The organism is Brevibacillus sp. NRS-1366 (assembly GCF_050467985.1).
The window spans coordinates 57,524-115,194 of record NZ_JBITPN010000001.1 but is presented as its reverse complement, the minus strand read 5'-3'; the positions used below and the strand labels follow the sequence as shown (position 1 = coordinate 115,194).

62 protein-coding genes and 1 other annotated feature (2 of these 63 running past the window's edge) are annotated in these 57,671 nt (G+C 48.5%); of the genes, 6 read left to right on the top strand and 56 right to left on the bottom strand.

The window, feature by feature from the left end:
* A protein-coding gene (locus ACIFQN_RS00620) for a metal ABC transporter substrate-binding protein (RefSeq protein WP_429831088.1) crosses the window boundary here: on the bottom strand, positions 1-36 show its 5' portion. Its footprint begins 942 nt before the window's first position; 36 of the gene's 978 nt are visible here — the first part of the coding sequence; the start codon lies at positions 34-36; the stop codon falls past the left edge of the window.
* A gap of 194 nt (positions 37-230) precedes the next feature.
* Here ACIFQN_RS00620 and ACIFQN_RS00615 point away from each other — a divergent pair, with 194 nt between their 5' ends.
* The 3 genes from ACIFQN_RS00615 (at position 231) to ACIFQN_RS00605 (ending at position 2,504) form a co-directional block, all read left to right on the top strand.
* A complete protein-coding gene (locus ACIFQN_RS00615; RefSeq protein WP_429831087.1) occupies positions 231-722 on the top strand; it encodes a PCYCGC motif-containing (lipo)protein in 492 nt (163 codons plus the stop codon).
* A 160-nt stretch (positions 723-882) separates the two neighbouring features.
* Positions 883-1,218 (top strand): PadR family transcriptional regulator, encoded by a 336-nt coding sequence (locus ACIFQN_RS00610; RefSeq protein WP_429831086.1) that lies wholly within the window; start codon positions 883-885, stop codon positions 1,216-1,218.
* Positions 1,215-2,504: an FtsW/RodA/SpoVE family cell cycle protein gene (locus ACIFQN_RS00605; protein ID WP_429831085.1), complete on the top strand. Its 1,290-nt coding sequence runs from the start codon at positions 1,215-1,217 to the stop codon at positions 2,502-2,504. Before ACIFQN_RS00610 ends, ACIFQN_RS00605 begins: the two co-directional genes overlap by 4 nt.
* Positions 2,505-2,576: 72 nt before the next feature.
* Here the strand turns inward: ACIFQN_RS00605 and nadA are convergent, their stop codons facing one another.
* The 29 genes from nadA to glmU form a co-directional block, all read right to left on the bottom strand.
* The gene (gene nadA / locus ACIFQN_RS00600) at positions 2,577-3,521 is read right to left on the bottom strand and encodes a quinolinate synthase NadA (protein ID WP_429831084.1); all 945 of its coding nucleotides are present in this window, start codon (positions 3,519-3,521) and stop codon (positions 2,577-2,579) included.
* Between the two features lie 115 nt (positions 3,522-3,636).
* Positions 3,637-4,506, bottom strand: coding sequence for an HAD family hydrolase (locus ACIFQN_RS00595; RefSeq protein WP_429831083.1), 870 nt, complete (start codon positions 4,504-4,506; stop codon positions 3,637-3,639).
* Positions 4,507-4,665: 159 nt separating this feature from the next.
* Positions 4,666-6,621, bottom strand: coding sequence for an ATP-dependent zinc metalloprotease FtsH (ftsH, locus tag ACIFQN_RS00590; RefSeq protein WP_429831082.1), 1,956 nt, complete (start codon positions 6,619-6,621; stop codon positions 4,666-4,668).
* 69 nt (positions 6,622-6,690) lie between these two features.
* The gene (hpt, locus tag ACIFQN_RS00585) at positions 6,691-7,230 is read right to left on the bottom strand and encodes a hypoxanthine phosphoribosyltransferase (protein WP_429831081.1); all 540 of its coding nucleotides are present in this window, start codon (positions 7,228-7,230) and stop codon (positions 6,691-6,693) included.
* Positions 7,227-8,654: a tRNA lysidine(34) synthetase TilS gene (tilS, locus tag ACIFQN_RS00580; RefSeq protein WP_429831080.1), complete on the bottom strand. Its 1,428-nt coding sequence runs from the start codon at positions 8,652-8,654 to the stop codon at positions 7,227-7,229. Before tilS ends, hpt begins: the two co-directional genes overlap by 4 nt.
* Positions 8,626-9,078, bottom strand: coding sequence for a threonine/serine exporter family protein (locus ACIFQN_RS00575; protein WP_429831079.1), 453 nt, complete (start codon positions 9,076-9,078; stop codon positions 8,626-8,628). Before ACIFQN_RS00575 ends, tilS begins: the two co-directional genes overlap by 29 nt.
* A gap of 6 nt (positions 9,079-9,084) precedes the next feature.
* Complete coding sequence (locus ACIFQN_RS00570; RefSeq protein WP_429831078.1) at positions 9,085-9,834, bottom strand: threonine/serine exporter family protein; 750 nt, start codon at positions 9,832-9,834, stop codon at positions 9,085-9,087.
* A gap of 14 nt (positions 9,835-9,848) precedes the next feature.
* On the bottom strand, positions 9,849-10,775 hold the full coding sequence (locus tag ACIFQN_RS00565) for a serine/threonine protein kinase (protein ID WP_429831077.1): 927 nt from the start codon (positions 10,773-10,775) through the stop codon (positions 9,849-9,851).
* Positions 10,765-11,526, bottom strand: a complete 762-nt coding sequence (locus tag ACIFQN_RS00560) for a VWA domain-containing protein (protein WP_429831076.1) — start codon at positions 11,524-11,526, stop codon at positions 10,765-10,767. The genes ACIFQN_RS00565 and ACIFQN_RS00560 overlap by 11 nt, the downstream gene beginning before the upstream one ends.
* A gap of 65 nt (positions 11,527-11,591) precedes the next feature.
* Positions 11,592-14,066, bottom strand: coding sequence for a stage II sporulation protein E (gene spoIIE, locus ACIFQN_RS00555; protein WP_429831075.1), 2,475 nt, complete (start codon positions 14,064-14,066; stop codon positions 11,592-11,594).
* 291 nt (positions 14,067-14,357) lie between these two features.
* The gene (locus tag ACIFQN_RS00550) at positions 14,358-14,723 is read right to left on the bottom strand and encodes a S1 RNA-binding domain-containing protein (RefSeq protein WP_429831074.1); all 366 of its coding nucleotides are present in this window, start codon (positions 14,721-14,723) and stop codon (positions 14,358-14,360) included.
* 43 nt (positions 14,724-14,766) lie between these two features.
* Positions 14,767-15,075, bottom strand: a complete 309-nt coding sequence (locus ACIFQN_RS00545; protein WP_429831073.1) for an FtsB family cell division protein — start codon at positions 15,073-15,075, stop codon at positions 14,767-14,769.
* 20 nt (positions 15,076-15,095) lie between these two features.
* Positions 15,096-15,668, bottom strand: coding sequence for a spore cortex biosynthesis protein YabQ (gene yabQ, locus ACIFQN_RS00540; RefSeq protein WP_429831072.1), 573 nt, complete (start codon positions 15,666-15,668; stop codon positions 15,096-15,098).
* Complete coding sequence (yabP, locus tag ACIFQN_RS00535) at positions 15,665-15,949, bottom strand: sporulation protein YabP (protein ID WP_429831071.1); 285 nt, start codon at positions 15,947-15,949, stop codon at positions 15,665-15,667. The genes yabQ and yabP overlap by 4 nt, the downstream gene beginning before the upstream one ends.
* A gap of 100 nt (positions 15,950-16,049) precedes the next feature.
* Complete coding sequence (locus ACIFQN_RS00530) at positions 16,050-18,071, bottom strand: copper amine oxidase N-terminal domain-containing protein (protein ID WP_429831070.1); 2,022 nt, start codon at positions 18,069-18,071, stop codon at positions 16,050-16,052.
* A gap of 305 nt (positions 18,072-18,376) precedes the next feature.
* The gene (locus ACIFQN_RS00525; RefSeq protein WP_429831069.1) at positions 18,377-20,518 is read right to left on the bottom strand and encodes a GDYXXLXY domain-containing protein; all 2,142 of its coding nucleotides are present in this window, start codon (positions 20,516-20,518) and stop codon (positions 18,377-18,379) included.
* 138 nt (positions 20,519-20,656) lie between these two features.
* Complete coding sequence (locus ACIFQN_RS00520) at positions 20,657-20,782, bottom strand: hypothetical protein (RefSeq protein WP_429831068.1); 126 nt, start codon at positions 20,780-20,782, stop codon at positions 20,657-20,659.
* Between the two features lie 167 nt (positions 20,783-20,949).
* On the bottom strand, positions 20,950-21,243 hold the full coding sequence (locus ACIFQN_RS00515) for an RNA-binding S4 domain-containing protein (protein ID WP_429831067.1): 294 nt from the start codon (positions 21,241-21,243) through the stop codon (positions 20,950-20,952).
* A 3-nt stretch (positions 21,244-21,246) separates the two neighbouring features.
* Positions 21,247-22,734 (bottom strand): nucleoside triphosphate pyrophosphohydrolase, encoded by a 1,488-nt coding sequence (gene mazG / locus ACIFQN_RS00510; RefSeq protein ID WP_429831066.1) that lies wholly within the window; start codon positions 22,732-22,734, stop codon positions 21,247-21,249.
* A gap of 36 nt (positions 22,735-22,770) precedes the next feature.
* On the bottom strand, positions 22,771-24,408 hold the full coding sequence (locus ACIFQN_RS00505) for a putative polysaccharide biosynthesis protein (protein WP_429831065.1): 1,638 nt from the start codon (positions 24,406-24,408) through the stop codon (positions 22,771-22,773).
* A 200-nt stretch (positions 24,409-24,608) separates the two neighbouring features.
* The gene (spoVT, locus tag ACIFQN_RS00500) at positions 24,609-25,151 is read right to left on the bottom strand and encodes a stage V sporulation protein T (protein WP_429831064.1); all 543 of its coding nucleotides are present in this window, start codon (positions 25,149-25,151) and stop codon (positions 24,609-24,611) included.
* A 250-nt stretch (positions 25,152-25,401) separates the two neighbouring features.
* A complete protein-coding gene (locus tag ACIFQN_RS00495; RefSeq protein WP_429831063.1) occupies positions 25,402-26,472 on the bottom strand; it encodes a peptidylprolyl isomerase in 1,071 nt (356 codons plus the stop codon).
* Positions 26,473-26,510: 38 nt separating this feature from the next.
* Positions 26,511-30,059, bottom strand: a complete 3,549-nt coding sequence (gene mfd, locus ACIFQN_RS00490; protein ID WP_429831062.1) for a transcription-repair coupling factor — start codon at positions 30,057-30,059, stop codon at positions 26,511-26,513.
* A 205-nt stretch (positions 30,060-30,264) separates the two neighbouring features.
* On the bottom strand, positions 30,265-30,495 hold the full coding sequence (locus ACIFQN_RS00485; protein ID WP_429831061.1) for an anti-sigma-F factor Fin: 231 nt from the start codon (positions 30,493-30,495) through the stop codon (positions 30,265-30,267).
* Between the two features lie 105 nt (positions 30,496-30,600).
* Positions 30,601-31,170, bottom strand: coding sequence for an aminoacyl-tRNA hydrolase (gene pth / locus ACIFQN_RS00480; protein WP_429831060.1), 570 nt, complete (start codon positions 31,168-31,170; stop codon positions 30,601-30,603).
* A 92-nt stretch (positions 31,171-31,262) separates the two neighbouring features.
* Positions 31,263-32,237, bottom strand: a complete 975-nt coding sequence (locus ACIFQN_RS00475; RefSeq protein WP_429831059.1) for a spermidine synthase — start codon at positions 32,235-32,237, stop codon at positions 31,263-31,265.
* 131 nt (positions 32,238-32,368) lie between these two features.
* Complete coding sequence (locus ACIFQN_RS00470; RefSeq protein ID WP_429831058.1) at positions 32,369-32,995, bottom strand: 50S ribosomal protein L25; 627 nt, start codon at positions 32,993-32,995, stop codon at positions 32,369-32,371.
* A 90-nt stretch (positions 32,996-33,085) separates the two neighbouring features.
* Entirely contained in the window at positions 33,086-34,036 is a 951-nt protein-coding gene (locus ACIFQN_RS00465) for a ribose-phosphate diphosphokinase (protein ID WP_429831057.1), read from the bottom strand.
* A 21-nt stretch (positions 34,037-34,057) separates the two neighbouring features.
* A complete protein-coding gene (gene glmU, locus ACIFQN_RS00460) occupies positions 34,058-35,443 on the bottom strand; it encodes a bifunctional UDP-N-acetylglucosamine diphosphorylase/glucosamine-1-phosphate N-acetyltransferase GlmU (protein ID WP_429831056.1) in 1,386 nt (461 codons plus the stop codon).
* A 195-nt stretch (positions 35,444-35,638) separates the two neighbouring features.
* Between glmU and ACIFQN_RS00455 the strand changes: the two genes are divergently transcribed.
* The gene (locus ACIFQN_RS00455; protein ID WP_429831055.1) at positions 35,639-36,655 is read left to right on the top strand and encodes a CobW family GTP-binding protein; all 1,017 of its coding nucleotides are present in this window, start codon (positions 35,639-35,641) and stop codon (positions 36,653-36,655) included.
* Positions 36,656-36,704: 49 nt separating this feature from the next.
* Here the strand turns inward: ACIFQN_RS00455 and spoVG are convergent, their stop codons facing one another.
* The 11 genes from spoVG to metG all read right to left on the bottom strand — a co-directional run bounded on the left by spoVG (position 36,705) and on the right by metG (position 46,254).
* Positions 36,705-36,992 (bottom strand): septation regulator SpoVG, encoded by a 288-nt coding sequence (gene spoVG, locus ACIFQN_RS00450; RefSeq protein WP_049742862.1) that lies wholly within the window; start codon positions 36,990-36,992, stop codon positions 36,705-36,707.
* Positions 36,993-37,213: 221 nt separating this feature from the next.
* Positions 37,214-37,597 (bottom strand): RidA family protein, encoded by a 384-nt coding sequence (locus ACIFQN_RS00445; RefSeq protein ID WP_429831100.1) that lies wholly within the window; start codon positions 37,595-37,597, stop codon positions 37,214-37,216.
* Positions 37,598-37,604: 7 nt separating this feature from the next.
* On the bottom strand, positions 37,605-38,438 hold the full coding sequence (gene purR, locus ACIFQN_RS00440; RefSeq protein WP_429831054.1) for a pur operon repressor: 834 nt from the start codon (positions 38,436-38,438) through the stop codon (positions 37,605-37,607).
* A 55-nt stretch (positions 38,439-38,493) separates the two neighbouring features.
* Positions 38,494-39,372 (bottom strand): 4-(cytidine 5'-diphospho)-2-C-methyl-D-erythritol kinase, encoded by an 879-nt coding sequence (gene ispE, locus ACIFQN_RS00435; RefSeq protein ID WP_429831099.1) that lies wholly within the window; start codon positions 39,370-39,372, stop codon positions 38,494-38,496.
* Between the two features lie 196 nt (positions 39,373-39,568).
* Positions 39,569-39,751, bottom strand: a complete 183-nt coding sequence (locus ACIFQN_RS00430; protein ID WP_429831053.1) for a small, acid-soluble spore protein, alpha/beta type — start codon at positions 39,749-39,751, stop codon at positions 39,569-39,571.
* A gap of 88 nt (positions 39,752-39,839) precedes the next feature.
* Positions 39,840-40,112, bottom strand: coding sequence for a biofilm formation stimulator Veg (veg, locus tag ACIFQN_RS00425; RefSeq protein ID WP_005830485.1), 273 nt, complete (start codon positions 40,110-40,112; stop codon positions 39,840-39,842).
* Positions 40,113-40,324: 212 nt separating this feature from the next.
* On the bottom strand, positions 40,325-41,221 hold the full coding sequence (gene rsmA / locus ACIFQN_RS00420; protein ID WP_429831052.1) for a 16S rRNA (adenine(1518)-N(6)/adenine(1519)-N(6))-dimethyltransferase RsmA: 897 nt from the start codon (positions 41,219-41,221) through the stop codon (positions 40,325-40,327).
* 3 nt (positions 41,222-41,224) lie between these two features.
* Complete coding sequence (gene rnmV / locus ACIFQN_RS00415; RefSeq protein WP_429831098.1) at positions 41,225-41,773, bottom strand: ribonuclease M5; 549 nt, start codon at positions 41,771-41,773, stop codon at positions 41,225-41,227.
* 210 nt (positions 41,774-41,983) lie between these two features.
* Positions 41,984-43,078: a ubiquitin-like domain-containing protein gene (locus ACIFQN_RS00410; protein WP_429831051.1), complete on the bottom strand. Its 1,095-nt coding sequence runs from the start codon at positions 43,076-43,078 to the stop codon at positions 41,984-41,986.
* 346 nt (positions 43,079-43,424) lie between these two features.
* Positions 43,425-44,195, bottom strand: a complete 771-nt coding sequence (locus ACIFQN_RS00405; protein ID WP_429831050.1) for a TatD family hydrolase — start codon at positions 44,193-44,195, stop codon at positions 43,425-43,427.
* 28 nt (positions 44,196-44,223) lie between these two features.
* Positions 44,224-46,254 carry a methionine--tRNA ligase gene (metG, locus tag ACIFQN_RS00400; RefSeq protein WP_429831049.1) on the bottom strand — a complete coding sequence of 677 codons (2,031 nt, stop codon included), beginning with the start codon at positions 46,252-46,254 and terminating at the stop codon, positions 44,224-44,226.
* 53 nt (positions 46,255-46,307) lie between these two features.
* Positions 46,308-46,564: a binding site (T-box leader), on the bottom strand.
* Positions 46,565-47,006: 442 nt separating this feature from the next.
* Between metG and ACIFQN_RS00395 the strand changes: the two genes are divergently transcribed.
* Entirely contained in the window at positions 47,007-47,258 is a 252-nt protein-coding gene (locus ACIFQN_RS00395) for an AbrB/MazE/SpoVT family DNA-binding domain-containing protein (protein WP_049742869.1), read from the top strand.
* 95 nt (positions 47,259-47,353) lie between these two features.
* Here ACIFQN_RS00395 and rsmI read toward each other — a convergent pair whose 3' ends face one another.
* The 12 genes from rsmI to ACIFQN_RS00335 all read right to left on the bottom strand — a co-directional run bounded on the left by rsmI (position 47,354) and on the right by ACIFQN_RS00335 (position 56,306).
* Positions 47,354-48,238 (bottom strand): 16S rRNA (cytidine(1402)-2'-O)-methyltransferase, encoded by an 885-nt coding sequence (rsmI, locus tag ACIFQN_RS00390; RefSeq protein ID WP_429831048.1) that lies wholly within the window; start codon positions 48,236-48,238, stop codon positions 47,354-47,356.
* A complete protein-coding gene (locus ACIFQN_RS00385; RefSeq protein ID WP_429831047.1) occupies positions 48,235-48,618 on the bottom strand; it encodes a GIY-YIG nuclease family protein in 384 nt (127 codons plus the stop codon). Before ACIFQN_RS00385 ends, rsmI begins: the two co-directional genes overlap by 4 nt.
* The gene (locus ACIFQN_RS00380) at positions 48,554-49,321 is read right to left on the bottom strand and encodes a tRNA1(Val) (adenine(37)-N6)-methyltransferase (protein WP_429831046.1); all 768 of its coding nucleotides are present in this window, start codon (positions 49,319-49,321) and stop codon (positions 48,554-48,556) included. Before ACIFQN_RS00380 ends, ACIFQN_RS00385 begins: the two co-directional genes overlap by 65 nt.
* An 82-nt stretch (positions 49,322-49,403) precedes the next feature.
* Positions 49,404-49,775, bottom strand: a complete 372-nt coding sequence (yabA, locus tag ACIFQN_RS00375; protein WP_103109824.1) for a DNA replication initiation control protein YabA — start codon at positions 49,773-49,775, stop codon at positions 49,404-49,406.
* A gap of 28 nt (positions 49,776-49,803) precedes the next feature.
* Positions 49,804-50,619 carry a PSP1 domain-containing protein gene (locus ACIFQN_RS00370; protein WP_429831045.1) on the bottom strand — a complete coding sequence of 272 codons (816 nt, stop codon included), beginning with the start codon at positions 50,617-50,619 and terminating at the stop codon, positions 49,804-49,806.
* Positions 50,620-50,622: 3 nt separating this feature from the next.
* Positions 50,623-51,603, bottom strand: coding sequence for a DNA polymerase III subunit delta' (gene holB, locus ACIFQN_RS00365; protein ID WP_429831044.1), 981 nt, complete (start codon positions 51,601-51,603; stop codon positions 50,623-50,625).
* Between the two features lie 16 nt (positions 51,604-51,619).
* The gene (locus ACIFQN_RS00360; RefSeq protein ID WP_429831043.1) at positions 51,620-52,066 is read right to left on the bottom strand and encodes a YaaR family protein; all 447 of its coding nucleotides are present in this window, start codon (positions 52,064-52,066) and stop codon (positions 51,620-51,622) included.
* Positions 52,067-52,169: 103 nt separating this feature from the next.
* Positions 52,170-52,499 (bottom strand): cyclic-di-AMP receptor, encoded by a 330-nt coding sequence (locus ACIFQN_RS00355; protein WP_007719896.1) that lies wholly within the window; start codon positions 52,497-52,499, stop codon positions 52,170-52,172.
* A gap of 167 nt (positions 52,500-52,666) precedes the next feature.
* Positions 52,667-53,308 carry a dTMP kinase gene (gene tmk / locus ACIFQN_RS00350; RefSeq protein ID WP_429831042.1) on the bottom strand — a complete coding sequence of 214 codons (642 nt, stop codon included), beginning with the start codon at positions 53,306-53,308 and terminating at the stop codon, positions 52,667-52,669.
* Positions 53,309-53,338: 30 nt separating this feature from the next.
* Positions 53,339-54,811, bottom strand: a complete 1,473-nt coding sequence (locus ACIFQN_RS00345; protein WP_429831041.1) for an aminotransferase class I/II-fold pyridoxal phosphate-dependent enzyme — start codon at positions 54,809-54,811, stop codon at positions 53,339-53,341.
* Between the two features lie 133 nt (positions 54,812-54,944).
* Positions 54,945-55,127, bottom strand: a complete 183-nt coding sequence (locus tag ACIFQN_RS00340) for a sigma factor G inhibitor Gin (RefSeq protein ID WP_049742915.1) — start codon at positions 55,125-55,127, stop codon at positions 54,945-54,947.
* Positions 55,128-55,193: 66 nt separating this feature from the next.
* Positions 55,194-56,306, bottom strand: coding sequence for a hypothetical protein (locus tag ACIFQN_RS00335; protein WP_429831040.1), 1,113 nt, complete (start codon positions 56,304-56,306; stop codon positions 55,194-55,196).
* A gap of 133 nt (positions 56,307-56,439) precedes the next feature.
* Here ACIFQN_RS00335 and ACIFQN_RS00330 point away from each other — a divergent pair, with 133 nt between their 5' ends.
* Complete coding sequence (locus ACIFQN_RS00330; protein ID WP_429831039.1) at positions 56,440-56,967, top strand: hypothetical protein; 528 nt, start codon at positions 56,440-56,442, stop codon at positions 56,965-56,967.
* Between the two features lie 16 nt (positions 56,968-56,983).
* Here the strand turns inward: ACIFQN_RS00330 and ACIFQN_RS00325 are convergent, their stop codons facing one another.
* The 3 genes in view from ACIFQN_RS00325 to ACIFQN_RS00315 are tightly spaced (at most 14 nt apart) and all read right to left on the bottom strand, a layout consistent with a single transcriptional unit that may run on beyond the window.
* On the bottom strand, positions 56,984-57,250 hold the full coding sequence (locus ACIFQN_RS00325) for a pro-sigmaK processing inhibitor BofA family protein (protein ID WP_429831038.1): 267 nt from the start codon (positions 57,248-57,250) through the stop codon (positions 56,984-56,986).
* Positions 57,251-57,261: 11 nt separating this feature from the next.
* Positions 57,262-57,492 carry a DUF2508 family protein gene (locus tag ACIFQN_RS00320; RefSeq protein ID WP_429831037.1) on the bottom strand — a complete coding sequence of 77 codons (231 nt, stop codon included), beginning with the start codon at positions 57,490-57,492 and terminating at the stop codon, positions 57,262-57,264.
* Between the two features lie 14 nt (positions 57,493-57,506).
* A protein-coding gene (locus ACIFQN_RS00315; RefSeq protein ID WP_429831036.1) for a CPBP family intramembrane glutamic endopeptidase crosses the window boundary here: on the bottom strand, positions 57,507-57,671 show its 3' portion. 810 nt of this gene lie beyond the right edge of the window; 165 of the gene's 975 nt are visible here — the last part of the coding sequence; its start codon lies beyond the right edge, outside the window — the gene reads right to left on this strand; the stop codon is at positions 57,507-57,509.

Sequence of the window (57,671 nt, the reverse complement as noted above, 5' to 3'; positions counted from 1 at the left end):
AATCAGACTTATGATAGCCAATAGGCCCTTTTTCATCTCTCATATCCTCCTGACCTAATTCAAAATGATTCCGATTTACTTCTCTCATCGTTTTTCATTATACGGACACGTGTCTAAAAAGTAAATAGGATTTATTCCGATTTAAATGGAATATCTATACTTCCCCTTTCATAGCTACACAATTTCTTCCTTGCATTGTGATAAGATAAGGGGCAGGGGGTATGTCCACAATGAAACGCAAATCATGGTTAGCCATTAGTATCGTTACTGCAGCCCTCCTGAGCGGCTGTGGCTCTACCGACAGTGCCGGCAATGAACATGCCGATCACACTCAGCACGCACCCAATGGCGATCTGCAGGAAATGACGGCTTCGGTAGATCAGCTTCCCAAGTTTTTAGATAATCAGGATCCAGTCATTATTGAATCGTACAAGATTGCCGGGGCCAATCGTGAGCTGCTCAAATCCATTCCTTGCTTTTGCGGATGCGGAGAAAGTGCAGGTCACCAGCACAATGGCAACTGCTTCATTAAAGAAGAACTGCCGGACGGCTCCATTGTGTGGGATGATCACGGAACCCGATGCGGAGTTTGCATGGAAATCGCAGTCATTTCCTCCAAGCTGAAAGAGGCAGGCAAAACGCCGACGGAAATTCGCAACTACATAGACAATGCCTATAAAGAAGGGTACGGAAAACCAACACCTACACCTATGCCTTCCTAAAATCTCTGTCAGCACTATACCAAAGGCTTCCTCACATCGGGAGCCTTTTTCTATTGCTGCTGCAATTGTACCGGCAACCACTTGCCAAATAATGCTGACTTGTTTTAGAATCATACATAGATATCCGATGTATCGAAAATCTATGTATAAGGTGGTCCCCATGAAAATCAACAAAGAATTGATGAAGGGCAGCACGGTTATTCTGATTCTTACCCTGCTTGATCAAAAGCCTATGTACGGCTACGAGATGAGCAAAGCGATGGAAAAAAACTCAAATGGAGTCCTCTCTCTCAAAGAAGGCACACTCTACCCGATCCTCCACACGCTAGAATCAGAAGGCATGGTTCATTCGTATTGGAGCAGTGGTGATGGGGAAAGAAAACGGAAATACTACGAAATTACCTCGGAAGGCAAGAGTCATCTCAAGGATAAAAAACAAGAGTGGGTCGCTTTCCGTACCGCAGTAGATCATGTACTAGGAGGGGGACATGCATGAAGGGAAATGAAAAGATAGATCATTACATACAGACCGTTTGCAAGCAGATTGGCAACAAGGAAGTACATCCGTCTATCACCCTGGAATTAGAGGGGCATATAGCGGATAAGCTGGACGACTTTCAGTCCATGGGAGTTAGCGAGGAGGAAGCTGTTGAAAAAGCGATTGCGGCCATGGGAGATCCTGTTGCCATCGGTCGGCAGCTTCACCAGGCTCACAAGCTTCGTATGGAGTGGAGTATATTTGGACTTGCAGCCATACTGATTGGGTTTGGACTCCTTTCCATGTATTCGCTCAACACCGCTCAAGATCAGGGCGGATTGCTTGAGCGGCAGTTGATCGGGGTACTAATAGGCAGCGTGCTTTTCTTCGCTATCCTCTTTTCCGATTACACCAAACTCAAACGATACAGTATTCCTCTTTATTTCATTACGCTTCTTCTTTTGCTCTATACTTCGCTAACAGGAAAAACCATTAACGGACAACCACAATTCCTATTGGGAAGTTGGCATATCAATATCTTTGCCATCGCTCCCTTCCTTTTCGTTGTGTCAATGGCAGGGATCTTCGCCGAATGGAACTGGAACGCACGTTACTCTGTCGTGAAAATCTTTGCTTTTTTTGTCCTTCCCTTGCTAGTTCTGCTGGGAGGAAAAAACACATTTTCTGTTCTTTTGTATCTCGTTGGGTTTCTTGTACTTATCCTCGCTTCCCGGGCAAGCCGACAGATCATTCTTTCCTTCCTGGGCATTTCGATCCCAACTGTTGCGGGCTTTATTTATTTCGCTATGAGCCGCCACCAATGGGAGCGAATTCTCAGCTTTCTTGATCCTTATGCCGATCCGAACGGAAGAGGATACGTTCTCGTACAGTCTATGAAAGCTTTGACGTCCGCCGGCTTATGGGGCAACGGCATCGGCTCGAGCCTGGACGCACTCCCTGCCATCGAGTCCGACTTTATCTTTACCTATATGGTGTACAGCTTTGGCCTGGCAGCTGGATCGGCACTCCTTATCATCGGCATATTGCTGTTTGCCCGTCTGCTCCGCGCCACGAAATTGGTAAAAGATCGTTACGGATTCCTGCTGCTATCTGGGTGGATGGCTCTCTTTTTCACTCCTTATTTTTGGAGTATTTTCATGACTATTGGGCTGGTGCCTCCTACCTCGGCCGTCTTGCCATTTGTCAGCAATGGGATCGTTAACCTCGTCCTGCAAATGGCTATGATCGGGCTAGTTCTCAATATTTATCGTCACAAAGATATCATTCCGCTTACCAAACACTAAAAAACTCACATACAAAAAGGGAGTGAAGCCTATGGTGGCTCTACTCCCCTTTTGTTTCCTCCTGATCATCTATTACGCCGGAGCTACGTCCAGCATGCGTTCCAGAGAGGCACGCGCTGCATCAGCGACATCTTTTGGAACAAAAATCTCAGGCTTCATATTCTCCAATGCTTCCACACATTTTTTCAAGTTGTTTACCTTCATGTTCGGGCAAACCAGGTACTTGGAGGCAAAAATAAACGTTTTATCCGGACTATCCTTTTCCAGCATGTAACGCGTGCCATCCTCGGTACCGATAATAAATTCCTTGTGGGACGATTCACGGCAATACTTGAGGATTCCTGTCGTAGAGCCCACATAGTCTGCCAAAGAAACGACTTCTGGACGGCACTCCGGATGAACAACAACTACTGCTTCTGGGTGCTGAGCTTTCAATGTCATGATATCTTCAACAGACAACTGGTCGTGCGTATTGCAGTATCCTTCCCAGATAATCATCTTCTTGTCGGTAAACTGGGAAACGTAATGGCCCAGATTTTTATCCGGTACCCAAATGATCTCATCGCTGTCTACGGACTCGATCACCCGCTTCGCGTTGGACGACGTACAGCAGATGTAGGTTTCCGCTTTGACATCAGCAGAAGTATTAATATAAGCCACTACCTTCGCGTTCGGATGCTGTGCCTTCAGCTTGCGAAGTCCCTCCACATTCACCATGTCTGCCATTGGACAGCCTGCCCGTTCATCGGGGATGATCACTGTCTTTTGGGGATTGAGAATTTTTGCACTTTCTCCCATGAAATGAACTCCACAGAACAAAATCACATCCGCATCGGTTTCTTTCGCTTTTTGCGCCAATCCGAAAGAGTCCCCGATGAAGTCAGCTACTTCCTGAATCTCCGGGCGTTGATAAAAGTGAGCAAGAATAATGGCGTTTCTCTCTTTTTTTAGTTGCATTAGCCGTTCACGTAACTCAGCGTTTCGCTGGGCTTTTTTTTCTAACGCTAAAGCGTCCATGGAAAAAATCCCCCTACGGTGGTGTCATAATTTACGGTCATTGTAAGCTGATTACCCTGCCTTGTCAATGTAGTGCGTTTGCAATTCGTTAAGATTTTCGAGCAATTCCCCGTGACTATCCCCGTATTTTACCAATGACGCGTTCCTGGATAAATCTCGCGACACCGTCCTCATTATGGTGCGGAGCTGTATATTTTGCCAACTGCTTAATCTCCTCTGAGGCATTTTCCATCGCTACCGGGTACCCCGCGCCGCTCAATGCCTCTCGATCATTCTCCGCATCTCCAAAAGCCATCACGTGCTCAGGCTTGATGCCCCATTTGCCGCAAAAATAGAGAAGACCTTCCCATTTCGAAACGCCTTGGGGAATTATCTCCACATTATGCTTGCCCGAAGAAGTAATCGTCGCCCGGGTACTCCACGGCTCCAGTTGGTTTCGCACCCACTCCAATCTCGCAGGACTACTGTGCCAGATAAAGATCTTTACGATTTCGCTCTCCCCGGAATTCACCCTATCCACCATCTCTGCCAGAGGGACGACTCGGGCCAGCTTGTAAAAGGCAAACCTGCGCATGGAGATTCCTTCGACAGAAGTATCTTCCTCGATCAATTTTTCGAGGCGTTCACGGTCTTCTTTCACCATCAAACGATTACTGGCTGTATCGCTCAGCTCGTAATAAATCGGCTCCTGTCTCAATGCATGTATGGCATCTATCACCATGTCCTTAGGCAAAAACGTACGCTGAACCTGTGTCCCATCCGACTCATACAACGTCGCCCCGTTGCTGCATACATAGCCATCGAAAGGAAAGGAATCAATGGGGATTTGTGCTGATCCATACGTTCTGCCCGTAGACAAAACCAGTTTGCAGCCGTTCTCTCGCAGCTGACGACACGCTTCCTTGGTAACCTCTGTCATTTGTGAATCTTGGTTTAACAAGGTTCCATCCATATCAAAAGCAGCCAAGCCCGGTGTGAGTAGCATCCATTCTCCCCCTCATTCGCCTCTTTTTGTAGCTATGATGTGAATATTTAGAAAACCTGGCTACGCCATGCTTTTTGGCGGAGCCGTGGTTGCACTTATACTGGATAGGAATTTTATAAATTCCTATCTGTAGAACAAAAGGAGCACCTGAGGCGCCCCTTATTGTTTCGGTTCTTCATTTGTCTCATCTTGAGCTTGTTCTTGTACTGGCTCTTGAACTTGCTCTTGTTTCGGCTGAATATTGACAACCACGTCTTTCGTTTCTTGTGGGGTATCTACCATTTCGCCGGTTTCGATGAGTTGCTTAATTTGCTCTGCATCCAACGTCTCTACACGCAGCAAAGTGTTGGCGATCAGATCGAGCTTGTCACGATGCGTAGTCAACAGCTCTGTGCATCGAGCGTAGCACTCGTGAATAATATTTTGCATTTCCTGATCAATCTCGTACGCGATTTGATCGGAGTAGTTGCGCTCATTACCATAATCACGGCCCAGGAATACCTGTCCTTGGCTCTTACCGAATTGCATCGGACCGAGCTTGCTCATGCCGTATTCCGTAATCATGCTGCGAGCGATAGCAGTCGCGCGCTGGAAGTCGTTATGAGCACCGGTACTGATGTCCCCGAGCACCAACTCCTCCGCCACACGTCCACCCAACAGACCGACAATCTTATCGAGCAGGTCAGTCTTGGTAGCAAAGAAACGGTCTTCTTTTGGCAGCATCACTGTGTATCCACCGGCTTGGCCGCGCGGAATGATTGTTACCTTATGTACCATTTCTGCATTTCGGAGGTAGTACCCAATAATCGTATGACCAGCTTCGTGGAACGCAACCAGGCGTCTTTCGTCTTCGCTAACTACACGAGACTTTTTCGCCGGACCGGCAATGACACGGTCGATCGCTTCGTCCACTTCCATCATGTTGATTTGCTTTTTGTTTTTCCGTGCGGTCAAGAGAGCAGCTTCGTTCAGCAAGTTCTCCAAATCAGCACCTGTGAAGCCCGAAGTACCACGAGCAATCACATCCAGCTTCACGTCCTCACCAAGCGGCTTGTTGCGGGCATGAACCTTGAGCACCGCTTCACGACCCCTGATGTCAGGGCGATCTACTGTAATTTGACGGTCAAAACGTCCCGGACGAAGGAGTGCCGGGTCGAGAATGTCCGGGCGGTTGGTCGCAGCCACCATGATGATGCCTTCGTTTCCACCGAAACCGTCCATTTCTACGAGCAACTGGTTGAGAGTTTGCTCGCGCTCGTCGTGGCCGCCGCCGAGTCCAGCTCCGCGTTGACGACCCACAGCATCGATCTCGTCAATAAAGATAATGCAAGGTGCATTTTTCTTTGCATTTTCAAACAGGTCACGCACGCGGGATGCACCGACCCCTACGAACATCTCCACAAAGTCAGAACCGGAGATGCTGAAGAATGGAACGCCTGCTTCACCGGCAACAGCGCGAGCGAGCAAGGTTTTACCTGTACCTGGAGGACCTACGAGCAGGACCCCTTTTGGAATACGGGCACCAACAGCGTTAAATTTGCGCGGGTCTTTCAAGAAATCAACGACTTCTTCCAGCTCCGCTTTCTCTTCGTCTGCACCCGCCACATCGTCAAATGTGACTTTTTTCTTCTCTTCGTTGTAAAGCTTCGCACGGCTCTTACCGAAGTTCATTACTCGGCTGCCGCCACCCTGGGCATTATTCAGAAGGAAGAAAAACAAGATGAAAATGATGACAAACGGAATGATCGAAGTCAGGAACGTGAGCCAAATGCTATTGCCCTCCGCTGGATTGACCTCAACCTTCTTCAATTTTTGTTCATCGATCTTCGCCTCTACCAAAGAGACAATATCTGATTCATACAGTGGAACGTTGGTAAAGAATTTGTTGCTTTCCTGCCCCGGAATGGCCTTGGCCAACGTACCATCGATTCGGTATGTACCATTTTCAGGGCGCATAGCGATATCGGTAATGTTGTCAGCTTTCAGCTGTATCCGGAAATCCTGATATGTAAGTTTCCCAACCTTATCAGTACCGGAGAGGATGAAATTCACGATCCCGACCGTGACAAGAAAAATCAGTAGGTAGAACCCGGTATTACGAAAAAAGCGATTCATGCCTTACCTCCTCTCACGAACAGACACTTTTCACATTTTATCATAGTAAGCATAGTCTCCACAACAAACCTACTTCGTGTAGACTTCAGGCTTCAATACCCCAATGTACGGCAGATTACGATAGTGCTCGGAGTAGTCCAAGCCATATCCGACTACGAATTCGTCTGGGATATCGTATCCGCTGTAATCTGGGGAAATATCCACCTTGCGACGCTCTGGCTTGTTCAGTAGCGTGACCACTTTGACAGATGCCGCCTCACGATGGTGCAACAGCTCAACCAGTCGGCTCAGCGTCAATCCACTGTCCATGATGTCTTCTACAACCAGCACGTGCCTGTTTTGAACAGAGGTATCGAGATCTTTCAGGATTTTCACCATGCCGGAGGATTCGGTGCCGCTTCCATAGCTGGAAACTGCCATGAAATCCATCTCGCAAGGAATATCCATGTGACGGATCAGGTCAGCCATGAACACAACTGCACCTTTCAGCACGCAGATGACCAAAGGATTTTTGCCTCGGTATTCGGCTGCCAGTGTTTTACCCAATTCCTGCACTTTTACCTCGATCTCACCCTCTGATAGCAAAATCTTCTCGATGTCTTGATTCATGAAAAAACCTCCCGCCAATCTTCTCCAAACTCTACCCGCACGTGTAGAAAACGCCTGGTCTGTCCAGTAACTGGCGCTACGGCGGAACGGCGCACGCCCGGTACCAAAATTACCTCATCGCCCGCCGTTAAAAGCGGAAGTTTGTCCCGCCAGACTCGCGGAAATTTGGCATCAATCAGTAAATCCTTCAGCTTTTTTCCATCTGCCTGGCCAAACAGGGTGACACGGTCTCCTGGCTTTCGGTTACGCAAATACAGCGCTCCTGGCAAATGGTCAGCATCAAAAACAGCTTCATTAGCCGGAAGTCGCTCCAAATCCAAGGGACCTTCAAGGTAAGCAGTATGTACCGTGGCCTTGCTCTCGTCGATCCTGGTCACGCCAGGAACGGCGAGCTCGTAACAATACGTATGTATGCGATCTTCCCGCCCCGTGCGACGAAAAAGAATTCGTCCGTACATCCGGCTTACCACCAGTTGCTTGGGCAAATGCAATTCCGCTGAGGGGCGACTTCCCCCTAGCATGTGCAAAACGGTCTCCACATGCTGCGAAGACCATTCGGTTTGTTTTGAGAGATAACTTAATATTAGAGTAATCATTCTCCTTTGTAAAGCAACGTCACAAGTTTGAAACTTGTCTTTGTCAATCACGATCTCATCCGGTTTTGTATTAGTCGTGACCCCTTTTAATTGATCGAGTGCCAGCTGCAAAAGGAAAGCTTCGTCCCTAGCAAACGCTTCGGCGGCCTCGAGAATATGCTCACGGTAGCGATCGTTGACACTCGCCAGGAGCGGCATTACATCCATTCGCAGCAAATTGCGCTTGTACTTTCGCGATTGGTTGCTGCTGTCCTCTCGTGGCTCTAGTTCATTCTCAAGGCAGTAGGCTTCCAGTTCTTGCCGCGTTTTATGCAAAAGCGGCCGAATCAGCTCAATGTTGCTGTCCTCAAGTGGCCGCCTTGCAGGCATCCCCGACAGCCCCTGAAGCCTCGTGCCGCGAACGAAGCGAAACAGGATCGTTTCCACTTGATCGTCGGCATGATGCGCCAATGCCAGCTTGGTCGCACCTTGTGCGGTTCCTACCTCCCGATACAGCCGATAGCGAATCTCGCGGCTTGCCTCCTGTCCACCCATACCCGTTTGCTCCATATAAGCGGGAACATCGTACTCAAATAGGTGAAAAGTGACTCCCAATTTTTCACACAGGCTTTTCGCATACAAAGCATCCTGCCGGGCTTCCTCACCCCGAAAGCCGTGATTGAGATGCACCGCATGCAGTGTCCAACCGTAGTGATAGTTTTCATTGAGAGTCGCCAAGATATGCAAAAGAGCTGTAGAATCATTCCCTCCGGAAACTCCTACAACGATTGTTTCTCCTGGAAGCAGCAGCCTTTTTGATTCAATCTCGTTGCGTACGCTTTCCAGCATAGCGTGCTCCTTTCCAGATCGTTACCACAGAGATGCCAAAAATAAGTCCGGAAGCAATAGCTCCCGCCACCATCATCGTCTTGGTAGCGAGCGTAATGCCTTCCACGTAATCATTGTTCACAAAAGCCAGCATGGATTTGTAAGCCAATGATCCCGGCACCAGCGGAATGATTCCGGCAACACTAAAGTTAGTAGAAGGTACACGCAACACGATCGACATCAACTGGCTCAACAAGGATACAAATGCGGCGGACACAAACGTGGACAACAATACTTCCGCACCCAAAGTCGGTAAAAAGGAAAAAACCAGATACCCGACCATTCCTGCAAATCCACCTGCAAAGATCGTCCTGACGGGAACGTTGAACAACACGCACCATGCCATTGATGAAATCAGGCTAAGCGCCAAACCTTTTAGTAACATCTGGGCTCACCCCTTAAACCAAAGAGTAATAGCTGTGGCTACCGCGACGGAAACAGCAGTTAACATCGCTTCTACTCCGCGTGAAACTCCTGCAACCAAATCTCCTGCCATCAGATCCCGCAGTGAGTTGGTAATCGCGATACCCGGGAACATCGGGAGCATGGCACCAATAATAATGATGCTAATGTGTAGCTGCGGAAAGATTGTCACCGCCAATAACGCGAAGAGTCCTCCTAATAAAGCAGCGCAAAACTCGGTAAAAAATTTCATTCGAACAAACTGTTCCAAATATTCCTGACTCAGATTGACGATCAGCCCGGCCAAAGCGGCTGGAGCGAGATCAAACCATGTACCGCCAGCCAGCATGGAAAAGGAGCCGCTGGCGATCGCAGCCGCCATGTGTTGCATCCATTTCGGATACAGCGGCTTTTTTTGGTCAATTTCCCGGAGTGTCAGATAAGCCTGGTTCAGATTGATTCCGCCTCCGACAAACCGCCTAGAAACGTCATTGACTAACGTAATTTTGTTTAGATTGGTCGTACGTTTGGGAGTACGAACCATACGAGTATGATCCCGTCCATTGCAGCGAAAAGAAAGAATAATGCTTGTAGGTGTAGCCGAGCTATTGACGTCATCCATTCCTGCTGCCTGTGCGATCAACGCCATCGTCTCTTCTGTCCGGTAGGTCTCCCCTCCGTTTTTCAAAATAATCGAGCCTGCCAATAGGCATGTATCCATCACCAAATCTGAGGACACAATTGTCACATCCTTCACATGAACCATGCATAATACAAAGTTCCAGCCAAGAGCAACAAAGAGGCGACAAACAGGCCGCTAATTCCTTTGCCGACATTTTGGGTTGCCCGCTTTGGTTTTTGCGCTGTGGCAACTGTCTGCTCACGCAAGATTGCCAACAGCTCCGCTCTCATTTCCCCCGCCGTGGCGAACTTTCCGTGGAAGGCCTTTAGAAGAGACACTCGATAGGGGTATAGTCTGTCACTTTTCCGTATTATATCACAGAGCAATGCCGTCTCGCGCGGGTCGCTCAAGCTACTTTTCCACGTCTCTTTATCAGCCATGAGTCGCACCATCATGACCGCGGCAGAAAACAGGTCGTAACCAATCTCAGCCCGTCTATCTCCTGCATGCCAAGCTGCGCGGTCGTACTCCTCAGTAAACTGACGCACAGCGTTGCCTAGCTTGGTCACCCCACCGAAATCAATCAGACGCACCTGCTTGTCAGACTGCGTCACCATCACATTTTCCGGCTTCAGATCACCGAATACCCACCCATGCTTGTGAAGGATGTCAAGCCGAGCAAGCAATTGGACAATCATGACCGGTCCCCACTCTGTCCCTGCACGCATAATGTACTGATCGAGCTGCTCGCCATTCAAGTACTCCATCGCATAAAACGTACAAGGCTTGCCGCCTATGACTAGATCGTCTACGTCACACAGGAGCGGTCCCACTCGGGAATCCCGCCCCTGCTGTACGCTTTTTAGCACGTTTACTTCCATTAAAATATCGATGCCTTCCAAACCGACTTTCACCGCACGCGGTGCGCCATCCTGAGTGGCTAAATACACGGCTCCATTCGCACCTCGCCCCAGCTCCCTTAGGACGTGATACGATTTTTTGTTCCATTTGCCTTGAAAATACTTCGGGGGATCAGGAATGGCCACCTTAAAAGACATGGTCACGTAAGCTTCCCATGTTATCGTCGTCTTCTTCAGGACTGCCGTAGCGCTCGGATAGCGAATGAGGGAGCTTCATCTGCTCAAACAAGGCAATCGCTTCTACAAGGGCTGGACCGGTAGGAGTAATACCGCTCATCGCCAGATCGCTTGTTATTTGGTGGGCTTGCTCTACCTTCTCTGTCCACGGAATACGTATATCCAAATATTTTTGTTTGCCAGGGAATGATCCTACAGCCATCCTGCTTTGACCGCTCCTTGAGTGTAAACTAATACTGAAATCATGAATCGCTTGCTGTACGGCTGACAGCTTAGGCTTCATGCTTCCTGAAGTATCTACCAGCATCACGACGTTCAGGCTGCTTTTTTCCCCCAGCTCATCCACCATACCTGCTACCTGAACTCTTTTTTCCGGGGCCAGCTCTTCTATTCCGGAATCGCCTAAAATCTCTTTCAATTCTTTATTGACTACCTGATGGATCGTTCGCGTCATCGCTTTTCGCGTCAGCATTTGCACCGTTTGCGCCAATTGTTGTGGGAAGACGATGTCACATAGCCCCCCTCCCGCCTCGGCTATATCCCGAATCTCTCGCTCCCCTTTTTCGCCTAGCTCGCTCTTGTCGATGACACCGATCACATTGACCGTAATGCCTTGTTCTCTTGCCAGGGAAGCCGCAGCAACTGGACTCATACCAGAGTTCGAGCAACCATCCGTCACTACCAAAATTTGTTTGAGTGTCGCTTCTTTCACAAATAATCTCCCCATTCTGCCTGTTTTAGCAACAGTATCGACGGGGAGATTAGAAAACATACCCTTTAGCTTACAATCCGCGGGCGCTCCAGCTTCGGCATGCCGTGCACCTGAATAGCCGCCCACTGCGGAACAAATCGGTCAATGCGTGCTACCAGCACCGTCATGTCGTCCACGATGTAGCCGGAATGCTGACGAATGACTTTTTCCAGCAGCAGATCAGCTACTTCCTGTGGATCATCGGTTTCCAATTCACCGATAATTCGCTTCATCCACACTTGGCGGTTTTCGATATGCCGTGGAGCTTCATAGATGCCATCTGACATCATAATCAACAGGTCTCCTGGCTTGAGCATCCGGGATACTACGTCTACCTCGATTTCTTCCAATATACCGACCGGCAAATTGTTGGCGGTAATCGTAATAACGTCACTGCTCCTTTTCACAAAGCTTGGTGTAGAGCCGATCTTAACAAAACGGGTGTTGGCGGTTTGCAAGTCGACCAAGGCCAGATCTACGGTGGCAAACATCTCGTCTGTAGAGCGCAGAGCCAGGACCGAATTAACGGTTTTAATGGAGATCTTTTCGTCCATGCCTGAACGCAGCAACTGCTGGAGCATGTCGAGCGCTGACTGGCTCTCTAGCGAAGCGCGCTCACCATTTCCCATACCGTCGCTAATGGCCAGCGCCATTTTTCCGTTGCCCAAATCCATGGTCCTAAAGCTGTCACCCGACAATAGCTTGCCGTCCTTGGCCGCTCCTGCAACACCGATTTCAATCTCGAACGTTTTGGCGGAAGCCAGGCACATCGTGCAAGACCCGTCTTTTTGTGCTTCGCAGTTCCTCTGCCTGACCACGATGTTCTCTCCCAGTATTTCGGTCAGCATGGGAGCCACGATCTTGGCACACTCATCCCGCCCATAGCAGGTAGGCTGACTGATTTCGATATCTACCTTCCCTTCTTCTAGGCTATGTATTTCTACGCGGCGTACGGAAAGCCCCAAGCCCTCGAGCGCCTGCGAAACCTGTTTCTCCTGAAAGCTCAGCTCCATCCCCTCGCGCTGAATTTCTCTGGCAAAATCACTCATGACGCGTGATACACCAGAAAGCTGATCGGCTACGAGCTTGCGGCTTTCCTTTACCTGCTTTTTCAACTGGTCAAAGGACTGCTGACGATCGTATTCTTGCTCCATCGCCGTCAGCACTTTTTCCGTTTTGACGCATTTCCGCTCCCAGTCGCGAGGCGGCGTCACTCCTGCAAGCGTACCATTCTCGTACACTTTATCCATGAGCCAGCGCATTCCTTCGTAGGTAGCCTGCGTGTCCTTTTCCCAACACTGTTCCTTTTTCCAGCACCTTTGGCATGTGAATTCGGATACGCGACTGAGGAAGGCATCTGCGTGTTCCTCTATTTCCTCACGATCGGCTGTCTGGGCAAAGCTATGGGACAATTGGGTAAACAATTCGGAGAACTGCTGGATCTTTCCCGCCGTAACGTCACGGACTCGACGCATGTATTCCTGATGCGATTGGAGATTTTCAGGAGTACCCGGGATAAATTTGGCTACTTTCTTCCAAAGAACAGCAGGCGTGAGGATGAACAGCACAATCGCCAGAGAGGTTTCGACCAAGGAGAGGTAGAGCGTCTCTTCAGCTCCACCGTAGATCGCCAGGATGGCTGTTCCAATCAGCAGCCCTGCGGAAACCCCAACTTTTCCGCCTTCCTTCAACAATCCTGCTAACAGGCCGGAAAAAGCCAGCAAATTGATTTGCAACAGGGCGCTTACATTTGCGAGACTGAGGATGAGACCGGTCACTACTCCTACAGCTGCGCCAACAGTGCCACCCCCGACAAAGGCGAATACGAGTAGCAAATAACGCGAAAGCACATGCTCCATCGAAATTCCTTCTACCGTCCAATCGACCGTCCCTGTCATCAGCGAGGCTAGCAAGATGACCAGTGAGACGATTTCCTCGTTTTTCAATGGCTCGTAGGGTTTAGACAGATGGATGATTGATAGCGACTGGATAAAAATGAGTGTCAGGACAAATCCCAGAACGGCTTCTACTGCCACCATGACCAGCTCGTAGGTGTTTACCTGATTGGTCAAAGCTGCATAGAGCAAATGACTGATGAATACCGTCATCACGACTAACAGAGGCGTCCGGGAGAAGTCCTTTCTGCGCGTCCTATCCATGATCCTGCACGCAAAAAGCGCTAACACTATGCTCAAGATCGTTTGCAGCCCGATGGGAACCGATTGCGTAAAGGCACCCAGTATCAAGGCAAACCCAGTCGTTACGATACAATCGCGCCGGATATAAAACATGACGATGAAATAAGGTATCACAAAAGGGGTCAGCTCTTCCAAAATGAGCGCCCGCCCCAGCAAGAAGCCCATCAGAAGTGGAAGAACATTCCACTTCTGCACGGCATCGGCAACCTTCTCCCCCCACGTGCGTGTGGTTGTATCCATTCGTTCAGAAACTTGCCTGGTCCATACCTGACCGGCCTCAGTCACATTCTTATTTGCGATCATTTCGTACCACCCCGTTCTTGTTCAATGTGTTTCTCAATTATACGGAGGTGATATTGTAAAATTTGTCAAAAAACCAACGGATATTCACAGAATCGTGCGACAAATTCATTGGCGTAATTGGACAAAAAAAACCGACGTTATGGCGGATAACGTCGGCTGACAGGTGATTCGCGCTTTGCGAAACGGGCTTACGATACGTATTCGGCAAGTCTTTGAAATGACCTTCCTGATTTTGCAGTCAAAATACGCTTTTTCGAAAGAAAGAAAAGTCACAATTTTCAGACCAATTAACTATCGACCGCGCCCCTTCTTGTCCCCATTTTTCTTAAGAAACGATTGGCGGTCTTCGCTTTCTTTTAAAAAGCGGTTTAACTTATCTTCAAAGCCTTCCCCACGTTCTCGCTGATGATGCGGTGGCCGTTCTTTTTCCTGTGCTTTTTTGATCGACAAACCAATTTTGCCCTCACGGATACTGAGTACTTTTACGATCACCTTGTCACCGATTTTCAAGAACTGGTGAATATCTTTGACATAGACCTCTGAAATCTCACTGATGTGAACAAGACCGGTCACATTCTCAGGTAACTCTACAAACGCACCAAATTTCGTGATACCTGTCACTTTTCCTTCAAGTTTGCTCCCGACCTCGACTCCCATGTGCGTGGAAAGCCTCCCTCTCCTCGAAGATCAGACTGGCAACTTATTCTGGAATCACGTAAATGCTCTCGCCCTCTTTGGTATAGAAAATTCGTTTGCGCGCTAGCTCAGCAAGGTACTCCTGATCATTGAGGCGGCTAGCTTCGTAAGTGAGCTCCTCTTGTTTTTGCTGCAGAGCCGCTGCTTCCTGCTTAAGCGTTTCCAGCTCCGTTTTCTTCTGTGCCAGCACCCCGCTCTGCAAGTAGAGGGTATAGCCAGTCCAGACGAAAAAGCAGAGGACAAAAAAGAAAAAGAGCCGCATTCTACGCCTTTGCCCTTTTCGATTGATTGGGATGGATACTGCTTCTTTCATGATTAGGCCACCTCGGTTAATTACTCCCGCTTTCTCTTTGAGTGAAACCAATTCTTCCAATTGGTCCAAATTCCTGTTGTTTTCCCGAACATTTTTTTCCCCAAATCCTGACCCCATTTGGCAAACGGAGAAGTGACAAAACGCGTCACTTTCCACAAAAAGCCGAGGATTGCAAGCAGCACGGAATACAAAAATGCCAGCAACATCAGGATCACTCGGTAAATAAACATCAAGGGACGTACAACGAGGATATCAATGATTCGTATAATGGTTCGGTACAACCACTGACAGAATTTTATCACGCGATGTAAGAAATGGATATACTTCTTACTGCCTAATAAAAAATACAGCCACGCTCCGAAAATCATTCCAAAAAAAATCGGGAACCGGATGATTCCATCGTTTACTTTTAACAAGATATAGAAAACCGCACCCATGCTGCCCACCCAAAAGAGAATGTCAAAGATAAATACAAGCCAGAGTGGCAGCCTGCTTTTTCCTTTGAATACATGGTACGTATCAAATCCCATTCCCATTAACGCTCCGCACGTCGACATGGCCAGCACCGTCTGAAGCTGGATGGCGATACTCACTTGAATAACTTGCCGAAGAATCCTCTCGATCGATCTGATGCCTGCCCCTGCTCCAGATAGGCCATTTCATGAACAAGGCCCTCGATCGCTACTTCTCCGGTTTCCAAACTCAGATTTTTCATATGCAGATTCTGGCCACGTATAGTTAAAAAGCCGCCTTCCGTCTCCAAGAGGAATTCTTCGCTGTCAAAGCTTTCGACGTTTTTTACACCCGAAATCGCCAAACTGCGTCGATTGATCATCACGATTTCGTGGCGAGGCCGCTTCATGTGGTCGTTCATGCTTACTCCCCCCTAACGTACCCTTCTTGTACCATCGTATGGGGAGGGATGTCCTTTTAGAACAAAAACCCCGCCAGTAAGCGGGGTTTTACTGCGTTGCTTATTTATAAACGGTGTAATTTCCGTTCACGTAGATGATCTTGTAACCGGTACGGTCGGCGATGGTTTTCAGCGGCAGCGTCGGAATGTTGTTTTTCAACTGTACGGCTGCGGGCAGCGTTACGTTTTGTCCATTGATGTTAGCTATATTGGAGCCCACCTTAAATTGCATGACCGTATTTCCACTCACGATTTTTGCGGTTGTTTTTGTATAGGTAATCGAAAAACCGAGTGCATCACGGAAGAAGGTTGCAGGGATTAGCGTGTTTCCGTTCACGGTATAAGGAGCTGCTGCGAGTCCTGTCGTTTTACCTGCCTTGGTAAACGAAGCTACATTGGCCTTGAAGCTGACACCATTCAGCGCAACGATCGTCGCTGGACGGGCAAACAGCAACCCTTTTTCCTCGGATGTGTATACACCAATGCTGTATACGCCGGTAGTCGCCGGATTCACTATACCTGCTGTTTCTGCCACGTTTACCTGAACCGCAGCACTTACTGGAATATCTTGAGCAGGAACGATAACTAGATTTTGTCCACGCACACCTACATAGTTTGCAGCCACACCGTTAACGGTTACGGCGTTTGCTGGCAGATAGGCAGGTACGCGGAAGCCAGCAGGAAGTACAACCTCAATGAAGCCTTGACCCCGAACAATCGGAGCACCCAGACCTTTGATGCCGATTTGCAAGCCGACAGGCGTAGACGCCGTAGCTCTAGTCAAGCCGATTGTTGCCAGCGAGTTATCTACGGTTACAGGTGCAGCGGCACCCGTAATTTGGATATCTTTCGAACGGTACGATTTGTTATCAATTTTCGCCGTAATGTTATACGTCCCCGCCGTTTTCGGATTGGACAAATACGCATCGAGGGCAAATTTGATGGTCACGCTATCCGTAGTCTTGAAGCCACTTGGCGTACGGAAATAAACCCTGTTTCCGCTGGTTGTCAGGTTGGTTACCTGATCGCCATTGACTGTTATATTGTAGGCGGAAAGAACTGGCGGCACCATATCGGCGCTCGGGAATTCTACCTGGATGTCCGTATTGGAATACAGCTTGGTGGAAAGATCCATGTCTAAGGTATAGCTGGAGCGTGCTCCCGCAGTGTTATCTGACAAGGAGACGGAAAACGACGAGTTGCTTGAGCCGGTAACTTCTACATCCTTCGATTTGTACTCTTTATCATCGTATTCAATCGTAAAGGTGTAACTTTTATCTGCTTTCGATGGATTCACAATACCTGCCGATTTCAGAAACTCCAGCTCGATATAATTGTCCCCGTCTGCTTTACTCGGGATCTCGATACGAACAGTATCATTATCCAGAACCGAGACGTAATCGGCTTTTTCCCCATTCACTTTTACATCTGACTTGCTGATGCTTCTTGGCAGCATATCCTTGGTAGGAAAATTAACGTAAATGTACTTGCCCTCTTTCAGCTTTCCTTTGGAAGCCAGACTCAGCTTTCCTAGCGTCAGGGAAACATCCGCTTCTGTGTTTTTGCTGCTGAGCGATACACTGAATTTTCCGCTGCTGCTACTGCTCGACGATTTACCGATAGTGATTTTTTCTTTTTTGACTGATTCCTTGCTAGTCTTCACACTAATCGAGTAGCTGCCTTTTTCATCTGGATTGGTGATTTTATCGATCGTCAGGGTGAGAACGGTGCCCTTCTTTATCTTTTCATCAACCTCGATCTCCACGCTTGTCTTCGTCGCATATACGTCGTAGATTTTGATGTCATCCCCGTCATCGTCCTCGAGAGAGACATCCTTTGTCTTCATCTTCTTGTCTACGGAGTAGCCGGAAGGAAAAGTAACGGTAATCTTGTCGCCTGAGCTAAGATCCTTTTCGATTTCGAACTCTATTGTATATTCTGTTTCTTCGTCTACGCCTGTATCGTCTGCCGAAACCTCTTCAATAGAAAGAGCATAAGCGGCTTTTGGCACCATGACAAATGGACTTGCCAACACCGTAGTCGCCAGCAGTACAGAGATACCTTTCTTCGCGCTTTTGTTCAACGGTAACGCCTCCTATTCCTGTGAAAAACGTCAGAACAAGGATCATGACCATATTCTGCAATTCCTTCTATGATAGGAAATGTTCGGCAGGAAAAGGTTACAGACTGGTAACGAATTATTTAACCCAAAGCTTGGAAATCTGTCATTCCTTCCTTTTTCATGGCTGTTTTGTTCTTGACGATGGGATTGGCCGGGATCGCATTGGTCCGGTATGCAATCCGTCAGTTGCAGTGTCCAGGCGCACCATTTCTCACTCACACAAAAGAAGCCGCTCAGTAATTCAAGCAGCTTCTCTTTTTTTCCTCTTATTGAGGCGACAAGCTCTCCAATAGGGCATCGCCCTTGGCACCTACTTTTACAATAGCGTACTTGGCGCTCCTCTCTATTTCCAAACCCGTTCCTTCTGGGACAAAAAAGCTTTCGATGCCGTATTCGACCCGCTCGTAGCCAAGCGTATTCCCATTGATGATCACATCAGACGGCTGTGCGGTATAGGATTTGTTCCACACACCATTCTGCTCATAATAGCCGCTGTAATCATAGAGACCGTTCTCCTGTTTCCTAAGCACGACACGAATCTTTTTGCCTGCTGAAAATTCCTCATGCGGGAGACTGGAAATCGTGTAGGCTAACCGAACATAATCCCCCTGCAAAAGGGAACGCGGATCAACAGGTGCCAGCTCCAGCTTTACCGTCGCTCCCTTTGCAAGAATCGACTCGCTGTTCCATACCTGATAGCCAATGATCGCAAATTGCAGCAAGATAATAGCTCCCAGAAACACATTCTTGCGCTTCTGCGAAAAAATCGGCGGCTGTGGCAATGCCCATTCTTCGCGGGAGCGGCGATCAAGCCAATAGCTAACTCCAAAGAACACGATACTGAGCAGCAAAAGACTGAGCGACTTGTGTAGCAAGCTCCAGAGAAGGTCATAGTATTTCATCAGCATAAAAGCAAACCAGAAGCCAAGCACAATCCCGAAATCCACTCTCCTGCCCGCCTGCAGGGTTCGATAGAGCATATACGTACTGAAGCCAAAGAACAGTACGTTGATCGTCACGTTCATCGTGATTCCATACGAATTTGACTCTGTCAGCATCAAAAAGGCGAGTAAGGCATATACCAGCGAACTATTTTGCAATACGACTGGCAATTGCGGCAGGAAATACATCACCAGCTGGAAGACAATGAAGACCAATAATATGAGCTCGTCGGAAACATCAAACTCATGGAGCTGAAAAAACAGGACGAGAAGAAAGGCTAGTTGAGTCAGCAATCTCGCTGGAATGCTGGATACGGCGATCCACGCGAATACCAGTACTCCCAGGAAAAGAATCCAGTAATAGCCCTCCAAAAAAAGCGCGGAGCTGGCACCCAGTATATAGCCCATCGTAAGTAGCGTGTATCGCACCGTGGAATTCATCCCAGAGAAGAACATTACCGGAGCAATGAAACCGATCAGTGACAAAAAGAAGAGAAAATGAACAACAGTATCGTCCTCAAAAATCAGGAACAACAGTCCCGCCAAGGAGATCGCTCCAATGGAAGCCGCAATCGTAGTGACAAGCACCGTGAACGCCTCCTGAAAAAACCGCACCCACGTGCTCTCCTGAGACGATCCCTGCCTGAGCCATTTGATGCCTGCGACTGCTCCCCATACCAGAGCTGCCGCTACCAGCAACGCGATCAGGAAAAAGCCCTCTGAATAGTACTGAAGCATATACCAGAAAAACTGTACGATCAAAAACACCGCTAGGAATGAAGATGTGGCAATCAACAACCCGCGGTTTGGCAGCCATTTTAAAAAGGTGACAAACAACCCTGCCCCCACCAAAAGGTACAACACCTCTGGGAACGGACCGTATACGTCTACAAAGGACGAGCCGAACAAGCTTACTTGAAAGACAGCAAAAGATAAATAATAGATCGCGCGCGACTGAATTTTCCCTGTCGCAGTTAGCCATAACAAGGCGATATTGCACAGAGCAATAAGCCAAAAAACCATGAACCACCACTCTTCCTCGTGAGTCACCCGGATGACGGAGGGCTGCAGGAAAAAACAGATCGCGAGGTGCGCAAGGACGTAGCTAATCACATAAAAAGGCTGATAGCGGGTCAAGATGGCAAACAGTATATTTGGTATAAACCATACGACAAACAGCATGTAGCTATCGGCATGTGAATTGTATATTTGTCCGAGCAAAGCGACGCTGAGCCCAAAGGCCAATCCCCCTGCTACTAGGAGCCAGTTACTAATAAACGAATGACGCTTCAACACATATGATCCTGCGTAAGAAAACAGATAAAAAAGAGCCAGTACCGCAGTACTTATACCGATTTTTCCCCAGCGGTCGAGCGCGGGCCAGTTGGACGCAAAGAAATAAAACAAGGCAGAAAGCAAAAGCGAAATGGCCAAGAAATAACCCATTTGTACTCCTCTTTGTTGCATCTGTTACCACATCCCTTCTTTTTGCTTTCATATACACCCATTATATCCTTTTTTTGCATAAATCGACTATCCTACAAAAAGGATGGAAACAGGGACCGGCAGGCCGTCTATGATTTTTGCTCCAGGCTCTTTATATATTCATATCCCTTCGCTGTTAATTGGCAACCGCTTCGCCCAATTTGCACCTTCACCAGCCCTTTTTCGCGCAATACTCAACCCGTTTTCGGCTATCAGCAAAGCTGGGCACATGATGTAATCAATCATGATTAACCACCTGGTCACAAACCCTACATGCGGGTTTAACCCTCGTTGTACGTACGAAGTATAATAGGACTCTTCTAAAAAATAACAGACAAAAAAAGGATAGAGCAGCCAGACATTTATCTGGTTGCCTATCCCTATAATTCTGTCGTAGAAAAATCGCTCCGGTCTTATCCTTTGATGTAGGCGTCCTCTTCCTTCTCATCACGCGGTACCGGCACTTCGCCGAGCACGGTGTAGAGCGATGCCGCTTCTTCCTTGCGCGGGTTCTCTTTAATATCCTCCACTTTGACAGACACGATCTTTTGACCGAAACGAATCGCTAGCTTGTCGCCAATTTTTACGTTGCTCGAAGCTTTCGCTGGACGATCATTGATTTCCACACGTGCCTTGTCGCATACTTCTTTTGCGAGCGTGCGGCGTTTGATCAAGCGTGATACTTTCAGGTACTTGTCTAGTCTCATTGATTATCCTCTCCCTTTTGCGTGGTGCTTGGCTTCCTCCCACCACTTGTCCATCTCCTGCAAATCCGTCTCTTCAAATGAGCGGCCTGCTTCTCGGAGCTTGTCTTCAATATAGGAAAAACGATCTCGAAACTTTTTATTGGTCAGTGCGAGTGCTTCCTCGGGATCGAGCCCCAGGAAACGCGCTACATTCACCACTGCAAATAGCAGATCACCCAGTTCCCCCGCACGCTCTTCCTCGGATGCTTCCTGCAGCTCACGATACTCTTCGTCCACTTTGGCGTAAACATCGGCAATATTGTCCCAGTCAAATCCGACATGAGCCGCTTTCTTTTGCAGCTTGTACGCATACATGAGTGCAGGCAGGTCTCTCGGGATGCCTGCCAATTGCGACTGAATCGTGACGTCGATTCCCTTTGCCACTTTTTCCTGAGCCTTGATCTCCTGCCAGTTCGCTAGTGCCTCCTCCGAATCCTCTGCACTCTTGTCTCCGAATACGTGCGGATGACGGCGGACCAGCTTTTCATTCAAGGTAGAAACGACGTCATCGACGGTAAAATACCCTTCTTCAGCAGCCATTTGCGAATGCAGCATGATCTGCATCAAAAGATCCCCCAGCTCCTCGCACATCGCATCCGGATCCTCATCGTCAATCGTCTCCAGCACCTCATACGTCTCTTCAATCAGATTCTTGCGGATACTCTGGTGTGTCTGTTCGCGATCCCACGGGCAACCATCTGGACTGCGCAGGATAGCGACGATTTCTTTCAGATGAGAAAATTGACGATACAGGGTACGCTCATCTTGTGCAGGTGGAACATAGACAAGGGACAGATTACCGAAGTGGTCCAATCGATCCAGCTCATACAACGGCACGGTCTCGATCCGCTCTTCCCCTTTTACGCCGACTGCTGTTGCAACGGTCACGAGAAAGTCATCCGGAAATACCTCCATCAAGGTCAGCTTCACATCTGAGGCGATAAAGGTGTCGTAGACTTGTGCAATAATCGTATGCAGTCCGGGAGAAACCTGATGTGCTACAAGCGATGTCCCGTCCAGGAGAGAAAATCCTTCGATCGGATCTATTTTCAGACTAGCGAACAGCGGGTCAATGAAGCTTTGGCCCCCGCCAATCTCGATCTTCACACCTCTCGCTGGGCCCTGTTCCAGCAAGAGCTGCACCGTGCGCTCAGCTACAAGGGGATGGCCAGGAACGGCGTAGACGATCCCACTTTCTTGCGCTGCTTTAGATAACAGCCGCTCGACAATCTCAGCATACACTTCAGCAAAACCATCATGCTGCTCATATACCGCATCAAACGATTCGTACCCTACACCTTCTGCCACCAACTGGGCCACGACCGGATGCTCCTGCGTTCTAAGGTACAGATGCGCTGCCTGTTTGAGTGTACGGTAAATCCCGTACGGAAGCTGATCAAGATCGCCTGCACCCAAGCCCACTACCGTAATCGTACTTTTCGCTGTGTCCAATGGTCTTGCCCCCTTACCTATTCCTAACGTCAATCGTTATTGCTTTGGAAGAAATTGAAACTTGGTTAAAACCGCTGCTATTCGCTTGCCTTTCGGTAAAAAATGAATGTCTGCTCGCGTCAGGCCGCCGGTTTTCAGCAGCGAAATCACATAGACAATAGCACCCGCACCGACTGCTATCAGGCCTACGATCGTTTGGAAAAGCCGCTCAGAAGTAATGACCTTGCCGAACAGGGAACTCGCTCCCCATTCAACCAATAGAACCACCACAGACATCATTACCACAGAAATGAAAGGCTTCAGTGCTGTTTGGCGCAGACCGATCTGAGCCCCGGTATACTTTTTGACCGCGAGCACATTCAAGCCCATCGCAACCAAATACGCCAAAACCGTGGACAACGCTGCACCTGCAATTCCCCAGAAGGGCACGAGGACCAGATTGAGTATGAGCTTGACCATCACGCCGATAAACAAATTGCGGGCAGGCCGCATCACACGTCCCATTCCTTGCAAAATACCCGCACTGGCAATACTTAGCGTCGCAAAAATGATGGTGAATGACTGAACAGCAAGCGCCTGTGTTCCGTTGTCATCACCGTAGAGCATCACATTGATCGGTTCAGCGAGTAGCGCAAGTCCAAAGGATGCCGGAAGACCGAGCAAAAAAGTGAGGCGGATCGCTACTTCCGAGCGGTTGGCAATCAGCTTATGCTGACGCTGAGCCGCTGCTTCACTAATAGCCGGAACCAATGCCAGCGAAAGGGAAGTCGCAAAAAACGTCCCAAACTGAATGAGTGGCTGACCACGGTCAAACGCACCTTTTGCCAGCTTGGCCAAGTCTTCGTGCATGCCGCTCCATTGCAGCATGTTTACGACCGTCACCGAATCCACCAGCGGGATAAGCGGTAACACCAATGCCCCCATACAGATTGGCAATGCATAATACAACAGACTTTGCAGCACCTGGCGATTCGTCCATGCTTTTACTCCGGATGATTGCACCTGATGGGCAGCAGGCAGCACCGTCTGCTTGTCCTTTTTCCAATACCACAACAATACGAGAACGGCAGCCACTCCACCAGGGAAGGCAGCAAATACCGCGCCTGTTCCCGCCAAATAAGCATCTTGATACACATTCATCGCCCAGAAAGCAGACAAAAGGATGAAAACAACCCGAATCAGCTGCTCGATTACTTGAGAAACACCTGTGGGCATCATATTCTGATGTCCTTGGAAATATCCACGTAAAATAGCTGCCATCGGTACCAATGGCAACGACCAAGCCACCGCACGTAGCGGAGTAGTCAGATGCTGGTCGCCCATAAAGCTGGCGATTAGAGGCGCTCCTGAGTACAACAGGAGAAAGAAAAAGAAGCCGAGGATAACAAGCGAAATACTGGCAACGCGAAATGCTCTGCGTGCCCCGATCACATCGCCGACTGCCACTCGCTCCGATACAATCTTGGAGATGGCAATAGGGAAACCCGCTGTCGCCAAGATCAAGAGGGTGGTATATAGCGGGTATACTTGCATGTATACGTACAAACCGATGTCACCGGCAATATTTTGGTACGGAATGCGGTATACTGCGCCCAACAGTTTGGAGACAAGACCGGCAACCCCGAGAATCGCAGCGCCCTTCACAAATTGTACAGATGCCTTTTCTTGACCCATGTGCGTGAAATTTCTCCTCTCCAACCAGAAACTTCGTCCATTATACCATTTGCAAACTTGGCTTTGCCAAGCCTATTGGCGCAGGCAGGGCCTTAGTTGCACTTATACTATCATCCTTATATTTTTTATAGTCCGATAGTGCAGTCAAATGGGCACAAGCAAAACAGCCCCGGCATGCGAGGCTGTTTCTTTTCATACACCTATTGTTCCATCTGTTTGGCGAGGAATCCAGCTGCAGTTTCTGCCATCTTCATCTCCAAATCACTCATCTTGGTAGACTCATTCTTATTGAGGAGCATGACAGAACCGATCGGATCACCGCCAGCTACGATCGGAGCTATGACAAATGAGCCATACGTCTCACTCATATCCCGACAAATTTCATACGACCCCGTATTTTTCTCCAGACGCGTTTTTCTCTCTTCTAAACTTTTTTCCACGATGCTGCCAATTGCCTTTTCCAGATATTCCTTTTTCGACGCTCCTGATACGGCAATCACGCTGTCCCTGTCCGAAATCAATACGGTATGATTCATGCTCTCATACAGAGAGTCAGCGTATTCTTTTGCGAAATCACCCAATTCTCCTATAGGCGAATACTTCTTGAGAATGACTTCTCCGTCACGATCCACAAAAATCTCAAGCGGGTCGCCTTCACGAATGCGCAGTGTACGACGAATCTCCTTGGGAATCACGACCCGACCGAGGTCGTCAATTCGACGAACGATACCAGTTGCTTTCATGTCTTGTTGCCTCGCTTTCCCTGAGAAGTGGGTAGTGAAATGATTGGTGGTGTTGGTTGGTTACCTGTATTTTTTCCTCAAATTCTAATTTTAACTATGGGTGACGGTTGTAATTTTTACCAGATTGTTTCAGTTACTCTCCCCCGGGTGGTAGCGAGTGATTATAGTATTTGCCCATGTTTCAAGAATATGCGAGAAAACGAAAAAACAGGGAAACCCGCTTCCCTGTTTTTTCGGTGAACCTCTGAATTTACTTCGCAGCCGGCTGTTTCGACTCCGGAACATTGTATTTGGTAATGAGCTTGTCCAGCTCGTTTTTGCCAAATGAATCGTATGCTTTCTCCAGTGCTGTCCCACGGAGTTGATCCTTCATTTCGTCGAACGTTTTTTCCTTACGGCTCTCCACTTTGATGATGTGGTAGCCATAATCCGTTTTTACCGGTGGTCCCACTTCGCCTACTTTTTGCGTCAAGGATGCCTCTTTAAACTCAGGCACCCATTGGGATACGTCAGCATTTTCATACAGGCCACCATTTTGCTTGCTGCCTGGGTCATCAGTGAATTCGGTTGCCAACTTCGCGAAATCCTCACCCTTTTTCAGGCGGGCTTCCAGATCGTTAGCCAACTTCAATGCTTCTTCTGGCTTACGGCTTTCTGTGGAGATCAGGATATGACGTACAGATGCAGTCGTACGGGATGTTTTATCCATGCTGTCATAGATTGGCTTTAATGTCGCGTCATCAATGTTCTTTTTCAGCACATTGATCGAGTCATTGATAAGCGCCATTTGGTTGACAACCTTTTCCTTGGTAACGCCCTGTCCTTCTACGAGCTTAGTAAACTTGGCTTCATCTTTTCCAAGGAAGCCCATGTACTGGCCTTTGATTTTCTCAAAGGTTTTCTCTGCCAGATCTCTCGATTCCTTTTGCATAGCAGCATCTGCGCGGGATGCAAGAATCTTGGTTGATGTATACTCACGGGCAAAAGCTTTCAGTGCATCGTTGTCGGCTATTTCGATCATGCCGCCTTGTTGAGGGTTCATGAAGTTAATGACACGCAGGAATTCTTCGAACTCCTGACCTGTCACTGTGCCTCCTTGATACTCGACAATCGCTGCTTTCGGATCTACTGTAAACGGCAGTGCTAATTTAGGAAATTGAGTCAAAGGATCTGTGGCATCGGCTGCCTGATTCCCGTTTTGACCATCTGTCTGATTCGCTGGTGGTTGGTTAGGCTGAGCATTCTCTTCCGCTTTTCCGCATCCTGTCATGAGGGCCACGACTAATACAGCCGAAGATAAAATGGCTACAGAACGTTTCATAATATGGTTCTCCCTTCCTGGCAAGCCCACTCATTTGTCTAGGACACAGGGCTTTCCGTGCCGGTGTCTCTACGCACCTGGTGAAATTGACGCAGCAGCTTTTCAACCAACTGCACGCCCTCGTCTTCTCTTAACCCCTTTACTTTAACAGCAATGGTGATCTGTTGTCCACCCGAGAGGCCTACTCTCCTACTCCAACTACTGGCAAGAGCAAACAAGGCTCCCCCGTCAATGTTGTTGTTTTGGCTAGGGTGGAGGAAGAGCTTAATCTCATCTGGATTCTTTTGGCTGATCTCCGTGATGTGGTGCTGCAGGGCATAGACACGCATCCGCGAAATGGTCAGGAGGTTATCGACCGGCTTTGGTACCGGACCAAAACGGTCAAGCAGCTCTTCCGACAGATCGTCCACGTCTTCCAGCGAGGAGACGGCGACAAACTTTTTGTACATTTCAATTTTTTGGCGGCTATCCGTAATGTACATCGAAGGAATATACGCATCCAATTGCAGATTGATTTCCACTGGAGTGACGATTTCCTGTCTGACTTCGCCTTTGAGCTCGTCGATGGCATCCTTGAGCATCTGGCTGTACAAATCAAATCCCACTGTATTGATAAACCCGTGCTGCTCGGCGCCGAGCAAATTCCCTGCACCACGAATGGACAGGTCGCGCATAGCGATCTTAAACCCTGAGCCCAGCTCGGTAAATTCCTTGATGGCCTGCAGACGCTTCTCAGCTACTTCTGTCAGCACCTTGTCTCGCTGATACGTAAAGTAAGCGTAAGCGATCCGATTGGAACGCCCTACCCGTCCACGCAGCTGGTAAAGCTGGGACAAGCCCATTTTGTCAGCATTGTAGATAATCAGTGTGTTGACATTCGGGATGTCCACACCCGTCTCAATAATCGTCGTACTAACGAGCACATCGAAATTGCCCTCTAAAAAGTCGAGGATAACCCCTTCCAGCTCGCTCTCGTTCATCTGTCCATGAGCTACCGCGATACGGGCATCTGGAACCAGCATAGAGATTTGCTCCGCCATTTGTTCGATTCCTTGTACCTGATTATAGAGGAAGAAGACCTGCCCATCGCGGGCCATCTCCCGTTCGATCGCTTCGCGCACCAGAGCTGGACTGTAATCCATGACGTACGTCTGCACGGGGAAACGATTTTCTGGCGGTGTTTCGATAACGGACAAATCACGCACTCCCAGCATGGACATATGCAAGGTACGTGGAATCGGGGTAGCGGTCAGCGTCATGACATCGACATTGGTTTTGATCTGTTTCAGCTTTTCCTTGTGACTCACACCGAAGCGCTGCTCCTCATCCACGATGAGCAGTCCAAGCTCGCGGAACTGCAAGTCTTTAGAAAGCAGACGATGTGTACCAATGACGACGTCGACTATACCCTCCTTCAACCCTTTCAACGTAGCATTCTGTTCTTTACGTGATCGGAAACGGCTCAATACCTCGACACGAATCGGATAATCGGAGAAGCGCTCACGGAATGTTTCGTAGTGCTGCTGCGCCAAAATCGTCGTCGGAACGAGAACGGCTACCTGCTTTCCGTCCATTACCGACTTGAAGGCAGCACGAATCGCTACCTCGGTTTTTCCGTAGCCTACGTCCCCGCAGACCAGGCGATCCATCGGACGTTTGCGCTCCATGTCAGACTTGACCTCAGCAATGGCCCGTAGCTGGTCTGGCGTTTCCTGATACGGGAACATCGACTCGAACTCACGCTGCTCTGTCGTATCGGTGGAAAACGAATGGCCTACCGCCGCTTCGCGGGAAGCGTACAGCTTGATCAAATCCTCAGCAATATCTTTAACCGAGGACTGGACCTTGTTTTTGACGCGCTTCCACTCGCTGCCACCCAGGCTGTATATTTTGGGCTGGGCTTCTTCACTCGCCACATACTTTTGCACATGGTCGATCTGATCAATTGGAACAAACAGACTATCTCCTGCCGCGTATTGAATATGAAGGTAATCTTTATGAATTCCGAGTATTTCCTTGGTTTCAATTCCGAGGTATTTTCCAATCCCGTGATTCACGTGAACGACATAATCGCCAGGTTTTAGCTCCAGGTAGTTTTTGATCCGCTCGGCGTTGTTCATCGTTTGCTGAACTTTACGCGCCTTGCGCTGCTTCGCTGTAAATACCTCGCCCTCTGTAATGACGACCAGCTTATTTAAAGGCAGCTCAAATCCTGTCTGCAGGTTGCCCAAAATAATCGTTGGACGGCCCGGAGGCACCATTTCGACAGCTTCTCCCAGGACGTCGGCTTCCATCTCGTAGTCATGCAAGACGCGCTCCAGTCGTTTGGCACGCTCCATGTCTGCTGCAACAAAAACGATCTGATCCTGCGATTTTTTCCATCGAGCCAGCTCTGTTTTCAGCACATTCATTTGTCCGTGGAAATTTTGCATGGTGCGACAGGTTAAATTAACGATATTTTGCGGCTGGGTCTTCGGAGATTGTCTGAGGAACAAGGACAAGTATACGATCTGTCGCTTTTTCGTTGAGACGATCTCTTCGTACGTACGGGATAGGCTCAGATTAGCCATATATTCACCCTGAATCATTCTTCCGGTGAGCCATTCGCCTTCCTCTTTTTGCAACTGGGCAGACGTATCCAATACACGGGAAGGTTCGTCTATGATGAGCAGAGTGTCAGAAGGCATGTAAGACAAGAGTGTATCCTGTGTCGGGTAAATAACGGAAATGTACGAATAAAGATGAGGAAAACGCTGCCCCTGGCTCATTCTCTCCACATCTGTGCCAATGCGTTCGACGACTTTTTCTTTGGCAGCCCCATCTTTTAGCTTGGCAACGGTTTCACCAAGCTTCTGCTCTAAACGAACAGCGGATTCCTGCAATAACGGGGTGGAAGCAAACATTTCCTTCGCCGGTCCGAGGACGTAGGTCTGGACCGATTCCAAAGAACGTTGGGTAAGCATGTCAAAGGTACGGATCGAGTCGATTTCAACATCGAACAGCTCGATACGCACAGGCCATTCCGAATCAATGGGATAAAGGTCGATAATACCGCCGCGAACACTCAATTCGCCTTTTCGCTCGACCATATCGACGCGCTCGTAGCCAAGCTCAATACAGCGAAGTAAAAACGACTCAATGTCCAGCTCTTCGCCGACAGCTAGCTTGATCTGCGCGTCCTTCCATACGTGAACAGGCACAACCAATCGACGCAAACCAGCGAAAGGCGCAACCAAAAAACCCGTAAAGCCTTGGGCCAAACGGTTGAATACGTGAATCCTCTGCGCCAGCATTTCCGGACTGGCAACAGCGAGCTCCGATCCAATCAATTCATTACCGGGATAGAGCAATACTTGATCGGGATCCACTAGCTCGATCAGATCTTCGTATACTTTTTGTGCTTGGTACATGTTATGCGTCACAACGCAAATGGGGCGATCAGTCATTTGTTTTACTGTCGCCATCAGCGTCTGCCTAGCTGAACCAGCCAGCCCGGAGACGAGCTGCTCATGTAGTCCCTTTTCCAGTCCAGCCACGATCGTCCCGACGTTCGTGTCCTGTTTCATCGGGTTAATGATGACTTGCATTCACTAATCCCCTCTCTCATTCTTCTCGGGTAATTCTTCCGAGGACTTTTCATGGCGGAGCGACCGCGTTTTCACGCTAAAGATTTCATGCGTTTCAGAAAGTTTGAACAGAAGCTATAAAATCGTAGGTCGACCATGCGAAAAGAAGCCTTAGCTCCCCAAGCTAAGACCTTGTCAGTGCAAGCCTTCCTAAATGAGTATCCACCTATTGCAGTGGGTTTCCAACTAGCGAAAGCTCTGGATGCTGAATCAGCGCTTCACGGCAATAATCGCACGTGATGCTGACAACCGTATCTCCACCTTGTTCTCTCGATATTATAAGAGCACGGTCCTCTGGGGTCAAGGAATCAAAACCGAGCTGAGCTTCTGTCACTTGTGATTCGTCAAATTCTGCAATTTTCATACCACAACAACGACATGAGTATCGTATGCTCATGTATATGCCACCCCCATACTGTTCATATCGTTTAGTATGGTCGTTTGGTTGGCAAATCATACTAGACAAACACGACCCAAGTACGGTCGAAACGATTTTTATCGGTTACTTTTTCAAGCTGTTAAAATGATTCATCACTTTTAAAAACGACTCTCTTGTCCACATGGCAGCCGCATCTGCTGCAAGGCAGACAGCCTCGTTGATGTCCGCTTTCTCGGCAGCAGGGAATGACTGCAATACGTAATCGCTTACGCTCCTGCCTGGTTCAGGACGGCCGATTCCTACCTTGATGCGCTTGAAATCTTGCGTACCCAAATGGGCAATCATGGACTTGATCCCGTTATGTCCGCCTGCACTGCCTTTTTCGCGCAAGCGTAGCTGCCCCGTCGGCAAATCGAGATCATCAAAAATGACGACTAATTCATCTGGAATCAGCTTGTAAAATTTAAGAATCTCCGCGACGGATTCGCCAGACAGGTTCATATACGTCTGCGGCTTTACCAGAAGAACCTTTTCCCCTTCCAGCCTGCCTTCGCCTACAAGCGCTCGGAATTTGTTCTGCGCAACAGGGATTCCCCATTTCTCGCTAATCTTATCTATGGCCATAAATCCAGCATTATGTCTTGTATCTTCATATTTTTTGCCCGGGTTGCCTAATCCGATGATTACTTTCACGCTGACCCCTCCTAATCTCCCCTCATTGTACTAGAATGCCATCATGAACAAAAGGAAAAGCCCCACCTAAAGTGGAGCCAAATAAGACGTACCTAATCTGATTCATCCTCGAGTAATGCTAGCACCCGGTTTCTGTCTGTTTGGATTTCATCCTCTTCCCAATATTTCGAGTATCCATAACGGATATGGAACATATCTTTCAGCCTCGAAGGGGTCAGGTAACGGTTTGGAACGGAAATACGCACTTCTCCAGATGTAATGGGTCTGGTCGATGCCACAACGTACCCCCAGTCCTCTTCGTGCTCCACAAGAACGTCAAAGTGATACGGCAATACATGAAAACCGGCTGACTTGAGCGTTGCTTGAATAGTCCAGTAGTATTCGGGCATGTAGGATACTACCGAGCAGGCAATGCCGACAATTCCACCAGGATTCAGACGATCCATCAAGAGCCTGTAAAATTCCCAGCTGTAAAGACGACTGAGTGCGATGCTATCCAACGTCGGTTCGGGAAGGTCCAAAATAATAACATCCCACTTCTCCTCGTTTTGCTCAAGGAATGCCCTGCCATCTTCCACTACTGTACGTACCTTGGGATGGTTCAGCGAGCCTTGATTAAACTTGACCAGTTCCTCTAAGGTCTTGCCGAACTCCATCATCACGGGATCAATGTCGACAACCGTGATCTCCCCGACATCTGGATACAGCAGTACTTCCCTTGTCGTAATTCCGCCACCCGCACCAACGAGCAGGACGCGATCTCGCTTCTTTGCCAGGGACAACGGAACATGAATCAGGGCTTCTCCGTACATGTCCTCATCCTCGGTAGTACCAAACATGACATAACCATTTGCGTAGACTAACATCTGGTCATCGTGCTCGACCAAAGCGACTTTCTGAAAAGGAGTTTGCACCTTACGTAGTACACGATATGGCCCGTCTGGTCTTTCGTCCTCAGCTATATACTGCCCGAGTGTCCTCACCCAATACCGCACGTAGAGCCAAACTAGCGCCCCTACAATCAGTGTGATGCCTGCACCCAATGCAACCCAAAGAAAATTGTCCATACCCGACTCAATTTCACCCTCTCTATTTGCATATATTCAAGGTATGAAATCGGTTCTTTTTTGCATGGATGCATGTCCATTAGAACGACAAAAAAGGCTCAGATTCGTCCATCTGAGCTCTTTTCCAACCGCTATACTCTTTTCGCTTGCTCTGTTGCTTCTGCTGCCTTTTCCGCTACCTCAGCAGCATCATGTTGCGCCTCTATGGATTCCTCAGATTTGGCTTTGACTGGCAATACGCTGATCAGCACTTCCATCTCGTCTACCCCAACCTCAATACCTGCTGGAATCTCCAGATCTTTTACCAGCACTACGTCCCCGATGTTAAATCCATCGACATCGACCGTAAACGACTCGGGAATGTTGCCTGGCAGGCACTTAACCTCCACATTATGACGGATTAAGGTGGCTACCCCCAGTTCCGGATCGCCGGTCATCAACACCGGTACGCTCGTGTGGACTTTTTCGTTCATGTTGATCTGTTTGAAGTCGGCATGCAAAATGTTAGTCGTCACAGGATGGCGCTGCAGATCGTAGATCATGACTGTATGCTCATTTCCGTTAATGACCAGTTTAAACGGCATGTTGATCGTTTGATGGCGCAGTGCCTGATCCAGTTCCATTACTTTTACCTGGATTGGCATATTGGTCACCTCGGAACCGTAGACGATTGCCGGAACCCATCCTTGACGGCGCAGTTCTTTATTCGTTGTCGCTATTTCTCCTTTGCGGCGAATGCTCGCTTGTATCGCTTCCACAAAAAAACCTCCTTTGGCCGCTAGTAAAAGTTTCCTCACTAGCTTGTCCATCGGAGGTTTATTTCAATCCCCTGAAAGGGGATGTCTTCATTAATCAAACAGCTTGCTTACGGATAGCTCTTCGTGTACACGAATGATCGCTTCGCCAATGATCGGCGCTACGGAAAGAACGGTAATCTTATCAATGATTTGTTCATCTGTCAGTGGGATCGAGTTGGTTACGATCAACTCATGAATCTTGGAGTTGGCGATGCGCTCGATAGCTGGTCCAGACAGAACTGGATGCGTGCAGCATGCGTATACATCACGGGCACCCGCTTCCACCAAGGCATTAGCAGCCAATGTGATGGTTCCAGCGGTGTCAATGATATCATCAATGATGATTGCGGTTCTACCTTCGATGTTGCCGACAATGTTCATGACTTCTGCTACGTTTGGCTCAGGGCGACGCTTGTCGATGATGGCGATTGGCGCTTCCAAACGTTCTGCCAGTTTACGAGCGCGAGTAACACCGCCATGGTCAGGCGATACGACAACGATGTCTTTCAGGCCTTTTTCGGAGAAGTGTTTTGCCAAAATCGGCACACCCAGCAGATGATCTACAGGGATGTCAAAGAATCCTTGGATCTGTGTAGCATGCAGGTCCATTGTGATTACACGTTGAGCACCTGCTGTTTCGATCAGATTAGCAACCAGCTTGGCAGTGATCGGATCGCGAGCGCGAGCTTTACGATCTTGGCGAGCATAACCGTAGTAAGGAATAACCACGTTGATGCTTTTTGCCGAAGCGCGCTTGAGTGCATCGACCATTACCAAAAGCTCCATCAGGTGTTCATTAACGGGAGCAGACGTTGGCTGAATAACAAATACGTCACAACCGCGAACGCTTTCATTCAATTTGATTTGGCATTCGCCATCACTAAAGCGCACTGCTTGTGCGTTTCCGAGCGGTACACCAATGTGTTCAGCGATTTCTTTTGCCAGTTCTGGGTTTGCGTTGCACGTAAATACCTTCAGTTTTGGGTCGCGGTAATTAGCCATGATCTTCTCAAGAACCTCCCGTTATGATTGCTTTTTGCCCTTGCGAGGCATTTTGCTAGCGTAATCTAATTTATTGACCTGACGCTCACGAGCGATCGCAAGCGCATTATCTGGCACATCCTGATTAATGGTGGAGCCTGCAGCCACATACGCATTTTGTCCAACCGTTACCGGAGCCACTAAATTGGTGTTGCAACCAATGAACGCTCCATCCTGCACGATCGTTTTATGCTTGACCGCGCCATCGTAATTGACTGTAATGGTTCCACAGCCAATATTGACGCCATCACCAATCTCTGCGTCACCCACATAGCTAAGATGAGGGACCTTTGTGCCGTCACCAATTTTCGCATTTTTCAATTCAACGAAATCGCCGACCTTAGCTTTTCGTCCGATTTGCGTTCCAGGACGAACGTATGCGTACGGTCCAACCGTAGATTCAGCATCGACACTCGCATCTACCAGAACAGCATACGTAATGGAAACCCCATCAGCTACCTCTACATTCGTCAAATCGGCTTGTGGACCGATGACACAATCTGATCCGATGGTTGTCCGCCCGCGCAGGTGGGTACCTGGTTGAATAACGGTATCTGCCCCAATCGTTACATCCGCCTCGATATACGTTGAGGACGGATCAATAATCGTCACACCATTGCGCATATGCGTGACCGCAATACGTCTGCGCATGTAGCTTTCAGCTTCGGATAATTGTACGCGATCGTTGACGCCCATCGTTTCATCCGGGTCGACTGCTTTGAAAGCTGCTACTTTTTCACCGGCATCCCGTAAAATACCGATACAGTCTGTTACGTAGTATTCACCTTGGACGTTGTCATTTTTCACTTCCGCCAAGGCTTTCCACATTTTTCGGTTGTCATAACAATATATTCCCGTATTAATCTCTTGGATCGCCCTTTCCTCATCGGAAGCGTCCTTGTGTTCCACGATTCGCAATACTTCGCCCGACTCATTGCGCACGATGCGACCATAACCGGTAGGATCAGGAAGCACGGCTGTCAGAACCGTTGCAGCCGCTTGCTGTTCATTGTGATAGGTCAGCAAGGCGGACAACGTCTGAGCAGACAAGAGAGGGACGTCTCCGTACAAAAGAAACGTAATGCCTTCTTTATCTTGTAAAAACGGCGCTGCCTGCGAAACGGCATGTGCCGTTCCCAACTGTTCTTCTTGCAGTGCATAAGTGACACCTTCGCCTAGTTTGGCGCGGACTGTGTCAGCACCATGACCTACGACGACAACGATATCCTCAACCTGCATATCAGCCAGCGTATCCACTACATGCTGGACCATTGGCTTTCCGCACACAGGGTGCAGGACCTTGTACAGCTTCGATTTCATCCGGGTACCCTGACCAGCGGCCAGAACCACGGCATGGATCTTAGACATGTCAACCCTCCATCGTAGAAGTTCCACAATGACTATATCTTAATCATATGTGGATTTCAAGACACTGGATGCAGGATTCTCACTGTTTCCCTGATATTGCCTGAAAGTTTGTCATACTACTGACAACATTTAATTTTCTGATAAAAGTATGATATATTGATGGGCGAAAGGGGTTTTATAAGGAGGCAGGAATAGATGAGTGCTCACATATACTTACTGACTGGATACTTGGGAAGCGGTAAAACCACTCTTTTGCAAAAGCTGCTTACTCATTTACAGAAGCAAGATGACAAGGTAGTTGTCTTGATGAACGAAATGGGTGAGGAGGATATTGACGGAGAACAATTACAAGGATTTGGCTTTCCGGTAAAGAAATTATTGGACGGCTGCATCTGCTGCTCTATCCAGGGGGAATTAACGGAAGGATTAAAAGATATCCTCCACTCAATCAATCCGGATCGCATTCTCATTGAGACGACTGGTGTCGCTGACCCGATTGACGTGGTCGATGCCCTGACCCACCCGGAATTGTACGATCAACTCGATTTGCGTGGAATCGTAAGTGTTGTTGATGCCTCCCGCTTCTTGGATCTCAACTCCCGTTTTTCATCTACAAGCTCTTTGGTCAAAACGATACGCAACCAAGTCAAATACGCCGACTTGATCCTATTAAATAAAATCGACCTCACGGCTGCAGATGTGCTCCAGAAAGTCGAACAGAAAGTAAGGGAATATAATCCTAGTGCTCCGATTCATTCAACCATTCAAGGCGACATGGACCTCGGCAGTCTTTTGGCGGTCGAACGAATTGCCAAGCAGCATACACGGGAAATAGGATCGGCGAAGACCGTACCCGTGCAAAAAACAATCGGTCGTCTGTCCCCTCTGGATAAGCTCAAGCAATCGCTTGGACTTAGGACAAGCCAGCCTTCCCTTTACAACAGCATTGATAGCTTTTCCTACCAATTTACGGGACCGGTTCATCCAGAAAAGTTTGAAAACTTCCTTTATGCATTACCTAAGACTGTCTATCGTGCCAAAGGCTATGTTCTCTTTCATGGAAAACAGGAGCTGATCTCCTTTCAACATACGGATAATCAGGTTCATCTGTTCCCTTTTGAGAATTTCGGTCCCAAAATGGTAGCTGTCTTTATCGGTGAAGGAATGGATCAAGAAAAAATCTTACATGATCTAAAGGCATGCTACGCATAACCGGACACCGAAGCACCCTGCCTTAATTGACAGGGTGCTTTGTTTGCGTTTATGCACCAGCTTCAATGGTGCTTTCTTCCTCTTGTCCCACGCGTTCGTACTCATTCAATACAGCAGCCTGGATTTTTTCCCGAGTAGTCGAGGAAATCGGATGGGCGATATCGCGGAATTCTCCATCTGGTGTACGCTTGCTTGGCATGGCTACAAACATGCCATTGTTCCCGTCAATGACACGGATATCATGAACCACGAATTCATGGTCGATCGTAATGGATGCAATCGCTTTCATCCTACCATCCGTATTCACTCGGCGAAGTCTTACGTCTGTAACTTCCATCTAGTTCACTCCCTTTATCTATGAAACGCGTTTAGGAGTATTTCCACCCTCTGGGTAAATATTCCTGCTAATCTTATGCAAAATTTTATAAAATATATAAATTTATTCATATCATTGTGTATATTAACAAGATAAATTTTAGACTAGTGTCATCAATGCGAACAAAAAACAGCCTAATGCGAATGCCGCATCAGGCTGTTCTCTTCGTACAAGATCCTTTTTTATGCTTCCAGATAAGCAACTACTTCAATTTCCACTTTTACATCACGTGGCAGCCGCGCTACTTCTACAGTAGAACGGGCTGGTTTATGATCGCCGAAATACTGGCCGTACACTTCGTTTAGCTGACCAAAATCATTCATGTCTTTGATAAACACAGTTGCCTTGACTACACTGGACAAGCTGCCGCCTACTTCTGCCAAGACCGCTTGAATGTTGGCAAAAACCTGATGAGCCTGTTCTACGATGTCGCCTTCTACCAGTGTACCATCAGCACGCAGCGGAATTTGGCCTGATGCAAACAGAAATGGACCTACCTTAGCTGCCTGGCTGTATGGTCCAATTGCTGCCGGAGCCTTGTCAGTTGAAACAAAAGAGATTGCCATCATTCATCTACTCCCCTCTATTTTCAAAAAAACTGCCTAGCTCAATTTCTATCTGTTTGCCCTTGATGTCAACATCTTGCAGTTTGGCAAGAGATACGTATTCATCGACCAAACGCTCGGAGACGTCAGCCGTTGTTTCAACCAGCACCCCGCACCCAACTACAGTAGCACGGAATTCCTGCAAAAGATCGATCATGCCCCGGAGCGTACCGCCTGCTTTCATAAAGTCATCCACAATCAGGACGCGAGACTGCTCGGCCAATGCACGCCTGGCAAGTGACATGGTTTGAATCCGCTTACTGGAACCTGATACATAATTAATACTTACAACTGAACCTTCCGTCACCTTGTTGTCACGGCGCACAATCACCACTGGCACATTAAGAAACATGGCTGTGGCATAAGCAAGAGGAATCCCTTTGGTTTCCACTGTCATGACAACATCCACATTTTTGTCGGCATAAGCCGTCGCAAACAGCTTGCCGATCTGAGACATGGTAGACGGATTTCCGAGAATGTCCGACATGTACAGGTACCCACCTGGCAAGAGTCGCTCCGGATTGGCCAGATGAACAATCAGATCACGAATAAACTGAAGGGCCTCGTCCGTTTTGACCTGAGGAATAAACTTCACTCCGCCGGCCGCTCCCGCCACCGTTTTCAACAAGCCCACACCTTGGACCTCAAACGCTTCCTTGATGATAGACAAGTCCTCACTAATGGATGATTTCGCCGCCCCGTATTGATCGGCAAACAAAGTAAGAGGAGTCAGCGTGTGGGGATGAGCAAGCAAGTGCTGCGTCATGTCGACCAGACGTGCACTTCTGCGCAATTTCTTCATGGCTCTTCCTCCAAAACCGAATATTATGGTGCTAATGTATCATTTCCATACGGGTTCATGCAAGCACTTCCCCTTCCCCGGCGCCTAACATTCGGACAACGTACACATCCTTCACGAAACCACGCAAAGCATTATAGATTCGATGCACCTTCGCTTCCTTTTGCACTAGGGCAAATACAGTAGGTCCACTGCCAGACATCAGAACACCATCTGCTCCTGACGCCACCATGAGCTCCTTGATTTGCCGTACCTGCGGATGCAGCGATAACGTTACATTTTCCAACACATTTCCAAGCGAATGGCACATCAAGGAGAAATTCTGTTCCGAGATCGCCCGCAGCATTTGCTCCGTTGGTGGATGATTGGCGATTTCCTGTACACGCAAGTTGCCGTATACGTCTGCGGTCGACACGCCCACCGGCGGTTTCGCGAGAATGACCCAGCACGGTGCTGGCGTCCCGAGATGGGTTATTTGTTCTCCACGTCCCCTGGCTAAAGCTGTTCCTCCATAAACACAAAATGGAACATCAGAGCCGATCTCTGCCCCCAGTACTGCCAGCTCTTCTATCGTCAGACCGAGATTCCATAATTGATTGAGTCCGCGCAATGTGGCCGCTGCATCACTGCTTCCGCCTGCCAAACCGGCTGCAACGGGGATTTGCTTGTCGATATACATATGTACGCCCTGGCGCACCCGATAGCGTTCTTTCATAAGCACTGCCGCTTTATACGCATGGTTACGAATATCATCTGGTACGAAGCTGGCAGAGCAGTCCAGCGTAATCTCACCATCTTCGCGCAGAGACAAGTCTACACGATCAGCCAAGTCTACAGTAGTCATCACCATTTCCACTTCGTGATAACCGTCCGGCCGTTTGGCAAGTACGTCAAGAGTCAGGTTGATTTTGGCCGGAGCTTTGACCGAGATACGCACGTTGTTCACCTCTGCCCACTTTCTCAATTTCCTAGTTCCCTATTGTAGCATAGGCATTCTCTTCCATGCCACTTGATCAACTAAAAAGCGCCAAAAAAGCCGGGGATTACCCGGCCTTGTCAACGAGTTTATGTGGTATATGAAAAACGTTTTGACGTTTTACATGACAGTGGATGTGACTGCTAGTGAAAAACAGTTATGACTGTTTTGCGGCTAACGCTTCCTCGGCAATCTGAATAGCGCGTTTTACCAGGTTCCCAGCGTCACGCGTCGTGATGGCACCCCAGCCCTCGGCTTTCACAGTATCGTAAAACCCAAGCTCCTTGGCAAGCTCCATCTTGAACTCCTCAGACATCATGCTCCCTCGTCTACGCCCCATAACATCCTCCCTTCTCGTCGACACGGTTAGTGTTCTCCAAAGGCGGCTTTTTTTATCGTAAAAATAAAACAGTAGAACCCAAAGGGCTCTACTGTTGTACAAATGTGATGCGGATGTGCTCATTTTCACGGCACACCGTCAATTCTACTGTTTCCGTCAAGATGTCAGCATAGCTGTAAGAGACCCGCTCAAAGAGTTGATCATCATCAAGCTTTACCACAAATACAGATGGGTATGTTTCCTCGAGGATGCCACTTCGTTCGACGGTTTTGCGGCGACCACCATTAGCCTTAAGCAGGATGCGCTCACCAATGTGTCCGTCTAAACTGCGTTTAATGTCAAGTAACGCGTTTCTTGCCATTGTTCCATCCACCTCGCTTAAATCTATTATAACAGCACATGTTTATTTTGTCAAAGAAATAAAAAATTATAGCAACCCGGTGGATATTTTGTCAACGGGCTTTTTTTCATGAAATACGTAGATATTTGTCAGTACACTTGTCACCAAATGCTGAAAACACAAAAAAACCCCTCTTTTGGCGTAATTAGCCCAAAAATGAGGAGTGATTTCGACTATTGCCCGATCAATCCGCGTCGCAAGCTCTCGTTGGCCAGGCGAGAAAATTCTTCAATACTGAGTGTTTCCCCACGACGAGTCGGGTCGATCCCGATGTCAGCGAGCATCTGTATTACTTCATCCTTTTGTGTTTTTAGAAACAGACCGTTCATCAGGTTGTTTAACAAAGTTTTGCGTCGCTGGGCAAACGAACTACGGACAACACGAAAGAAGACGTCCTGGTCATCCACCTCGACAGGAGGACGCTCCCTCACCTTTAGACGAATCACAGCCGAATCTACATTTGGACGAGGAATAAACACACTGGCAGGGACAATCATGGCTACTTCTGTTTCCGCATAGAATTGAGCCGCCACAGATAGAGAGCCGTAATCTTTCGTACCTGGTTTGGCCGCAATGCGCTCAGCCACTTCTTTTTGGATCATAACGACGATGTTTTCCAGAGGAAGCCGCTCTTCCAACAGCTTCATCAGGATCGGCGTAGTTACGTAGTATGGCAAGTTGGCTACCACGCTCAGCTTGTTCAGGCCCGCCAGCTTTTCCTCTATCAATGCTTTCAGGTCAAGCTCCAGCACGTCCCCGTGCACGACTTCAATGTTTTCATAGGGTGACAGTGTGTCCTCCAAAATGGGCAGAAGCCGTTGATCAATCTCAATAGCCATTACTTTTCCAGCTACCCGACCTAACTGTTCTGTCAGCGCCCCAATACCTGGACCGATTTCAATAACCCCTTTGTCTTTGGTCAGGTCAGCAGCAGAAACAATATTATGCAAAATATTGGTGTCGATTAGAAAGTTTTGTCCCAGACTCTTTTTAAAAGCGAAGCCATGCTTCTCCAGGACTTCCTTCGTGCGCGTAGGTGTAGCGATATCCTTGCCCGTTATTTGGGTCATGGCTTACTCCCTCTCTTTATTAATGGCTTTCATAGCCGCTTCAAATTCGTCCCGATTGATCTGGAATGCATTGAGTCGTTGCGGCATTTGCTTGGCATTGGCATATCCAATGCCGAGTGCCTCTCCCAGCTTGATACGCCGTTCCTTGGAATCCGGTCCTGACGTCAGATTATGTTTGAGCATATCATCAGCGGTAATTTCACCTGCCGATTCTGCCATCTCCGTGCGTACTTCTGAAAGCGCGCGAATAATCACCTCATTAGAGGCGTTCTCCACTCCGATATCGCCTTTCTTGGTTCCGTCCTCCTGTGTGATGAATGCATGCTTGCAACCCGGCACAGAACGGCTGATTATCTTGCGAATGCGCTCCCCTTGATAATCAGGGTCGGTAAAAATGATGACGCCGCGTTTTTGCTGCGCCAGTCTGATTTTCTCAATAGTTCTTGTATGAATGGCAGAGCCGCCCGTCTCAATCGTATCAGCGTTGACCGCCCTTTTAATCGCAGCGGTATCGTCTCTACCCTCTACCACGATGACTTCTTTGATCTTCATCATGTGCTCCCACTTTCGTACAAATTCCCTATGGTATTATTGTTCCAAAAAAACAAAGCCCAAAGCATCAAAAAACATGAAACGTTTGGGCGCCGGGACCGTCTTACTAGTAAACAGCTTATCACGACTTTACGATAAGAAAAAATGGCTTATCGCAAATTTACTAATCCGAATGTACAAACGTAAAAACAGGAGCAAATCGCTCCTGTCCTACGGCTTATGCGGACCTATTATATAGACGGTTTTGTTGCGCTTGCGGCCAAACTGGACCGCTTCCGACTCTGTGCCAACAAATACGTCAATTTTGCCACCGCGCATAGCGCCACCCGTATCCTCTGCTCGGCGATACCCTACTCCATCAATATACACCCACCATCCGTATGGGATGACACGTGGATCTACAGCGATCGTATGACCAGCTTTTGCTTTTACCCCTGTCGCCGTACGACCATAGCCTGGCGAGCTAGGATGTTTGCCTCCCCCTGCGGGAGAATAAGCAGTCAGGGTTACCCCGTTCAGTACTTTTTTTGGCCGAAACACTTTTCCACCACGAGAGACCATACCTGCTGAAGCGACCATGACCCGTTGTGATTTGTCATCCGTCTCAAGTGACGGTGCTGCAGTACCGACTGCGATCACATGATCCTTCTTGGGTGCGAGTACATCTCTTGTCACTAGTTCACGGGAGACCTCCTTGCCATCTTCCATGACCAGCTTGTAGTGTGCAATTGCCTTACCTTCTTGCCCGTTTTGTAATACACGGGACTTGCCCTTTGCTAAAGAGGGATCGTTCTTGCGTATTTCCTGATAAGTGACTGTTTCTTCCACATCGACTGTCTTCTCCACAACGCGTTTGACGTTGATCGCTGAATCTTTGGTAAGTGATGCGGTCAAGGCCGGTTCTACCCGGTCCTTTTCACCAAGTGTAATGCCGCCGTCCTTCAACGCGCCAGCTACATCACGACTAAGTGTTTGTATCGTTTTTGTCTGCCCGTCAACCTGGACTGGTATAGACCAGGCTGTATGTAAGAGAATAGTTGCTCCATCTGATAGCTTCGTCTGAGGTGTCGGTTGAAGGGAATCCTTTTCCGTTACCGTAATGCTTCGCTCGGTCAAGAACTGCTCGACGGTGCTAGCTTTGGTAGCTACCGTCTTAGTTTCTCCGTCCAACGAAAAAGTGACCTGTTTTGGCTGGGTAGCCTGGGCAGAGAAATAGCCAATCATGGGAACCAGCACAAGAGCAAGGCTGCCGAAAATGACAAGCCCCCGATTCTTATACCTTTCCCATATCGCGCGTAACTCCATTTCCCACACTCCTTTTCCTAGAAAAGCACGTGGCTTTTCCTGTCTAGCCAGGTAAGGGTCGATGTAATTGCACTAATATTCTGGAAGTGGCCGGTACTAAATAAGGTCGGATTTGATTGTATGTTATCTTCCCGGCTTTGTCAAATTCCCCTACCTTTGGCCGAAGCGATAATGGTATCAGACTAGCAGAAACCAAGTGACGAATGGTAGCAGATTCCTGTCGAGGCCGCGTGTCGGATGGACAATAATCGTTCGACACATTGTTCATGGTATGCGTCGATAAAAGGGAGTAGAACAACGACAAAAAAGCGGAAAATCCACGAAAGCCGTGATTTCCCGCTTTAACTTATTTACTTAGTCGAAACAACCGCTTTGCGTTTTCGTAGGTAATTTGTGCCATTTCCTCGTAGGACAGGCCACGAATGTTCGCCATCTCCTCACAGACGTATCGGACATAGCCGCTCTCATTTCGCTTGCCGCGGAACGGATGAGGCGTGAGATACGGGCAATCCGTCTCTATTAAAAGCTTGTCGAGTGGTACGTTCGCCGCTACTTCTTTAGGCTGCTTGGCATTTTTGAAAGTGAGCGGTCCGCCGAACGATATGTAAAAGTTCATATCGAGTGCGATCTTGGCTGTTTCCCAGCTGCCAGAGAAGCAGTGCATGATACCGCCCACTTCGGCTGCCTTTTCTTCTTTGAGGATAGTCAAAACGTCCTGATGAGCATCCCGGTTGTGAATGATGATCGGCATGTCTAGCTTGCGGGCTAGGCGGATTTGCTTACGAAACACCTTTGCCTGGACATCTTTCGGCGATGTATCCCAATAGTAATCGAGACCCATTTCACCCAATCCCACCACTTTCGGATGGCGGCTGAGCTCCTCGATCCATTCCAGATGCTCATCTGTCATGTCCTTGGCGTCTTGCGGATGCCAGCCGATTACCGCATAAATAAAGTCATAGGTTTCTGCCAGCTCCATGCAGGTAGGAATTGTCTCCGCGTTAAAACCGATGTTTACAATCGTGCTGACACCGTTTTCTTGCGCCCGGGCGATGACTTCTTCCCGATCCTCGTCAAATTCCTTTGCATTCAGGTGCGCGTGCGTTTCAAATAACACAGTTAGGTCCTTCCTTTCCTTCCCCTTGTTACTTTACGATCGCTCCGTTTGGCATGCTTGGATCTACCGTTGCCAATGTCAGTTGATCGCCTGCAGAAGCAGCCAGGATCATACCTTGGGACATTTCTCCACGTAGTTTAACCGGCTTTAAATTGGCTACAAGGATGACCTTTTTGCCAACCATCTCTTCCGGAGTGTAGTACTTGGCAATACCAGAGACAACCTGACGCTTCTCGTAGCCGAGATCCAATTGGAGGATCAGCAGCTTATCGGCATTCGGGTGTTTCGCACACTCGACAACTTGGGCTACACGCAGCTCTACTTTGCCAAAATCGTCGATTCCGATCTCGTCTTTTGCATCTGCTGGTTTTTCGGATGGTGTCGCTTCTGGTTGGCCTGCAGTTGTTTCACTCACAGACGGTTCCCCTTTCAATGCGTCTTGTTTTTTCTTGTTTTCTTCTGCCTGACGGCGTGCTTCTGCTGTCGAATCGTCGATGAAGGCCAGCTCGGCTTGAACGTCCAGACGCGGGAACAACAGCTCTTTGCGGCTGACGGTGCTGCCAGCAGGCAGTCCGCCCCACACGCCAGCGGATTCCCAGCTTGTTGCGTTTGCATTGCCCAAAATACCCAATTGGTCCCAAATTTTCGCAGGTGCTTTAGTCATAAACGGCTGAATGAGCACCGAGCTGATCCGGATGCTTTCCGCCAGGTTGTACATAACGGTTGCCAGACGTCCTTTGGTTTCTTCGGATTTTGCCAGGTTCCATGGCATTGTTTCATCAATGTATTTGTTGGTGCGTCCCACCAGCTCCCAGATGTGAGCCAAAGCATTGCTGAAGCGCATTTCTTCCATATGCTCCTCAACCAGTGCTTTGGTTTTCACAGCGAGGCTGATCAAGCTATCGTCCGGCTCTCCTGTGTCTTGGGCAGCAGGAACGACGCCATCGAAATATTTCTCAATCATGGTTGCTGTGCGGCTCAAGAGGTTACCGATGTCATTTGCCAGGTCATAGTTGAGACGCTGGACAAATGATTCTGGAGTAAAGATGCCATCTTGACCAAAGTTGATTTCGCGCAGCAGGAAGTAACGAACACCATCAGAGCCATAACGATCAATCAACAGCTTCGGATCAATAACATTTCCTTTGGATTTGGACATTTTTCCATCCGGCATCAAAAGCCAGCCGTGACCAAAAATTTGTTTCGGCAGGGGAACATCGAGCGCCATCAAGAGGATCGGCCAATAGATCGTATGGAAGCGCAAAATGTCCTTTCCAACCATATGTACATTCGCCGGCCAGAATCGGCGGTATTTGCTGTCGTCATCAGACAAGTAGCCGAGGGCTGAAATGTAGTTGGTCAACGCATCAATCCATACATAAATGACATGCTCAGGATCGCTTGGTACCTTGATTCCCCAATCAAAGGTGCTGCGGGAAACAGACAGGTCCTGAAGTCCCGGTTTCAGGAAGTTGTTGATCATTTCGTTGCGGCGGCTTTCTGGCTGGATAAATTCCGGATTGGCTTCGATATGCTGAAGCAGTCTGTCCTGATAGTTGGACATGCGGAAGAAGTAGTTTTTCTCCTTCACTTTTTTCACTTCGCGACCGCAGTCAGGACAGATGTAGCCTTTGTCTGTCTTACATTGTGTCTCGGTCCAGAACGCCTCGTCCGGCACACAGTAATATCCTTCGTACTCGCCCAAATAAATATCGCCCTGGTCGAGTAGGCGTTGGAATACCTTTTGTACCACTTCTTTGTGGCGAGGTTCTGTCGTACGAATAAAATCGTCGTAAGAGATGTCCAGTTTTTCCCATAAATCCTTAATCCAATCGACTACAGGATCAATAAATTCCAACGGCTGTTTGCCATCCTCGGCTGCGCGCTCCTGGAGTTTTTGGCCGTGCTCATCTGTACCGGTGAGGTAGTAGACGTCATAGCCCTGCAGACGTTTGAACCTGGCCATCGCATCGCACGCAATTGTCGTGTAGGCGTTGCCGATGTGCAGCTTGTTGCTTGGATAATAAATGGGCGTAGTAATGTAATATGTTGGTTTCATTGCAACTAAACTCCTCCTGTTTACGTTTAAAATAAAAAAAGCCCACCCCAAAAAATTGGGGCGAGCTCTAACTCGCGGTACCACCCAAAAGCTCCATTCCCTCACGGAAAATGAACTTGGTGAGTCAAGGATTGACTCCACCCGTAACGTGGGCATACGCCGTAGACTACTTACGAACGGTCAGAACCGTCGATTGTTCATCTACAAGACTCAGGGTCCATGTTCAGCTTGCTCGCTTATGCCGGTTTTCAGCTACCCCGGCTCTCTGAAATAAGGAGTGTCCGCTTACTCTTCCCATCATGGTCGTTTGCTTTGATTTGCTGCATTTATCCTCTATTGTACACGACCGACATGTTTTGTAAACCTCCTGCTTGACGTATCCATACGGGCATGAGAATTAGATCCGTGTCGAATATATATTGCAGAAAAAGGATGAATCGAGAATAAAAGGTTTATTTGTCGAATGCGCTTGATATTTTTCGACATAGTACGACTTATTCCATACAGTTTACTTCCAGTTAATTTTATCCATAAAATTTTCCGGATTGTAACACCCACATGCGAAAACGTTGATATATCAGTCTTTTCATTTTCAAAAAACATTTTTCTTTTCAAAGAATTGTCAAAATCATATTGACACCTTTGGGAATCGCTGGTATGATGATTCCAACAGAAAATGTCGAATATTGACGATTAAAATATAGGCGTACCAATAGGATCGACATATCCAGATATTAGGAGGAGAAATCGTTATGATGAAATCAACAGGTATTGTTCGTAAAGTGGACGAGTTGGGCCGTGTAGTTATTCCAATCGAATTGCGTCGCACACTGGGTATTGCTGAGAAGGACGCCTTGGAAATCTATGTAGATGGCGAACGCATCATCTTGAAAAAGTACGAGCCGGCATGCATCTTCTGTGGAAATGCTGACAGAGTATCTCATTTTAAAGGTAAAATCGTTTGCCAAGACTGTCTGACAGAAATGCCAGTAGTAAAACGCTAATTTCATTTTTGCCTTACATATAATAAGCCTTTGGAGGGAGACAAGCCCTGTGGAGGCTTTTTTGTTGCAAAAAAAAGCTGACCCTTTGGCCAGCCCTACTCATCTTCCGAATCACGGTGATATTCATTATATACGTCCCGCTTTGATACACGACGATCATCGGCTGCCCGCTTGATTGCTTCCTTTTTACTAAGTCCTTCGGTACAGTAGTGATCGACATGCCGGACTATGTCAAGCTCACTCCACCAGGACACTTCCTCCGCATTTTCCACAGGACCAGTGTAGCCTTCTACAATCAGACAAAATTCTCCACGAGTTTCGCCCTCTTGCAGCCACGCTATCAGCTCATCCAGTGTTCCACGAACAAACTCCTCATAACGCTTCGTCAGCTCCCTCGCCAAAACAGCACGACGATTTCCCCATGCTTCCCGAATCGCTGCCAGCGTCTTTTCGATGCGGTGTGGTGCTTCATAAAAAATCAGCGTCTCCGGATAGCGCTTGAGCCGATCCAGCTCTTCCCGACGCTCCTTGTTTTCGCGCCCTATAAAACCGCAAAATACAAAGCGTTCTGTCGGCAGCCCCGAAGCAATCAGCGCAGTTAGTGCTGCATTCGCTCCCGGAACGGGGATCACCGGATAGCCCGCCTCTGTCGCATCTCGAACCAGCTCAGCTCCAGGGTCTGATATGGCAGGCAAGCCCGCATCACTTACCAAGGCGATTTTTTTGCCCTCCGCAAGCCACTGCAATAGGCCACTTCCACTTGCTTCCTTATTATGCTCGTGGTAGCTTACCGTTCGTTTTTCAATGTGAAAATGATTCAATAGCTTTCGTGTCTGTCTGGTATCTTCACAGGCAATAACGTCTACAGCACGCAACGTCTCCAAACACCGAACCGTTATATCGTCCAAATTGCCTATAGGTGTTGCCACCAGATAGAGAACACCGGTATCTTCTGTCGCAAAGCTACGTTGGACATTCATAGTGAATCCCTCCTTTCTAACCATACACGTTCCTCAGATACTCTCCTGTGGCAAGCCCCATCCGTGTATTCATACATGGTCTCAATCAATTGTTCCTTTTTAGAGCGAGTCAGCCGTTTGATCCCGTCTTCCCGTTTCAGTGCCCATGAACGATCTGGCCCCTCTTCCCAATACACCAATTGCACAGGACCTCGTCCTCGGGTATACTTCGCTCCCTTGCCTTCGTTATGCTCGCGGATTCGTCGCAAAAGCTCAGTGGTGTACCCGGTGTAGAGGCTATTGTCTGTACAGGAGAGAATGTAGACAAAATGACTTTTATGTGAGGGAATCGCGTCTTCCGAAATAGACTTCTTGCAGTTCTTCACAGTATTCCTCTCCATTTTCATAGACGATCAACGGCGGTCCAATCCTTAGCTCCGGCTTGCCGCCCCTCATCCCCTCAATGAGGACCATATTCGGTTCGGACTCCCGGCGCGGGTAAACGAGTCGCATCCGTTTAGGCTCGATGCCGTACTCGCGCATCAAGGAAATAATTTCGATCAGACGGGTCGACCGGTGGACCAATGCCAGCTTACCGCCGTTTTTCAGCAGTTGGCTGGAGACTCGTATCACATCTTCTAGCGATAGCTTGATTTCATGTCTGGCGATCGCAAAGTGCTCGCTGATATTCTTTTCTCCACTCAGCGCAGGCATATACGGTGGATTGCACGTAATCAAGTCAAATTTGCCATGACCAAACCGCGAAACGGCATCTTTTACGTCTCCATGGTGCATCGTAATCCGCTCTTCCAATCCATTCAGTGTCACATTGCGGCTCGCCATGCTATACAGGCGTTCCTGGATTTCAATGCCCTCAAAAAGAGCCTCTGGGGTACGTGTCGTCATGATTAAAGGAATTGCCCCATTTCCGGTGCACATATCCAAAATTCGCCCGCGTTTTGGCACAGAAGCAAAACGCGCTAGCAGGACCGCATCCATGGAGAAGCAAAATACTTCATGGCTTTGGATAATTTTCATCTCGTGAGTCAATAAATCGTCGATGCGCTCTGATTCAAAAAGCGGCACATTGATGACAGGTTCCATCCGTTGTTTCCTACTCCTTTTATGTAACGTTTGAAAAAGCGACCTGACACGTGGCCGAGGTCGCTTTTTCCTTACTCACCGTTTATTTTTGAGGGCCTCCGCTCAGGAACGAGAGACAGAAGAGGCAATCCCCTTCTTTACGTAGGCTGCCGAAATGCACATTGCAGATATGGAACCCTTCTGCATACAGACGAGCCAGATTGTCATAACCTTCTCCGACCACTGCCTTTTTGGCTTTTTCCTTCGCCACAGGGCTAGTTCCCTTCTGTTTTGTCTGGGACCCTGTTTTCTTTCTGTCCAGTCGGTTGCGAAGGTGCTGGTTTTCAACGAGTAATTGGGCATTTTCCTCCATCAAAACGACGATGACGTCTTTCAACTCACCTATCTCTTTATAAAGGTCGCCAATTCGTTCTTCAATGCTCGCCATTTTGACGAAGATCTCCCGTTTGTCCACTAGCTCACCTCTCCCCTACCCCCACGCTTTATTCAAAACTGGGGAGCCCTATCGCTATCTCATCCAATCCAAACTCGGTGATACGCTTGTCGATCGAAAGCTCTACTTGAACGGATTGGTCCAGTACATTTATAGACACAACGCGTCCATTCCCCATTGGGGTGGTCACTATTTTCCCAATGTCAGGCATTTCATCACGTGTACTTTCGTAGTTGTCGTTCTCGTATTTTAAACAGCACATCAACCGGCCGCAAAGACCAGAGATTTTGGCTGGATTCAACGAAAGGTTTTGATCCTTAGCCATTTTGATCGAAACAGGCTCAAAATCGCCAAGGAACGTCGAACAGCAAAGCAACCGCCCGCAAGGACCGATGCCGCCTAGCATTTTGGCTTCATCACGCACACCGATTTGGCGAAGCTCGATACGCGTACGGAATACGGAAGCCAGGTCTTTGACCAGCTCACGGAAATCAACCCTGCCATCAGCCGTAAAATAAAAGATGATCTTGTTCCGGTCAAATGTATACTCCACATCGACCAGCTTCATGTCGAGCTTGTGTTCCTTGATCTTCGTCTGACATACCGCAAATGCATTTTTAGCAGCTTGCTTGTTTTCATCTACCTGCTTTGCATCTCGGTCATCTGCCATCCGAATCACTTTTTTAAGCGGCAAGACCACATCGGAATCAGCTACTTCTTTTTTGCCGATTACGACCTTCCCATATTCGACCCCTCGCGCCGTTTCAACGATTACGGTGCAATCCTTCTCTATCGGCAGTCGGTCAGGGTCGAAATAATATATTTTGCCCGCTTTTTTAAAGCGGACGCCAACAACCTCATACAAGGGTTATCCCTCCTGGATTTGAAGAACCAACCGCTCAAGAGCCAACTGTGCGTTGGCATTTCGCTCTATCCGATTTTTCGTTTCCATGACCAAATCTATCCCATGCAAGAGCTCAGCTTTTGTCCATACCAGTGCTTGTCCTTGCAGCACATCCTGTTGGTCGCTGTTAATGAGATGGGCATGCCTGCCTACTTGCACATACAGGATATCGCGCAGCCAAAGGATGAGCAAATCTAAAAAGAGGGGTAGTTCCTCCTTTATTTTGTCGCTCTTTTGCAACAAATCATGGATGGTAAAGAGCGCAGACGAATTGCGTTGCTTGCACTCATGCACCAATTGTATCACTAGATTTCTTAGCTGTGCAAACGATTCTGATTGGCTGAGCGCCTTGGCCTCTTCCAGATTTGTTGTAATGTGGGAAGCAACCTGCGCCATTCCTGCTAAAACGCCCTCTGCACGTAGTTCTTGCGTAATCAAATCTGCAGAAAGTGGCGAGAATTGTACAATTTGGCATCGGGATAAAATCGTCGGAAGCATCGCGTGACTGTGTTCGGTTAACAGCAGTGCCAGTACACCTGCCGGCGGTTCTTCCAGAAACTTGAGCAGACTGTTGGCGGCCTGGGTGGTCATTTTATCGACGTGCTCGATAATGTATACCTTATGCTGAGACTCTACAGCCCTCATCGCCATTTCTTTTTGAAGCGCTCGTATTTGATCGATTTTAATAGAAGCTCCATCGGGCGTAATGAACAATACATCGGGGTGGTTGCCGCCCTCGATGCGTCTACATGTAACACAGGCCCCGCAGGCGTCCGCTTCCCTTTCCTGACAAAAAAGGGATTTCGCCAGATGCAGGGCCATCTGCTTCTTTCCTGCGCCCTTGGGACCGGCCAATAAATAAGCGTGGGCCAGTCGCTCGTTGCGCAGGCTATGGTACAGCAGCTCCGAAGCTCGTGGCTGCTCGGAAAAACGGGTCCATGTCATGATGGTTTCACACCTACTAAAAGTACAAATTAATCAGCATGCCGCGAATTTCGCCAATCCGGGCCAACAGATCAATCATCGGTGCCTGATCGCTGAGCAGTTCGTCTGTTAAACGCAAAAGCTCTGCATCCACCTCTTTGACGATCTTGTAGAGCCTGCTGCGTCCACGCCGATTCATTCCGCGTCTGTCGTCCAGAGCAACACCGTATTTAACGGCCTCTTCCATGAACTGCTTGACGAGATTTTTATAGGAATAGAAGTCACGAACGGAGCGAGAACGGGCCAGAATCTGCCCCTGCTTATCAATGTCAGTCAGCAGTCGGTTAAGCCGCTCCTGGGACATGCGTTCGTCTTCGCCTTGAATCATCGTTCCAAAAGCCAGCTTTTCGAGCTGAGGATTTCTTCGTGCATCCGCAGCTTTTACCATGTCCAGTTTCGGTCGTAATCCATCACCGATTTTCAAATCGCCACCTCCGTAGCCCGATCCGTAAGGGTGTTGTCCCTGTGAGATCAAGTATATACGAAAGCAGCGAAAAAAGAGAGAAGGAACTGTTATTCACGAGAGGTTAGAACGAGTGGAACTCCCCGACATCTAGTACAAATACAGCTGCACCGCCCACTTGCACTTCCAGTGGGTACGGCATGAACGAGTCCACGGCATTACTGAGAGGAGAAACGGGAGTGACCATTTGTTTGCGGGATTTGCAATTATGTGCAATGATGTCGATTACTTCCGGCACGCTTTCGTCAGACGTACCGATCAAAAAAGTCGTGTTGCCAGCGCGTAAAAAACTGCCTGTACTGGCAAGCTTGGTAGCCCGAAACCCTTTCTTCACAAGCTGTTGAGACAGACGACCGCTATCTTTGTCTTGGACGACCGCAACTACCATTTTCATCGGCTATCACCCTTTCCGCAGGTAATCATTCCCATAGGGGTACATGGTTGCTTCATTGTATGATGAACATCTAGGCATGGTACAGTATAATGCCTATACATATTATACAGCATGTACGCATCAATGCGGTACTGCTAACCTTACAGAATCCTGTATGAACATCTTCCCTACAATCTATTTATCAGGGCAGTCAACGCAGATTGATATACCTGCTCGATTGGCTGTTCCGCATCAATCACGATAAATCGCTCTGGATCGCGGGCCATGGCTAACTGGTAGCCTTCTCGAACCAGTTCATGAAAACGAATGCCTTCGAGATCGAGCCGATTCACTTCCCGGCCTCGCGCCGCGTCGATACGCGCCAATCCTGTCGTTGGCTGTACATCAAAAAACAACGTCAATTCTGGCATGCAATCACCTACCGCAAAGCGATTGATTTCATATACGGCGTCTATACCCAATCCCCGTGCATGCCCCTGATAAGCCAGACTGCTATCAATAAACCGATCGCAAAGTACCAGCATTCCCGCCTCTAATGCAGGAATTACTTTTTCCGCCAGATGCTGACGTCTGGCAGCAGCATACAGGAGCGCTTCCGTTCGTTTATCCATTTGTGTATGAGCCGGATTTAAAATAATTTCGCGGATTTGTTCGGCAATATCAATCCCGCCGGGCTCACGGGTCAACAAAACATCCATCCCGCGCGAACGCAATTCTTCATATAACCGGGCAATAACGGTTGATTTACCTGCACCCTCCCCGCCTTCGACAGTAATAAACCGGCCTTTTTTTCCTGTTGTCACTTCCATGCCCCTTCCATACCTGCTGAACCAGGCCCTTTATCGTAACACTTGTATCATCTGCAAACGGTCGTCCTGCACACCGTGGAAACGGATTTGTCCTGATCGCAGCTCTTGTAGCATCGCCAACCCCTCTGCATCCATCTGCTCGCCAGGCACCAAGACGGGAATACCCGGGGGATATGGAACAACCATTTCTGCTACAATTCGTCCTAGTGACTGATCCAAAGCAATAGACTCCTGCGGCAGGTCAACAGCCTCATACATGGGCATCGCCTGCTCACGAAGGTAATGAGAGGCTACGACCCCCGGCAACAACACCCGCTCTTCACCTGGCTGTACTTGTGGCGCCAACGATTCGAGCAGTCGTGCCAGTGCGTCCAGATCGCGCGCCGTTGTTCCTGACGAGGCAGCCAAAAGCACATGAGAGTCGTCGGACAGCTCGGGAAAAATACCGTGTCTCTCCATGTGCTCCTGTAAAGCAAATCCGCTCAGTTGTGCGGTTCGCAGATGCAAAAACAGCTTTAATGGATCGAGCGTGGCATACACACTGTTCGAGGATTGCTCGGGCCACTCCAACCATTCCAGACGCGCCGCACGCTCACGCAGCTTGTCCAGCAGTGGCAAAAGCCGCTCCCATTCTGAGGGAGCCTCCAGCACCAGATGACGCCGCGCCAGATCCAGAGAAGCCATGAGTACATAAGAAGGACTCGATGACTGGATCATGGCAAGATGGCGAAACAACCGCTGGCGGTCAATCCGATTTCCTTGGATATGCAGCATCGAAGACATTGTCATGGCTGTAGCCATCTTGTGCGTCGACTGCACGGACGCATCCGCACCAGATTGCATCGCTGATCGCGGGAATGCGGGATGAAAACCAAAATGTGCGCCATGCGCTTCATCAATCAAGAGCGGTACATCAAAACGATGTACGGTCGACGCCATTTTTGCCAGATCAATTCCCATTCCATAATAAGTGGGGTTCGTTAAAAATACGGCCTTGACGTCAGGATGAGCATGAAGCGCCCGCTCCACATCCTCTCGTCGCACCCCTGCAGCTACCCCTGTCGCCAAATCAACTGCCGGCACTAAAAATACCGGTGTCGCTCTGGCCATGATGATTCCGTGATAAACAGATTTATGGCAATTCCGTTGAACGAGTATTTTGTCTCCCGGACGACAAACCGTCATGATGAGTGCAATATTGCCTACTGTACTGCCCCCGATGAGAAATCGCGATTCATCTGAGCTAAAGACTTCAGCGGCCAAGGCTTGAGCTTCTGCAATCACGCCGGCAGGCTGATGCAAATCATCCGTTCCGCTGATCTCTGTCAAATCCAGCTCCAATATTTCTTGGAACCGACTTTTTGCGTGGCTGTCAAAGCTATGGCCCATTTTGTGCCCTGGCACATGAAACGGATGAGGGCGACGCTTGGCATGCCGTTCTAGCTGTTCATACAAAGGCGCATGCTTTTGTCGCTCTCTAAAATCAGCATCTTTCTCCACCACGCGCTACTCACGTCCTTATTCCTTAATTTATCCCCACTATTTTAGCACGATTTGGCAAGAGAAAAAGGTGATTTAACCAAGCTTTTTGAACAACGAAAAAAAGACACCGGGTTTTTCCGATGCCTTTTTTCCTTCATGCATCTTTTCGTAGCCATATTCGCCTCATCTGATGAATAAAGAACGGGTACTTTTCGTCCTGTACGTCGGTATTTACCATCTCCTGCTCGCATCTCTGACAGATAAACTGCTCACAGATGGCGATTCCGTCGCTGCGTTCCAGTTCACAGACGATACATCGCTGAGCAACCTTTTCCATAATATGAACGCCTGCCCTTTTCCTCAATCTACCAATCATTATACCCCATTATAATCAGCATCATTCTCAAACGTTCGTCTTTTCGCCGACAGCTCGGTAACTCTTGAGGTAAGCCTGGGCTTCTTGAATAGGAAAACAAGCAGCAGCATCCACAACGACAGCTTGTCTCATCAAACGGGCCAGCTGGTACAACGGTAGTTCACTGAGCACAATATCCACACCTCCGATGACGAGTAAATCTGCGTTCTCAAGCGATTTCTCCCATTGATTGCAGATAGTCCAGTCTGGAAAATCCTCGTTCGGAATTGGCTCGTCCTCCCACGTATACAAGTATACTTCCTTTGTAGTCAACCAGCCTGTAGGCATCTGTTTCCATAAGATTAAAGGACCCCAAATGGTTATCCGTTCCACGTTCGTTTTTTCCAGTACATGCCTGCATTCTCTCTCAAGCCACCAACACACCTGCCCATAGTCTCGCCTTTCTGGGTACATCCATTGCTGACCGATCCTTGTGTCCATTCCCATAGCACGGGCAACCCTTTGCAAGGAAATGTGCTCTGAATCGCATACCTCACCAAGCTCAAAAAAGAAACGCTCTTTCCACGCCAAATACCGGGGCAGCTGGCGGATGACTTCATCCACTTCCCGCATCTGACATACCATCGACTGAAGGTGATGGTGCGCAAGCCTCCGACAGAGGTCGCGAACCCACACTCCATTCGGTTTGCCCCCGAGCAAAGCCCGCTCCCCGCTGCAAACTAGCGTCATACGGACCACTTCCCAGCTTCCTTGACGGGCGTATGCATCGACTAGTGTATCCGCGTATCCGTATGGAATGTCTTCTCCATAGACTAGCAACAAGCCCGGGGTCTTTGACAGATGGAGGATTCCGCTTTCGAGAAACGCTGCATCATCCAAGGCTTTTGTAATGAGAAGTCCATCCAGATCAGACAAGAGGCTTGCTTTTTCCATTGGTTCTAGAACGATTCCGCATGCAGCCAAGTCTTCTTGTACTTGTGGCTCTACCTTGTAAGGAGAAACCAAAAGAGTCACACGATAGCTGGACAAGCGATATCCCCCCTCTAACGCGACGAGCGATTTAAACGCATTCGATAGCCTTTTCATTTCTTTTATCGTACCCATTAAACGGGAACCCATGACGTAATCAGCCTCACCCACCAATCATGGCCTCACCAAATTTGGAATACGCAAAAAAAGCCGCTGGAGGAAGACCAACGGCTTGGTTTTTTCGATTTCTCAGGATTCGCTACTGTGCGATAATAAAGGAAATGTTGTTTAGGAAGTGACTTCTATGAGAGAACCCCTTCATCAAACCATTTACAGCTACAAACTGCTCTATCGGTTTCGCTGGGGCTTTATCGGGCATTTGCTGCAGCTATTGCTGATCGGTTTGTCCCTCATCGGGATTTCGGCTATTTTGCATATCCCTGTCTACAAGCTGGTTGTCACATTAGCCATTCTCCCTGTAATCCCGATCTGCCATTTGGTCATCTTTCGCCTATATACAAAGATGCGCGGCCTAAAGCCTCAGACAACAGCCGACATGCTTGTCTCCCCATGGTGGGGAACAGGATTCCCGCTGCCCATTCCGATGACCGTCTACCGTGCCAGTGAAAGCACTGTACTGGGTGGAAGTGTTCTCGTCGCTGCTGGTGCTTACGTGTGGTTACCTGAGGAATACTCACTGACATTACTTAGTGGGACGTTGATCTTGGCACTTCCTCGTTTGCTTGCCTTGTTCGTTTCTTTTCGCCAATCCGCTCACAGTCGAATCAAATACGAGAATCGTGGTGTCGCCTTTTTACTCACAGATGGTTAGAGAATGTTTTCTATTTCTACATAACCCACAGCTTGATGACAATCAATGCGGCCAGTCCTGGCAAGCGGAGAAACCCGGCGAGCAGAGCAGTAACTGGATTGATCGGAATATGGAAGCTGGCCAATTCTCCAACTAAATTGGCAAAAAACAGAAGGATAGCACCGATGACTACCTGCATGACCCCAAACCCAAGCCACCGAATCGGACCGGTGACAGATTTGCTTGCGGTAATCACCAGCAAAATTCCGATAATGATTAGAGCAATGACCCACCCCGTAGTCATGAGCTTCCCTCCTATGCTTGCTTGTGATACCGCTCTCGTTTGGCTTGCGCGAGCAGATACATATAGCGTTTTTCCGTCAGATGCAGGTAGTAAATGACATCATCCAAACCACTATTTGGCTCACTGATTTCTGCGAGATGACGGGCATGCTGCCAATCCAGGCGTGCCTGATTCACCGCCACATCCAATTCCTCCGCATCCCAAGTGATTACCGTTCGCGTCCTCTTTCCCCATCTACTCACCAGCCTGTTCCCCCTCAGTGAAAGTAGTACAGCACACCTGATAAATTGTTCACCGCATGCAGCAATACAGCCCCCCAGATGGATTCATACCGGTGCCGGACAAATCCAAGTCCAAGCCCTATCACAAACAGCGGTACAAACAGCGCTACATCAATATGCAAAAGAGCAAACCAGAGACT

Excerpts from the sequence above, each read along its gene's own strand:
- holB (WP_429831044.1), bottom strand. The coding sequence starts at position 51,603 with ATGACATGGACCCGTTTTTCCGAGCAGCCACGAGCTTCGGAGCTGCTG.
- spoIIE (WP_429831075.1), bottom strand. The coding sequence starts at position 14,066 with ATGATCGCAAATAAGAATGTGACTGAGGCCGGTCAGGTATGGACCAGG.
- rsmA (WP_429831052.1), bottom strand. The coding sequence starts at position 41,221 with ATGACCCAAATAACGGGCAAGGATATCGCTACACCTACGCGCACGAAG.
- glmU (WP_429831056.1), bottom strand. The coding sequence starts at position 35,443 with ATGTCTAAGATCCATGCCGTGGTTCTGGCCGCTGGTCAGGGTACCCGG.
- ACIFQN_RS00410 (WP_429831051.1), bottom strand. The coding sequence starts at position 43,078 with ATGGAGTTACGCGCGATATGGGAAAGGTATAAGAATCGGGGGCTTGTC.
- spoVT (WP_429831064.1), bottom strand. The coding sequence starts at position 25,151 with ATGAAAGCAACTGGTATCGTTCGTCGAATTGACGACCTCGGTCGGGTC.
- ACIFQN_RS00550 (WP_429831074.1), bottom strand. The coding sequence starts at position 14,723 with ATGGGAGTCGAGGTCGGGAGCAAACTTGAAGGAAAAGTGACAGGTATC.
- ACIFQN_RS00355 (WP_007719896.1), bottom strand. The coding sequence starts at position 52,499 with ATGAAAATGGTAGTTGCGGTCGTCCAAGACAAAGATAGCGGTCGTCTG.
- tmk (WP_429831042.1), bottom strand. The coding sequence starts at position 53,308 with ATGGAAGTGACAACAGGAAAAAAAGGCCGGTTTATTACTGTCGAAGGC.
- rsmI (WP_429831048.1), bottom strand. The coding sequence starts at position 48,238 with ATGAATGTCCAACGTAGCTTTGCGACAGAAGATACCGGTGTTCTCTAT.
- ACIFQN_RS00325 (WP_429831038.1), bottom strand. The coding sequence starts at position 57,250 with ATGACTACGGGGTGGGTCATTGCTCTAATCATTATCGGAATTTTGCTG.
- rnmV (WP_429831098.1), bottom strand. The coding sequence starts at position 41,773 with ATGAAGATCAAAGAAGTCATCGTGGTAGAGGGTAGAGACGATACCGCT.
- ftsH (WP_429831082.1), bottom strand. The coding sequence starts at position 6,621 with ATGAATCGCTTTTTTCGTAATACCGGGTTCTACCTACTGATTTTTCTT.
- spoVG (WP_049742862.1), bottom strand. The coding sequence starts at position 36,992 with ATGGAAGTTACAGACGTAAGACTTCGCCGAGTGAATACGGATGGTAGG.
- yabP (WP_429831071.1), bottom strand. The coding sequence starts at position 15,949 with ATGAACGACCACATGAAGCGGCCTCGCCACGAAATCGTGATGATCAAT.
- ACIFQN_RS00575 (WP_429831079.1), bottom strand. The coding sequence starts at position 9,078 with ATGTTACTAAAAGGTTTGGCGCTTAGCCTGATTTCATCAATGGCATGG.
- ACIFQN_RS00515 (WP_429831067.1), bottom strand. The coding sequence starts at position 21,243 with ATGAGACTAGACAAGTACCTGAAAGTATCACGCTTGATCAAACGCCGC.
- ACIFQN_RS00445 (WP_429831100.1), bottom strand. The coding sequence starts at position 37,597 with ATGGCAATCTCTTTTGTTTCAACTGACAAGGCTCCGGCAGCAATTGGA.
- ACIFQN_RS00465 (WP_429831057.1), bottom strand. The coding sequence starts at position 34,036 with ATGGCTAATTACCGCGACCCAAAACTGAAGGTATTTACGTGCAACGCA.
- tilS (WP_429831080.1), bottom strand. The coding sequence starts at position 8,654 with ATGCTGGAAAGCGTACGCAACGAGATTGAATCAAAAAGGCTGCTGCTT.
- mfd (WP_429831062.1), bottom strand. The coding sequence starts at position 30,059 with ATGCAAGTCATCATTAACCCGATGAAACAGGACACGAACGTCGGGACG.
- ACIFQN_RS00475 (WP_429831059.1), bottom strand. The coding sequence starts at position 32,237 with ATGGACAATTTTCTTTGGGTTGCATTGGGTGCAGGCATCACACTGATT.
- metG (WP_429831049.1), bottom strand. The coding sequence starts at position 46,254 with ATGAAACCAACATATTACATTACTACGCCCATTTATTATCCAAGCAAC.
- veg (WP_005830485.1), bottom strand. The coding sequence starts at position 40,112 with ATGGCAAGAAACGCGTTACTTGACATTAAACGCAGTTTAGACGGACAC.
- ACIFQN_RS00495 (WP_429831063.1), bottom strand. The coding sequence starts at position 26,472 with ATGAAACGTTCTGTAGCCATTTTATCTTCGGCTGTATTAGTCGTGGCC.
- ACIFQN_RS00430 (WP_429831053.1), bottom strand. The coding sequence starts at position 39,751 with ATGGGGCGTAGACGAGGGAGCATGATGTCTGAGGAGTTCAAGATGGAG.
- ACIFQN_RS00330 (WP_429831039.1), top strand. The coding sequence starts at position 56,440 with ATGAGAGAACCCCTTCATCAAACCATTTACAGCTACAAACTGCTCTAT.
- ACIFQN_RS00615 (WP_429831087.1), top strand. The coding sequence starts at position 231 with ATGAAACGCAAATCATGGTTAGCCATTAGTATCGTTACTGCAGCCCTC.
- ACIFQN_RS00565 (WP_429831077.1), bottom strand. The coding sequence starts at position 10,775 with ATGTCTTTTAAGGTGGCCATTCCTGATCCCCCGAAGTATTTTCAAGGC.
- ACIFQN_RS00385 (WP_429831047.1), bottom strand. The coding sequence starts at position 48,618 with ATGGAGAGGAATACTGTGAAGAACTGCAAGAAGTCTATTTCGGAAGAC.
- ACIFQN_RS00610 (WP_429831086.1), top strand. The coding sequence starts at position 883 with ATGAAAATCAACAAAGAATTGATGAAGGGCAGCACGGTTATTCTGATT.
- nadA (WP_429831084.1), bottom strand. The coding sequence starts at position 3,521 with ATGGACGCTTTAGCGTTAGAAAAAAAAGCCCAGCGAAACGCTGAGTTA.
- ACIFQN_RS00505 (WP_429831065.1), bottom strand. The coding sequence starts at position 24,408 with ATGGGTCAAGAAAAGGCATCTGTACAATTTGTGAAGGGCGCTGCGATT.
- ACIFQN_RS00395 (WP_049742869.1), top strand. The coding sequence starts at position 47,007 with ATGATGAAATCAACAGGTATTGTTCGTAAAGTGGACGAGTTGGGCCGT.
- ACIFQN_RS00525 (WP_429831069.1), bottom strand. The coding sequence starts at position 20,518 with ATGCAACAAAGAGGAGTACAAATGGGTTATTTCTTGGCCATTTCGCTT.
- ACIFQN_RS00455 (WP_429831055.1), top strand. The coding sequence starts at position 35,639 with ATGAGTGCTCACATATACTTACTGACTGGATACTTGGGAAGCGGTAAA.
- ACIFQN_RS00595 (WP_429831083.1), bottom strand. The coding sequence starts at position 4,506 with ATGCTACTCACACCGGGCTTGGCTGCTTTTGATATGGATGGAACCTTG.
- ACIFQN_RS00605 (WP_429831085.1), top strand. The coding sequence starts at position 1,215 with ATGAAGGGAAATGAAAAGATAGATCATTACATACAGACCGTTTGCAAG.
- purR (WP_429831054.1), bottom strand. The coding sequence starts at position 38,438 with ATGAAGAAATTGCGCAGAAGTGCACGTCTGGTCGACATGACGCAGCAC.
- ACIFQN_RS00545 (WP_429831073.1), bottom strand. The coding sequence starts at position 15,075 with ATGAAAGAAGCAGTATCCATCCCAATCAATCGAAAAGGGCAAAGGCGT.
- ACIFQN_RS00380 (WP_429831046.1), bottom strand. The coding sequence starts at position 49,321 with ATGGAACCTGTCATCAATGTGCCGCTTTTTGAATCAGAGCGCATCGAC.
- ACIFQN_RS00485 (WP_429831061.1), bottom strand. The coding sequence starts at position 30,495 with ATGAGCATACGATACTCATGTCGTTGTTGTGGTATGAAAATTGCAGAA.
- ACIFQN_RS00340 (WP_049742915.1), bottom strand. The coding sequence starts at position 55,127 with ATGGAAAAGGTTGCTCAGCGATGTATCGTCTGTGAACTGGAACGCAGC.
- ACIFQN_RS00520 (WP_429831068.1), bottom strand. The coding sequence starts at position 20,782 with ATGATTGATTACATCATGTGCCCAGCTTTGCTGATAGCCGAAAACGGG.
- hpt (WP_429831081.1), bottom strand. The coding sequence starts at position 7,230 with ATGAATCAAGACATCGAGAAGATTTTGCTATCAGAGGGTGAGATCGAG.